The following is a 56,548-nucleotide window of genomic DNA, read 5'->3' as shown; positions in this document are numbered from 1 at the left end:
CCAAGGCTCCCGACGGTGGAGACTGGGACTCCGCCGGGACGGGGGAAGCCGTGGCCCGCGCCTGGAGGTGCGGGCCACGGCTTTTGCGCGTCCGGGGCGCTCCGCCCGTCAATTAGACTGGGAGGCGGGGCCAGCAGACCGCAGCCGCCCACGTGCAGCCAAGCAGCCCAGAGGTGATCATCGAGTGCCCAGCAGTATGACGCGACGCACGGCCATTAAGGCCGGTGCCGTTCTCCTGGGCTTGACGCTCACCTCCTGCACCGGTGAAGCCGCCCCGCCGCCGTCCTCCTCGGCCGCCACCCCCACGCCGTCGGTGAGCAACCCCACCGCGACGTTCAAGTTCGGCACTGCCTCACAGCCCCTGGGCCTTGACCCCGCCCTTGCCAACGACGTCGAATCCCAACGCGTCACCCGGCAGGTCCTTGAAGGGCTCGTGGGCGTCAACCAGACCACGGGCGAGCCGACGCCGCTGCTCGCAACCGAATGGACGGCATCCGCGGACGGCCGCTCCTATACGTTCAAGCTCCGCCCCGGCGTACAGTTCCATGACGGCTCGCTGTTCAACGCCGAAGCGGTCTGCACCAACTTCGAGCGCTGGTTCAAGTTCCCCGAAGCACTCCGGAGGCAGGCAGCGGGCAGCACCTTCAAGGGCGTCTTCAAGGAACATTCGGATCAAGCAAGCCTGTCCGTCTTTAAGGCGTGCAAGGCGCTGTCACCGCTGGTGGTCAGGATCGACCTCACGGAGCGGTTCACCGGTTTCCTCCAGGCGTTGACGCTGCCCGCCTTCGCCATCTCCTCCCCCAGGGCCCTCGCCTCGGGACGGGCCGACGTCCTCAGCCAGAAGCGCGGCAGCCAGGCGGTATCGGCCTACGCCACCCATCCGGTGGGCACGGGACCATACCGTTTCTCCGCCTGGGGCAGCACGAGTGTCACGCTGGTGAGCAACAAGCATTATTGGGGTGACCGCGGGCAGATCGCCACCATTCATTTCATCACCTACGACCATCCGCAGACGCGGCTCCAGGCACTGCTTGACGGCAAGATCGACGGCTACGATGCCGTGACGGTTGGAAACTTCGACCAGCTCGTCAAGCGCGGAAAGCAAATCATCCAGCGTGACCCCTTCTCGGTGATGTACCTCGGCATGAACCAGGAAGTGGCCGTGCTGCAGGATCTCAAAGTCCGGCAAGCCATTGAACTGGCAATCGACAAGGACACCCTCATCCGGCGGTTCTTCATCGACAACACGGCGCAGGCTTCCCAGTTCGTCCCGCCGAAGCTCAGCGGCTTCAACAACAACGCGCCGGCCCTCGGCCATGACCCGGCCAAGGCCAAAGAGCTGCTGGCCGAGGCAGGTTATAAGGGCCAGCCGCTCAAGTTCTATTACCCCATGAACGTCACCCGGCCCTACCTCCCCACTCCGGAGAAGATCTATGCCGAAATCAGCCGGCAGCTCACGGAAGTGGGCCTCAACATCCGGCCGGTTCCCGTTGATTGGACTGACGGATACCTTCAGAAGGTCCAGTCCCCGGGAGACCACGCCCTCCACCTGCTCGGCTGGAACGGCTCCTACTCCGATGCGGACAACTTCCTGGGCCCGCTGTTCGGCGAGAAGAACGGCGAGTTCGGGTACCAGGACCCGCAGGTCTTCTCCAAGATCAACCGCGCCCGCGGCCTGCCTGACGGCAAGGAGCGGACGGAGCAGTACCAGACGATCAACGCCCAGATCGCCGAGACCGTGCCTGCAGTCCCGATCGCGTTCCCCATTTCGGCGCTGGCCCTCTCCGACCGCGTCATCAGCTACCCCGCGTCGCCGGTATTAAATGAAGTTTTCACCAAGGTCCAACTGAGGCCTTGACGGACGGGGCCAATTTCAGTTAGTGGGCGGTGCGGGATATTCTGTGACAGCCAGAGCCGCTGCTATCGGAGACTGATTGTGACCTTCATTTCCAAGACCCAACATGCCGACGTCGTCCTGATTGGCGGCGGCATCATGAGCGCCACGCTGGGTGCCTTCATCAAGCAGCTAGAACCCAACTGGACCATTTCCCTGTTCGAGCGCCTCGACGAAGCCGGCCTCGAAAGCTCGGGACCCTGGAACAACGCCGGCACCGGACACGCCGCCCTGTGTGAGCTTAATTACTCGCCCGCAGCCAAAGACGGCTCGGTCGACCCCTCCAAGGCGCTGCACATCAACGAGCAGTTCCAGCTGTCCCGCCAGTTCTGGTCCCACCTTGTGACGAACTCGCTGATCGGATCCCCCAAGGGGTTCATCAACACGGTCCCGCACATGAGCTTCGTGATCGGCGAGGACAACTCCAGCTTCCTCAAGGCGCGCTACGACGCGCTCAAGCAGCACCCGCTGTTCCGCAGCATGGAGTACTCCGAGGACTTCGCCCAGATCGGCAAATGGGCTCCGCTCATCGTCGAGGGCAGGGATCCCCAGCAGCGCATTGCGGCGACGCGCGCCGCGGAGGGCACCGACGTCGACTTCGGTGCGCTGACCCGGGAGCTGACCACCTACCTGGGCAACAACGGCGTTGAGATCAATTACGGCCACGATGTCTCCGACATCAAAAAAGCGGCCGACGGCGGCTGGGACCTTTCGCTCAAGCACCCCGCGTCCGGGGAGCGCGGCAACATCCACGCCAAGTTCGTGTTTGTCGGGGCGGGCGGCGGGGCGCTCCACCTGCTGCAGGCCTCCGGCATCCCGGAAAGCAAGGGCTACGGCGGGTTCCCCGTGTCCGGCCAGTTCTTCCGCTGCACTGACGAGTCCCTCGCCTCCCAGCACAACGCGAAGGTGTACGGCCAGGCATCCGTCGGAGCCCCTCCCATGTCCGTTCCGCACCTGGACACCCGCTACGTCGGCGGCAAACGCTCACTCCTGTTCGGCCCGTACGCCGGCTTCTCGACGAACTTCCTGAAGAACAGCACCTGGCTTGACCTCCCGCTGTCCATCCGCCCCGGCAACATCATCCCGATGCTCGCCGTGGCCAAGGACAACATGGACCTCACGGCCTACCTGGTGAAGGAAGTGGCCAAGCGCCATGGGGCCAAGGTTGAGGCCCTCCGCGAGTACTACCCCGAAGCCAAGGACGGCGACTGGGAACTTATCACCGCCGGCCAGCGTGTGCAGATCATCAAGAAGGATCCGAAGAAGGGCGGTGTCCTCCAGTTCGGCACCGAGGTGATTGCTGCCCGTGACGGTTCCATCGGCGCTCTGCTCGGCGCATCGCCGGGCGCCTCCACCGCCGTGCCGATCATGATTGAGCTCCTGCAGAAGTCCTTCCCCAAGAACTTCAAGGGTTGGCAGTCCAAGCTGAAGGAAATGATGCCGGGCTACGGAGTCAAGCTCAACGACAACCCGGAGCTGGCAGCGGAGCTCGAAAAGGCCACGGCCAAGGCCCTCCAGCTGGAAGCGACACCCGCAGTCAATCGCTAAGACCCTGGCCGGGTTGCGGCAGGCTCCACCACAGGCAACAGTCCGTCAACCCCTTCAGGAGACCAAGCAATGTTCCGGCTGGCCAGTCTTTCCCTCGGGAACCGCGCGCTGATTGCGCTGATCACCATTTTCGCGGCGGTGTTCGGCGTGATCACCATGTCCTCGCTGAAGCAGGAACTCATCCCGTCCATCGAGTTCCCGCGGATCACGGTGATCACGTCGATGCCCGGAGCCTCGCCGGAGGTTGTGGACAAGCAGGTCAGCCGTCCGCTCGAAACGGCGCTGAACAGCGTCGAGGGCCTGGAATCGACGTCGTCGACTTCGCGGAACGGCGTTTCGCAGATCAGCATGGTGTTTACCTACGGATCCAACCTGGACCGCGCCCGGAACCAGATCGACCGTGCCATTTCCAATGCCAAGCGCACGCTTCCAGAGGACGTCCAGCCGCAGGCCATCGCGGGCAGCCTGAGCGACTTCCCTATTGTTTTCCTGGCCGTCTCCTCCGACAAGCCCCTGAGTGAGCTGAATACCGATCTCCAGCGGCTGACCGTCCCGCGACTGCAAAAGCTCGACGGCGTCCGCGGCGCCGATGTGACCGGCGGAGCGAGCCAGCACATCCTGATCCTGCCGAGGACGGCCGGCATGGCATCCAGCGGCGCGACGGTCCAGTCGATCCGCAACGCAGTGACCAACAACGGGGACCTCGTCCCGGCCGGAACGATCGAGGACAAGGGCCAAAGCCTGTCGCTGCAGATCGGCAGCCCGGTGGACTCCGTCGCCGCCGTCAAGGCGCTGCCGCTCAGCGGCGCGAAGGACGGTGCCACGATCGGTACCGTGGCGGACGTCAGCATCAAGGACGACGTCCGGACCTCCATCACCCGGACCAACGGCAAGGAAACTCTAGCCATCTCCGTCACGAAGAAGCCCGAGGGCGACACCGTGGCGATCTCCCGCGCAGTCAAGGACGCCCTGCCCCAGCTGGAGGCCGAGCTCGGCTCGAACGCCAAGTTCACACCGGTGTTCGACCAGGCGCCGTTCATCGAGAAGTCCATCAAGGACCTCACCACGGAGGGCCTGCTGGGACTGGGCTTCGCCGTGGCAGTCATCCTTGTGTTCCTCATGTCGGTCCGGTCCACGCTCGTCACGGCCGTGTCCATCCCGCTGTCGCTCCTGATCACTTTCATCGGACTCTCCGGCACCGGCTATTCGCTGAACATCCTCACCCTCGGCGCGCTCACCATCGCCATCGGCCGGGTGGTGGATGACTCGATTGTGGTGATCGAAAACATCAAACGCCACCTCAGCTACGGCGAACCCAAGCTCACGGCCATTCTGACCTCCATCCGCGAGGTGGCGGGGGCGATCACCGCATCGACGCTCACCACGGTGGCCGTCTTCCTGCCCATCGCTTTTGTGGGTGACCTTGCCGGCGAGCTGTTCCGTCCCTTCGCGCTGACGGTCACCATTGCCCTCCTGTCCTCGCTGCTGGTTTCGCTGACGATCGTTCCGGTCCTCGCATACTGGTTCCTTAGGTCGCCGGCGGACGCTCGGACCGCCGGGGCAGCACCGCAGTCCGCCCGCGACATTGAGGCCCGGGCCCACGAGGCGGAACAGCGCAGCCTCCTGCAGCGCGGGTACCTGCCCATCCTGACCACAACGCAGAGACACCCGGTGCTGACGCTGATCGCCGCCGTCCTGGTACTGGGCGGAACCGCGGCCATGACTCCCCTGCTGGCCACGGACCTGCTGGGACGCTCCGGCGAGAACAGCATGACGGTGAAGCAGGAGCTTCCCGCCGGCACCAGCCTCCAGGACACCAGCACGGCGGCGCAGAAACTGGAGGACGTACTGCTCGGCATCGACGGCATTAAGGACGTCCAGGTGACGTCCGGCAATGCGCAGGCCGGCTTTACCGCACTGACTTCGTCGGGAGCCTCCAACTCCACGTTTACCGTCGTCACGGCAGAGAAGGCCAACCAGGCACAGCTTCAGGAGACGGTCCGCACCGAACTGGCAAAGGTCAGCGGATCCGGCAAGATCTCCGTGGGCTCCCAGCAGGGCGGCTTCGGTACGTCGTCCACCGTGGACATCACCCTTCGGGCCGCCACCTCGGCGGACCTCAAAAAAGCCAGCGACTCCTTGGTCCGGGCAATGGACGGTGTCCCCGGCAGTAACGAGGTCACCACCAACCTGGCCGCCAGCCAGCCCGTGGTCCAGGTCAAAGTGGACCGGGCCAAGGCGGTGGCTGCGGGCCTGAACGAAGAGCAGGTGGCCGGCGTCCTGGCGTCGACCATCAGCCCCGTCCCGGCGGGCACCGTGCGCATCGAAGCCGACGACTTCCCGGTCCGCATCGGCGAAGGCACACGTTTTACCAGCATCGCTGCCGTCCGTGCCATCCCGCTTCCGACCGCCCTCGGCCCCGTGCCGCTGAGCAGCATCGCCGCCGTCAACGCGGTGGACGTGCCGGTCTCCATCACCTCCAGCAACGGCCAGCGGACAGCGCAAGTCTCGGTCACGCCGTCGGGCGCTAACCTCGGTGCGGTGAGCGCCGAAGTCCAGAACCGGCTCAAGGCCGTGGACCTTCCGGCCGGCGTCACCGCCGAAATCGGCGGCGCCACCACCCAGCAGGCCGACTCCTTCCGCCAGCTCGGGCTCGCCCTGCTCGCAGCCATCGCCATTGTCTACGTGATCATGGTGGCCGCGTTCAAGTCCCTCATCCAGCCGCTGATTCTCCTCGTCTCCGTTCCCTTTGCGGCCACGGGCGCCGTTGCCCTGCTCCTCATTTCCAGGGTTCCGCTGGGGCTGCCGTCGCTGATCGGCATGCTGATGCTGGTGGGGATTGTGGTGACCAACGCGATTGTGCTGATCGACCTGATCAACCAGTACCGGAAACCACGGGCGGCCAACCCGGGCATGAACGTCGCCGATGCCATCACCCACGGTGCCCGGCAGCGTCTCCGCCCCATCCTCATGACTGCGCTGGCTACCGTGTTTGCGCTGACCCCCATGGCCCTCGGCATCACGGGCGGCGGCGGGTTCATCTCGCAGCCGCTGGCTATTGTGGTGATCGGCGGCCTGGTCTCCTCGACGGCGCTGACCCTGGTGCTGGTCCCGGTGCTGTACCGGCTGGTGGAGGGGCGCCGGGAGAAGAAGGCGCTCCTGCGCGAGCTGAAGCAGCGCCCCGGCTTCGTCGCGGCGGACGACGTCGACGCCGAGTTTGCAGACTGGACGACGGGCATGATCCCCAAGGTCAGCGGACGGCGGGCAGCACCCGGAGCCCCGGAAGAGTAAGACCGGCCCGTCCAAACCGTAACCGTGAAGCCGTCCTGAGCGATCAGGGCGGCTTCACTATTGCCCGGGACCTGCCGGGAATAACTTGCCGTGCTGAACGTTACAACAAGCGATAGATGCAAATGCATGTAAATCGGTTACAGTTGAAGTAAGCCAGGACAGTTCGGACAACGGAAGGCACATCATGCAGATCGGCGTATTCAGCGTCAGCGACATCACCCAGGACCCCACCACGGGCCGTACCCCCACCGAGAATGAGCGCATCAAGGCGTCGGTGGCGATCGCCCGGAAGGTCGAAGAAATCGGTATGGACGTCTACGCCATCGGCGAGCACCACAACCGGCCGTTTTTCTCCTCCTCACCCACCACCACGCTGGCGTACATCGCCGCGCAGACCGAGCGCATCACGCTCTCCACGGCCACGACGCTGATCACCACGAACGATCCGGTCAAGATCGCGGAGGACTTCGCGATGCTGCAGCACCTCGCCGACGGCCGCGTGGACCTGGTGCTGGGACGGGGCAACACCGCGCCCGTCTACCCCTGGTTCGGCAAGAACATCCAGGACGGCGTCGAACTCGCGATCGAGAACTACAGCCTGCTGCGCCGGCTCTGGGACGAGGACACCGTCAACTGGTCAGGCAAGTTCCGCACGCCGCTGCAGAACTTTACCTCGACGCCGCGCCCGCTCGACGGCGTAGCCCCCTTTGTGTGGCACGGCTCCATCCGCACGCCCCAGATCGCGGAGGTGGCGGCGTACTACGGCGACGGCTTCTTCGCTAACAACATCTTCTGGCCCAAGGAGCACTACCAGCAGCTGATCGGCCTGTACCGCGAACGCTACGAGCACTACGGGCACGGCAAAGCGGACCAGGCGATCGTGGGCCTCGGCGGCCAGTTCTTCATGCGGAAGAACTCGCAGGACGCCGTCAAGGAGTTCCGGCCGTACTTCGACAACGCCCCGGTCTACGGCCACGGCCCGTCCCTTGAGGACTTCACCTCGCAGACCCCGCTGACCGTGGGCAGCCCGCAGGAAGTCATCGAGAAGACCCTCACCTTCCGTGAGTTCTTCGGCGACTACCAGCGCCAGCTGTTCCTGATCGACCACGCCGGCCTCCCGCTCAAGACGGTCCTCGAGCAGCTTGACCTGTTCGGCGAAGAGGTCCTGCCCGTGCTGCGCAAGGAGTACGCCGCCCTGACGCCGGCCCATGTACCGGATCCGCCCACGCATGCCGCACGGGTCGCTGCACGGATGGCGGCCCAGGACGCGGCCTCGCACTCCGAAGCAGGCCAGGCTGCAGCTTCCTCCGCGTCCTCCGCGCTGGAGGCGTGATGCCCGCCCGGACTGCCCCGGCCGCCTCGCCGGTCAGGCTGGCTGCCGAGACCTGGGAATCCCTGTTCCGTGCCCAGGTTGCCGTGATGCGCCGGCTGCAGTCCGGGCCTGCGTTCAAGGACTTGGCAGTGAATGAATACGACGTCCTGTTCACGCTGTCGCGGTGCCCCTCCGGGTGGCTTCGCCTGAACGAGCTCAACGACAACGTGCTGCTGAGCCAGTCGAGCCTCAGCCGGCTGGTTGAGCGGCTGGAAAAGCGCGGCCTGGTGGAGCGGATGCCGGCTCCCAACGACGGCCGCGGTGTCCTGGTGAAACTCACGGACCAGGGGGCGCAGTTGCAAAAGCAGATCGGCCGCGAGCACGTCCGGGAAATCGCTGAGCTGGTCTCGCCGGCGCTGACGGCTGCGGAGCAGCGGGAACTGCTGAGGCTGACCGAGAAGCTGCGCACCTCGTTGCCGCGCTAGGGCCGCCGGCAGGTGCCAGCGGGCCGCGGGCGCTGTACTTCCCAGTGGGCCGTACAGTCCCTAACGGATGACGGCGAGCTTGTCCGGGTCGTCGACCGGCAGTTCGCCGTTCACCACAGCGGTGACCCGCATCTCCCGTAGCGCCAGGCTGCCGCCCACGGTGGAGAGGAAGGCCGTGTCTGAGGAATCTCGGCCGGCGGTGATGCGCAGCATCGCTTCCCTGGGCGCAAGGCCGGTGGGATCGATCACCTGCCAGGCGCCGTTGATGTGCGCCTCCGCCACGGCGTGGAAATCCATCGGGGAAAGACCCGGGGCGTACACCGCGGCAAGCCGCGCGGGAACATTCTTGGCGCGGAGCAGCGAGATGGCCAGATGGGCATAGTCCCTGCACACTCCGCGGCGGTTCAGGAGGGTTTCCACGGCACCGTCGGTTCCGCGGGACGAGCCGCTGACGTAGCGGAGTTCACTGAATACCCAGTTGCGCACGGCGTGGAGGAGCTCTTCTCCTTGAAGACCGCCGAACTCGGCATAGGACGTGGGGAGGAGCCGGTCCGATTCCGCGTAGCGGCTGGGGCGGACGTAGCGGATGAGCTCCATGAGGGAGGCCTCTTCCGGCTCCGCGAACCCCACGACCGTGGCCGAGTATTCCACGGTTACTTCCGTGGGATCGGCAAACTCCATGTAGTGGAACCTGCCGCCGTGGTGGTCCGACAGCTCCGTCAGGGGAACGGGCCCGTCCCCGGCTGTCACCGAAAGAGTCTCGTCGAGGGAGCTGTAGCCCGGATTCCTGGCCACGGAAATGGCCAGCGCCACTTTGGTATCGGCCACGGTCTTGAAGACCAGTCGGGCAGCCACAGTGCGTTCCATGTTTCTCCGGGGGTGTGAGGACAGCGGACGTCAGTCGCGGCTGCTAACCCGGTGGGTGTGCCGGAGGCAGCGGACTAGTTCTTGATCTCCAGAGACATTAGCATCCGCTGGACATTGGCGAATTCAGAGCCCCCGTTCACGTAGTCGGCAGCCTGGTCCAGGGTGTCGAAGGCCTTGGCCGGCGCCACCGTCTCGTCCGGTGCGAACGACTTCAGCGAGCCCACATCGCTGAAGGAGTAGTTGCCCTTGCCTTCCAGTCCGCGGACCACGTTCTGAAGCTGGCAGGTCTTGGAGTCGGCTCCGCCCACCAGGTTGGTGATCCCGTACGAGCCGAAGAACCGGTAGCCCTGAAGCACCCTGAACACCACATGCGGGGAAATTGTGCCCTCTCCCCCGCTGTGGGGCAGCTCCACCGGGACGCTGCTGACAACGACGTAGGACTTCCGGGCGGCCGGGGCGCACGTGGCCGGAGCGGCATCCGGCAGTCCGGTCCGGAGCGTGGCGAGATAGGTCCCCGCCGCGTCCTTGACCTCAACCTTCACAGCGCCGGGCAGCGTTCCCTTGTCCGCCTCCACTGACTGGGCGATCCATTCTTGGGGAAGTTCGAAGCTGATCTTCTTGGCGGGGTCGGTGAAGACCTTCCACGCCGACGCCGTCGCCCCGGGTTTCGCTGACGGGCCGCCCGAAGCGGTGGCAGAGGAAGTGGCTGTTCCCGGCGTTGCTCCGGGAGCCGCGCTGCCGCCGCCGGGCTCCACGGTCCAGACCGGTGCGCCTTTGCCGGCGGAGCTGCAACCTGCCAGCAGCGCCGCAGCAAGCACCGCGGCGGCGGCCACGCGGTTCCCGCGGGAGACTGTCATCCCTGTCATGCCTCCAGCCTAGCCGCGGCAGGGCTCCGCCCGGGGTCTTCGATCCCCGTGTTTCGCAGGCTGACCCGGGCTTTCCGGGTCCGTAAAGAGGGCTAGGCTGGGGGCATGGCGGAACAAGAGCTGGACGCGGCAGAGAAGACCCTGGCGGGCATGTCCGCCGTCGACATCGCTGACTGGCGGCTGCGCACGTTTGCCTTATACGACACTGTCCGCAGAATCGCGTCGGACAACCCTGCGGAAGCGCATGCGTACTGGCGGCAGGAGCGGGACCGGATGTTCGGCACGCACCCCGCGTCTGCCCTTACAGCGGAGGCCAAGGCGAGTTTCGGCGGCCTCAAGACAGCCGACTACGATCCCATCTACCGTTTCCACGTGCCCCTGACCAAGGAGGGCGCCGGCCGGGAAATGAACGTCGAGACCGGCACCGACGGCCTGGTCAGATTCGTCAGGCTGGGAACGTTCGACCTCCCGGAGATGGGACAGCTGGCGGTCTGGAAGCTGATTGGCTACGGCGGGGGCATATTCGTTCCCTTCCGCGATGCCACGGCAGGCCAGCCCGGCGGCAGCTACGGCGCAGGCAGGTACCTTCTGGACACGATCAAGGGCGCCTTCCACGGCGTGCGCGGTTCCGGCCCTGATGCGCCGTTCGTGCTGGACTTCAACTTCGCCTACAACCCGTCGTGCGCCTACAACGAGGCCTGGGCCTGCCCGCTCGCCGGCCCCTCGAACCGCCTGGCGGTCGACATCCCGGTGGGCGAACTGTACTAGGTTCACTACGATGGCTGGATGACTCCAGCTCCCACGCGGCGGATTGCACGCGTCCGCCCGCTCTCCCCTGCGACCGACAGCCCGGCCCACTCCGCCGGCGAGCAGTTCTTCGTTGCCAACGCTGCCGCCGACTTCGCCAGCGATGCCGGCAGGCAGTGGACGGTCGTCGATACGCCCTTCCCGGGCTCGCCCGCCAACGCGAACAGCACTCCGCGGACGGGCTGGGAGCCGGGGGCCACCGTGCCGCAGGAGGAGTTCGAGTTCCTGGCCCCCAGCGTGCCGGCCAACGTGCTGGGCATGGCCCACAACACCGGCAGGGCCGGCCGGGACCTGCCCGCCCAGGCTTTCCACAAGGCCGCCACCAGCGTCATCGGCCCCGGCGACGCGATTGAGCTGACCGCCGGCGTCGGGCTGGTGGAGCCGGAAGCGGAACTGACGGTCGTCGTCGGCCGCACGGCCAAAGGCCTGACGCTCGAAAACGCCCGGACGGCCATCCTGGGGTTCACGATCGGCAACGATGTCACTGCTCGGGACCTGCAGAAGTCTGACGACCTCTGGCTGAGCGCGAAGAGCCAGGACACCTTCACGCCGGCCGGCCCCTGGATCGTGACAGGGCTCGATGACGCGGACCTGCCCATCGGCATTGTCCACAACGGCGCGGAACTGACACCGGCAAGCACCGCGGACCTCGGCTGGAAGGTGGATGAAATTCTGGTCTACCTGAGTTCATTCATGACCCTGCATCCGGGCGACCTGGTCCTCACCGGTTTCCCGGCAGCTACCGCCCGCCTGGCGCCGGGCGACGCCGTCACGTGCAGGGTCGGCGGCATCGGCGAACTTACCAACCCGGTCAGAGCGGCGCATTCGCCCGCCTGATGTGGCAGGCTCGAGCTGATGTGGCAGGCTGGAGCGATGGAATCGTCCGCTCCGCCCGTTGCCGAGCCGCAGACGCAACCGACCCGGCAGACACAACCGACCCTGCGGACGGAATCGGCGCGGCAGTTCCCGGCCACCAGGCACTACCGCGGAATTCTGCGGTACCCCGTCATCCGCCAGCTCATCCGTTTCACGGGCGTGGGCATCGTATGCACTGCGACGTCCCTTGCCGTGTACGCGCTGCTCCGGCCGTGGATCGGTCCGCAGCCCGCCAACGCCGCCGCGCTGATCATCACGTCAGTCATGAACACGGCGCTCAACCGCAGGCTGACGTTCAAAATCACGGACCAGCGCAGGAAGGCCCACGACCACCTCAACGGCCTGGTCCTGATCGTCGTGGCCCTGGTTATCACCGGTGGCAGCCTCGGCGTTCTCCACTGGCTCCGGCCTGACGCCACGGTGGCCGATGAATTGTGGACCACCACGCTTTCCGGTTTCCTGGCCACCGCTGTCCGGTTCACCATGCTCAGGCACTGGATCTTCCGCCGCGCCCGCCACCGCTAGCCATGCACGGCGTCAGCTGTTACTTACTGGGGAACGCGGCCCAGGGTGCGGACGCTTCCGACGGCGGTCTGGACCGCGACGGCGGCAGCCTCAAGATCCGCTTGGGTCACGGAGGACGCAAAGCTGAACCGGACCGCAGTCTGGGCAACCTCGGCTTCGACGCCGAGGGCGAGCAACACGGGAGACGGTGCGTCGGATCCCGCAGCGCAGGCCGAGCCGCTGGAGCACAGCACACCCTGGCGCTCCAGCTCCAGGAGCACGGATTCGCCGCTGGTTCCCGGGAAGCAAAAGGATGCCACAGACGGCAACCTCTCCACAGGATGACCTGTCAGCACAGCGCCGGGAACACCGTCCAGCACCGCGGCGATGAACGCGTCCCGGAGCAGGGCCACCCGTTCCGCGAGCGCCCCCTGTTCGGCGTGGGCCAGGGTGAGCGCGGTGGCCAGGCCAACAGCCCCGGCCACGTTTTCCGTGCCAGATCGCCGTCCGCGTTCCTGGCCGCCCCCGTGGACCAGGGGCTCGGTCCGGGTCCGGCCCCGCACGAAAAGGACCCCGCAGCCTTTCGGTGCACCGAGTTTGTGCCCCGAAATGGTCAGGGCGTCCACGCCGAGGGTCTTCACGTCCACGGGCAGCCACCCTGCAGCCTGTACCGCGTCCGTGTGGAATGGAATCCCGCGCACCCGGGCCAACGCCGCGAGGGCGGCCACGGGCTGAACCGTGCCCACCTCGTTGTTGGCGTACATGACGCTGATAAGCGCAGTTTCGGGCCGAAGGACGGCAGCCAGCGCTTCAGGACTCACCGTTCCATAACGGTCCACGGGCACCACGTCGACGCTGAAGCCGTGGAAGCGCTCCAGGTACCGTGCGGATTCCTCAACGGCAGGATGCTCGACGGCGCTGATCACCACCCGGTTCAGGGCCGGGTCCGCGGCCTGCCGGGCCAGGGCTATCCCCTTGACCGCCAGGTTGTCCGCCTCCGTGCCGCCAGAAGTGAAAGTCACTTCCCCGGGCCGGCAGCCCAGCACCGTCGCCACTGCCTTGCGGGCCTCGTCGAGGGCCCGCGCGGCGGCGTCACCCAGCGAATGGTGGCTCGACGGATTGCCGAACTCGCCGGTTAGGAAAGGCCACATGGCGTCCAGCGCTTCGCGCCGGACGGGCGTGGTGGCTGCTGCGTCGAGGAAGATCATGGCCGGATCAGCTGACTGTCAGCTCGACGTCCAGGCCGAGATCCAGCGCAGTGACGCTGTGGGTCAGGGCACCAACGGAGATGACGTCCACCCCGGCCGCCGCAATATCGGCGACGGTTCCAAGGTTGACGTTGCCGCTTGCTTCCACCACGGCGCGGCCCCCTACCTGCTGCACGCCGGCCCGCAGGTCCTCAAGGGAAAAGTTGTCCAGCATGATGGTGTCCACGCCCGCGGCCAGGACAGGTTCGATCTGTTCTGCGCTGTCCACCTCCACCTCGAAATGCGTGGTGTGGCCCAGCTGGGCTTTGGCGGCCGCCAGGAGGCTGGTGAGCTTTTCCGGATCGCCGCCGGTCATCACGGCCAGATGGTTGTCCTTGGCAAGGACGGCGTCGGAGAGGCTGTAGCGGTGGTTCGCCCCGCCGCCGCACCGCACCGCGTAACGTTCGAGGACCCGCAGGCCCGGAGTGGTCTTGCGGGTATCGGTGATCCGCGCCTTCGTGCCGTCCACCAGCCTGACGAACTCGGCCGTCCGGGTGGCGATGGCACTCATCCGCTGGGCGAGGTTCAGCCCCACTCGCTCCGCAAGCAGCACGCTGCGCGCAAGTCCGCTGACCCGCGCAAGCTGGGTCCCGGCGTCGAACGCCTGGCCGTCCGCCACCAGGAGTTCCACCTCAGTGTCGGGGTCGACGAGCAGCATCGCGTCGCGGAACACGGTTCCGCCGCTGAAGACGCCCGGAACGCGGGCATTAAGCACCGCGGTGGCGCGGGCTTCGGCCGGAATCAGCAGCTGCGAGGTGATATCGCCGTTGGGTGCGTCCTCCGAGAAGGCCCGCGCCAGGATCTCCCGGACAGGTGTTGCTGGGAGGGTCAGGCTAGTCATGGACGAGGCTCGCTTTCCGGGTCATTCCGTATCGGTTGTCAATGTCTTCCGCCGGGGCTTCTTCAGGCCTGCTGTCATCGCGGTAGTGCGCCCCCAGCGAGGTGCGCCGTTCCCGCGCGGCATGGACCAGCAACTGGGCGGCCAGCAGCAGGTTGGCGTCCTCATGCTCGCGGGGATCCTCCGCTTCGGTCACCTTTTCAGGACGCACGACGGCGCCCCACGCCGCAAGCGCGGCACCCGCCTCCCGCAGCTGCCCACCGGTGCGCAACACCCCGGCGTTCGCCGTCATCAGCCGCCGCAGGGCACCACGCGAGAAGGGCCCCGGGTCCGGCGTAGCTTCGAACTCCCACGCGTGCGACTCAGGGGAAGAGTTGGTGGGCCGGCCTGGGTCCGATTCGACGTCGCCGCCCAGGAACGCCTCGACAGCCCGCCGTCCGAAGACCAGCCCTTCGAGGAGCGAGTTGCTCGCCAGCCTGTTGGCGCCCTGGACCCCGGTGCATGCAACTTCGCCTGCCGCGTAGAGTCCCGGGACGGTGGTCCGGCCGTGCAGGTCGGTGGACACGCCGCCCATCCAGTAGTGCGCTGCGGGCGCCACGGGAACAAGTTCCGAAGTCCAGTCAATGCCCGCTTCCCGCGTGCGCTTCGAGATCGTCGGGAAGCGCTTCTCCAGGAAGCCTGCTCCCCGGGCGTCCTCGATCACGCGGGCGTCGAGGTACACGTGGCCGTTCGGGTCCCCGAGCGCTGCAAGGTGCAGGGCAACGGTGCGGGAGACGACGTCCCGGGGGGCCAGCTCTGCATCGACGTGGTACGCCGGCATGAAGCGGCTGCCGTCGGCGTCCACGAGGATGGCGCCCTCGCCCCTGACAGCCTCGGAGATCAGCAGCGGGTCCTGGATTCCTTCGGACTCCGCCGCCTGGGCGGTGCGGACCATGCAGGTGGGATGGAACTGGAAGAACTCGAGATCGGCCACGGCGGCTCCGGCGCGCCACGCCAGGGCCAGTCCGTCCGCGGTGGCAACGGAGGGGTTGGTGGTCTGGGCGAAGAGCTGTCCGGCGCCGCCGGTTGCGAGCAGCACGGCGTCGCCCCTGACGGTCTTCAGTTGCCCGTCGTGCAGGTACTCCACGCCCGTCACCCGCCGGCCGGACTGGACCAGGGCAGTGGTGCGGGCATGGCCCAGCAGGCGGATCTTTCCGGTGGCCTGGGCCGCCAGCACCGCACAGATCAGCGCGTTGGCTATCCCGGCCCCTGTGGCGTCACCGCCGGCATGCAGGATGCGCGGCGCAGAGTGGGCGGCTTCGAGGCCCAAGGCGGGATCGCCGTGGTCGTCCATGTCAAAGCGCACGCCGAAGCGTTCCAGGCCGGCGATATCCCTGCGCGCCTCGGTGCAGAGCACCCGCACAGCGTCCGGGTTGCAGTGGCCGGCGCCGGCCTTCAGCGTGTCGGCGATGTGTGCCGCCACGGTGTCCCCCGGTGACGGCTCGTCGAGGACGGCCGAAATGCCGCCCTGGGCGTAGTACGTGTTGCTGTCCGCGAGCGCGCCCTTGGTCAGCAGCACGACGTCGGCTCCCGCGTCTGCCGCAAGCAGCGAGGCGTAGAGGCCGGCGATGCCGCTGCCGACGACGATCAGCCGTTGGCGGCCCGATGCCGCTGTTGCGCTGGGCTTAGTCATGCTTGGCTCACCTCGGTGTCATTGGGGTTTGGCGGCCAGCATGCGCTCGAGGGCGATTCTGGCGTTTTGCTGCACCGCGTCATCCACCGTGATGCGGTTGACCACTCGGCCTTCGACGAGCTCCTCCAGCACCCAGGCCAGGTAGCCCGGGTGGATGCGGTACATGGTGGAGCAAGGGCAGATCACCGGGTCGAGGCAGAAGATCGTGTGCTGCGGATACTGGGCCGCCAGGCGGTTCACCATATTGATCTCGGTTCCGATGGCGAACACCGTGGGCTCCTCCGCGGCGGCGATGGCCTTCTGGATGAAGTCCGTGGAGCCGGCCGAGTCGGCGGCGTCCACCACTTCCATGGGGCATTCCGGGTGCACGATCACCTGAACGCCGGGGAAGTCAACGCGGGCCTTTTCGATCTGGGCCACGTTGAAACGCTTGTGCACCGAGCAGAACCCGTGCCAGAGGATCACACGGGAGTCCAGCAGGGCCTGTTCGTCGTTGCCGCCGAGCTCTTTGTGCGGATTCCACATGGGCATCTGTTCCACCGGCACCCCGAGGGCCTTGGCGGTATTGCGGCCCAGGTGCTGGTCCGGAAAAAACAGGACCCGCTGGCCGCGCTCGAAGGCCCATTCGAGGACCGTTTTGGCGTTGGATGAGGTGCAGACGATGCCGCCGTGCTTGCCGCAGAAGGCTTTGAGCGCGGCGGAGGAGTTCATGTAGGTGACGGGGATGACCGGAACCCGGCCCGAAGCGTCGGGCTCGGTGCCGAAGATCTCCTCCAGCTGCTCCCAGCACTCCTCCACGGAATCGGCGTCCGCCATGTCCGCCATGGAACAGCCGGCGGCGAGGTTGGGCAGGATGACCGCCTGTTCAGGCTTCGACAGCGTGTCGGCAGTCTCCGCCATAAAGTGCACACCGCAGAAAACGATGGCCTCGGCGTCGGGCCTCGTGAGAGCGGCGTTGGCCAGCTGGAAGGAGTCGCCGACGAAATCGGCGTACTGCACCACTTCGTCACGCTGGTAGAAATGCCCCAGGATCACGGCGCGGTCGCCGAGCGTGGCCTTGGCTGCGCGGATGCGGGCGTCGAGTTCGGCATCGCCCGCGAGCTTGTATTCCTCGGGGAGCTGGCCCTGCCGGGGGGTGGACGGTGGGGCTACATCGGCGCTGGAGGCTCCGGGACCGTAGGCGGGGGTTCCGGCCAGGGCTTCCGCGAGGTCGTAGTCCCAGGGGCCCTTGGCAAGTGCCGGGCTGCAGGTGCTGCCGGCGGCCGCTGCGGCGCCTTTCTCGGCCTGTTGACGCGTGATCAGCTGGACGGCTGTGTTGACGCTGCTCATGGGGTACTCCTGTTATCTGGGTCTAGGCCTGGACGGCCGGTAAATCGGTAGAGGCGTGGCGGGCGGTGTTTGCCGCCCTGGAGATATTCACCGGTTTCTTCGATCTCCGGCGTGGCTTTGATCTGGCGGCGGAAGTTGGCCGGGTCCAGCCGGGTGTCCAGGACGGCTTCGTAGACCTCCCGGACCTGGGCGAGGGTGAAGTACCCGCCAAGGAAGTGATAGGCGATCGAGCCGTACGCCAGCTTGTTCCGCAGCCGCCAGAGCGCGTAATCGACAATCGCGTTGTGGTCGAAGGCGAGGTCCCCCAGCTTGTCTGCCCGGAACCACCTGACATTTTCGGATTCGTCGGCCAGCGCGGCCTCGGTGGGCTGGACGAGGGCCCAGTAGACGATCGACACCACGCGCTGGGTCGGCGAGCGGTGGAGGCCGCCGAAAGCGTAGAGCTGCTCGAGGTAGCTGGGCGTCAGGCCGGTGGTTTCGCGGAGATTCCGTGAGGCTGCGTCCTGCAGGGAATCGGCGTGCGTGAGCGGGCCGCCGGGAAGTGCCCAGAGGCCTTTGAACGGTTCGCGGATGCGCCGCACCAGCGGGAGCCAAAGGGTGGGACGTCCGGAGGCCTCGCTGGGGCGGAGTGCGAAGATCACCGTAGAAATGGCCAGCGACGGCGGAGCGGTCTGGCGCTCGGCCACATTGGCTGCGGTAGTGTACACGGTTTTCTTCACCCGCTTCGCTGCGTTCCCGGGGGTCCTGCTGACCGTCCCGGTTAGTTATAGTCATAATGACTAAAACTGATTCTACGGCCCGCCCGACTCCAGACAAAATGTTTCGGCCGGCGCCGGTGACTGTTCGGCCGTCAGCTATTTCCGCTTCCGGAGGCGACGGCCTCCAGCAATGGAAGCGTCCTGCCCTGGAAATGCGTGTTGAGGACAATCACCGAGGAGGACCGGAGCACAGTCTTTGTGGCGATCATGGCATCGATCACGCGCTGCAGGTCCGGGTTCGAGCGCGCGGCAATGCGGGCCAACAGGTCAGAACTGCCGGAGACGGTATGGATTTCGATCAGCTCCGGGATCCCGGCGAGCGCCTCCACCACGGCATCGTGGCCCAGGTCCTGGTTGATGGTCAGCGAGCAGAAGGCAACCACGGGAAACCCGAAATGGGAAGGGTCCGGGTGCGGAACCCACGATCCGATCACACCATTTGCCGCCATCCGGTCCAGTCTCGACTGGACAGTGGCCCGGGCGATCCTGAGCATCCGCGACGCCTCCAGCACGGAAGCCCGGGGCGCATCGGTGAAGAATCGCACAATTTTGGCGTCCAGTGCATCCACGTTCGCCATGTCGTCTCCGTTCGGGGCATCCGACAGCGCAAAGCGCCGCATTTGATTCAACTCACTGCACAAACTGCACCCATGGTCTCACGCGCCAAGACTCCGAGGCCTCCCGTGAGGCGGTAAATTCAAAAGGTCCCACGAGGACCCCTTTATCCAAACGACCCCAAGAAGGTACGCAGGCATGACGATGAAGTCCACGGCAGAGCGTCCGGCAGTACACCTCGGCCACAGCATGAAACCCCGGCAGCTGACCATGATGGGCCTGGGCAGCGCCATCGGCGCCGGGCTCTTCCTTGGCTCAGGGGCCGGCATCAAGGCCGCCGGCCCGGCCGTCCTGATCTCCTATCTCGTGGCCGGCACCCTGATCATCCTGGTCATGTGGGCGCTCGGCGAAATGGCTGCTGCCAACCCGAACAGCGGGGCCTTCTCCGTCTACGCGGAGAAAGCCCTGGGCAAGACCGCCGGGGCCACGGTGGGCTGGCTCTGGTGGCTGCAGCTGGTGGTGGTCATTGCCGCGGAAGCACTCGGGGCCGCCGGGCTGCTGTTCTCCGTCTGGCCCGTCATTCCGGTCTGGGCCCTGGCGCTCGCGTTCATGGTGGCGTTTACGGCCATCAACCTGGCGGGCGTCAAGAACTTCGGCGAGTTCGAGTTCTGGTTCGCCATCCTCAAGGTCGCGGCAATTGTGCTGTTCCTGGCCATCGGGGGCGCGCTGCTCTTCGGAATCCTGCCCGATGTAGCCTCCCCCGGCCTGGCCAACATCACCTCCGACTTCGCTCCGGCCGGCCTCGGCGGCATCGCGACGGCCCTTTTCGTGGTGATTTTCGCCTTTGGCGGAACGGAAATCGTCAGCGTTGCCGCGGCCGAGACAGAGAATCCGGAGCGCAGCGTGACCACGGCCATCCGGACCGTGGTGTGGCGCATCCTCGTCTTCTACATCGGCTCCGTGTTCGTTATTGCAGCAGTACTTCCGGCCACCTCTGAAGCACTCGCATCGCCGTTTGCCGGCGTTCTGGACGCTGCCCGCATCCCCGGCGCCGGGACAGCGATAACCCTGGTGGCCGTCGTCGCCCTTCTTTCAGCACTCAACGCCAACCTGTACGGCGCATCCCGCATGGTGTACTCGCTGTCCCTGCGCGGCGAGGCACCCCGCTTCCTGTCGGGGCTTAGCGGCGCCAAGGTGCCGATGGTTGCCGTGGGCGTCTCGGTGGCGTTCGGCTTCATTGCCACCGTGCTTGAGCTGCTGTTCCCGGAACGGATCCTGCCGGCACTGTTCCAGCTGGTGGGGTCCACGTGCCTCGTCGTGTGGGGCACGGCCCTGGTGTCCCAGCTGATCCTGCGCCGGCGGGCCGACCGCGACGGCACGCCTCTGCCCCTGCGGATGAAGGGCTTTCCGGGCCTGACGATACTCGGACTCGTGCTCCTGGGCCTGATCTTCGCCGTGGGCTTCAGCGCCGAGAGCAGCCGGATCCAGCTGATCAGCACTATTCTCCTGATCGGCGCCATCGCTGCCGCCTGCCGGTTGGGAGCGCGGTTCGCTGCGAAGTCTGAAACGGAGTCGGACCCCTCCCGCGACGCGTCGACCGCCAATCTCCCCAAGTAAGCAGCAACACGGACCGTTCCGAGCGGGGCCGCGACGTGGATGCCAGGCCGGTGGATACCGGGCCTATGGATGCCGGCCTGGCTGCACAATTTGTGCAGCCAGGCCGGCATCCTGCTGTGCAGTATTGACACTCTGGTCAGCGCCTGGCGCGCCGATTGCCGGGCCAGTCCGGGGTGACTAGGGTCACAGCTATGGACACCCTGCCTCTGCTGGATGACAGCACCGCCGCTGTCCCGCCCACTCCCGACCAGCTGCGCGAGCTGTACTCGCTCATGACCGCAGTCCGCCACCTCGATATCTCGGCTGTCGCATGGCAGCGGCAGGGCATCATCCCCGGCTATGCGCCCGAACTCGGCCAGGAAGCCGCCCAGGTGGGCAGCGGGTACGCCGTGGACACCTCCCGGGACTTTGTTTTCCCCACCTACCGCGAGATGGGGGTCGCCCGCGCCATGGGCGTCAACATGGTGGAGTACATGTCCACCCACAAGGCAACTTGGCACGGCGGGCTCTACGATCCGATGAAATCCCGGCTTGCCCCCATCCAGGCCGTGGTGGCCGGCTCCGTGCTCCATGCTGTTGGCTGGGCCCACGGCCAGACACTGGACGGCAGCGACGGCGTCGCAATGACGTACTTCGGTGACGGCGCCTCGTCGCAGGGTGACGTCCATGAGGCGATGAACTTTGCGGCCGTGATGAAGGTCCCCGTGGTGTTCTTCATCCAAAACAACGGCTGGGCCATTTCCGTGCCCACTGAACGCCAGGTTGCGGGCGGCTCCGTTGCCGGCCGGGCCGCCGGTTACGGCATGCCGGCCCTTCAGGTGGACGGAAACGACGTCGTTGCCGTCCTTGACGCTACCCGGCGGGCGTTTGCACACTGCCGCGCCGGCAACGGCCCGGTGGTCATCGAGGCCATGACCTACCGCCGCGGCCCGCACTCCACGTCGGACGATCCCGGACGCTACCGCTCGCTCGACGAGGAGCGCGACGGCGCCGGCGAGGACCCGCTGCGCCGCTTCCGGGAGCGGCTGCTTTCCGAAGGCCTGGCGGACGAACCGTTCTTCGCCCACGCGCAGGCCTCCGCGGCCGCCGAAGCTGAAGACATCCGCACAGGCCTCGAAGCACTCGGCCCGCGGCCGGGCAGTGAAATGTTTGACCTGGTCTTCCAGGAAACCACCCCCGTACTGCAGTCCCAGGCCGCCAGCTGGCGCGAGGAGTCAGAACATGTCTAACTCGATTCTCGAAGGCGAAACCGCCGGATTTCGCCAGACTGAATCAGCTGCCGGCAACGTGGCAGTCGTGATGTCCATGCAGCAGGCGCTGAACCGCGCCCTCGACGAGGTCCTCGCCGAGAACCCCAAGGCGGTGATTTTCGGCGAGGACTGCGGCCGGCTGGGCGGGGTCTTCCGCATCACGGACGGGCTGCAGTCAAAGCATGGTGAAAACCGGGTCTTCGACACCCCGCTGGCCGAATCAGGCATCCTGGGCATGTCAGTGGGTCTCGCGATGGCCGGCTTCCACCCCATCCCCGAGGTCCAGTTCGACGGCTTCGCCTACCCTGCCATCAACCAGATCGTCTGCCAGATCGCGCGGATGAACTACCGCAGCCGGGGCACCCTGCCGATGCCCATCACGCTGAGGGTCCCGAGTTTCGGCGGCATTCGCGCCCCGGAACACCACGGCGAAAGCCTCGAGGCGCTCTTCGCGCACGTCCCGGGCCTCAAGGTGGTCTCGCCGTCGAACCCGCACGAGGCGAACCACCTGCTCAAGTACGCCGCCACGCGGCCGGATCCGGTGATCTTCATGGAACCCAAATCCCGCTATTGGCAGAAGGGCGACGTCGATACAGCCGACGGCGGCTCCCCCGAAGGTGCCAAGGTTCAGCGGGAAGGCCGTCACCTGACTCTCGTGGCCTGGGGTGCCATGGTGGCCCGCTGCCTGCAGGTCGCCGAGCTCGCTGCCGAGGACGGGATCGACGTTGAGGTCCTGGACCTGCGCTGGCTCAAACCGATCGACGCCGACGCCCTGGTGGCATCCGTGCGGAAGACGCGGCGCGCCGTCGTCGTCCATGAAGCGCCGCTGACCTCCGGCCTGGGGGCCGAAGTGGCCCAACTGATCACCCAGGGTTGCTTCGACACCCTCAAGGCCCCCGTGGAGCGGGTCACCGGCTTCGACGTTCCGTACCCATCCGGGGACCTCGAAGACGAATACATTCCCAACATTGACCGGATTCTTTTCGGCATCCAGCGAGTATTGGAGTACCGACGTGGCTGAAATTTCCTTCCCGCTGCCGGATCTGGGCGAAGGCCTGATCGAAGCAACCGTCCTGGAATGGCTCGTCTCCCCTGGCGACCAGGTGGAGCGCAACCAGCCGCTCGTCGAGGTGGAAACCACCAAATCAGCAGTTGAATTGCCCAGTCCGCAGGCAGGTAAAGTGGTGCGTATCCACGGCGGGCCCGGCGACAGGATCAATGTCGGCGAGCCCCTGATTGTGTTTGAGGTGCCGGACAACACCGCCGGCATCGTGGGCACGGTCCCGAAGGAAGAGGCACCGAAGCGCCGGGTCCGCCTGAGCGCCGTACTTGATGAGGACTGACATGATGAGCGGCAGACACACCGGCGAACAGCACTCCCACACCGTGGAGGGCACCGATCCCCAGTTGTATGTCGCTGTGCATGAGCCCAAGACCGACGCCGGCCTCCGCCCCATCCTGCTGATCCACGGCTTCTCGTCCTCCAGCAAGCTGAACTGGGAGGACAGCGGCTGGCTCGCCGCCCTCCTGAACGCCGGCCGGCGTGTCATCACGGTGGACCTGCCCGGTCACGGCCGCAGCGGCGCCCCGGAGGACATGGACTCCTACTCGCCGAGCCGGATCCGCGCGGATCTCCTGCAGATTGCGTTCGACGCCGGTGTTCGGCCTGTGCAGGCAGGCGACCCTGCCAGCGGCCTCGACCTGATCGGCTACTCGCTCGGTTCCCGGCTCGCCTGGGAATTCGGCGCCACGCAGCCGGAGATCGTGCACCGGCTGGTCCTTGGCGGACCGAATATGGCTGACCCGCTGGCGGAATTCGACCTCGTTGCAGCCCAGCATTACCTGGCGGACGGTACACCCATCGCCGACGGGTCCACGGCCGGGCTCCTCAAAATGGCCCAGGCACTGCCGAGCAACAACATCTTCGCGCTGCTGTCTTTGGTGGAGGCCATCAAGGGTGAACCCTATGACCCCGCTGAGGCCGTGCCGCACATGCCCATGCTGCTGGTGGCCGGCGAAAATGACGACCGCGCCGCTTCCATGCCGCAGCTTGCGGAACTGGCCGCCAAAGTGGGTTCCATGGCCGAGCAGCTCGTGCTGCCGGGCCGGAACCATACCAATGCTGTGACCAGCAGAGTCTTCAAACAGGCAGCCATCGGATTCCTCGGCAGCTAGCTGTGCCGGCTGGCTGTCCCGGAAAGGACGGCCGGCGGGCGGCAGCTTTATGTCTCCTAACCTCCCCTCTTTTTGACCTCCTTGGGCCGTCAACCGGGCGGTAGGCTGGAATCGAGGGCGGAGACACCGTAAGAGGAATCCATGGGCATGGTTTTTGAAGACCGGGAGGAAGCTGGCGAGCGGCTGGCCGCCGCACTCCCGCAGTTCCGCGGGCAACCGGACACCGTGCTGCTCGGGCTCGCGCGCGGCGGCATTCCCGTGGCCGCCGCAGCAGCCAAAGTCCTCCGCCTTCCGTACGGCGCTGTCCTGGTCCGCAAGCTCGGCATCCCCGGCCACGATGAGACTGCCTTCGGCGCCCTGGCGTTCACGGCCGCCGTCGCGGCGGGCGGCGGTGCCGATTCCGGGCCGTCGGAACTCGGGGCTGGAGCGGCCGGCGGCGGTGCTGACGCCGGATCGGCCGAAGCTGCCAGGATTGTCCGGCTTCTCAACAGGCCCCTCGTGGAGCGTGTCCTGGAGAACGGCGTCCGGCAGGAATGGCTGGACAGGGTTGAGAGCCGTGAACGCGATGAGTTGCTCCGCCGCGTCGACGCCTACCCCGGTGCCAGGCTGGAACTCAGCGGCAAGACGGTCCTGCTGGTCGATGACGGCCTCGCCACCGGAGCCACCATGCGGGCGGCGGTCGAGGCAGTCCGCGCGGCCGGCGCCTCTCGTGTGGTCGCGGCCGCGCCGGTGGGTTCAATCGAGGCCGAAAAGTCCCTGTCGCGGGTCTGCGACGTCCTGTGCCTCCACCTGCCGGGAAAGTTCCGGGCAGTGGGAAGTTTCTACCGGCATTTTGAACAGTTGACCGACGACGACGCCATTAGCCTGCTGCAGGGCGCGAACGCCTGAGCGCACAACCGAAACAAGTGCGGGCCCGGACCGCCGGCCCGGGCCCGCATATGCGAACTGACTGTTTACGAAAGACCCGTCAGTGCCGGCTGACGCCCAGCGGACGGCCCTTGGTTTCCTTGGCCAGCAGCACACCCGCTGCGGAGATCACGCAGAGGACCATGATGTAGATGCCGATGGACCCGGTCCATTTGGTGCTCTGAAGCAGCGACTCTGCAATCGTCGCGGCGAACGCGCCGCCGAGGATGGCTCCAAACGCGTAGCCGATGGAGATCCCAGAGTAGCGGACATTGGCCGGGAACATCTCCGCGTACATGGCGGACATGGGACCGTAGGACAGGCCGAGCCCGACCGTCAGGACGAAGAGGGCCACACCATAGAGCAGGATGTCCTTGGTATCGATAAGCGCAAACATCGGGATCATCCAGGCGAAGACAATGCCGTAGCCGATGAGGAAGGTCTTCACTCGGCCGATCCTGTCGGAGAGCCAGCCGCCAACGAGCGTAAAGATCAGCCAGCCAAAGGAAGCCAGCGTGGTGGCCAGCAGGATCTGCGGAACCGGCATCTTCAGCGACTTGGTGGCGTAGGAGATAAAGAAAGCGATCAGCAGGTAGCCGGCCGCGTTGTTGCCGATGAAGATCATGGTGGAGTAGAGCACCGACTTCTTGTGGTGCCGGATAAGCTGCCCCAGCGGCGCCTTGCTTTCCGCCTTGCGGGCTGCCATTTCCTTGAAGACCGGGCTCTCCCCGACGGCTCGCCGGATCAGGTAACCCACAACAATCAGCACGATGGACAACAGGAAGGGCACTCGCCAGCCCCACGAGCCGAAGTCTTCCTTGGACATGCCGGTGTTGAGGAAGTACAGCAGGCCGGTAGCGAGGATCATGCCGACCGGGACGCCGATCTGCGGGTAGGCGCCGAAGAGCCCGCGCTTGCTCATCGGCGCGTGCTCCACGGCCATCAGGGCAGCGCCGCCCCATTCACCGCCGGCCGAGAAGCCCTGGATGACGCGGAGGGTGATCAGCAGGATGGGGGCCCAGACGCCGATGTCGTTGTAGGTGGGCAGCATGCCGATGAGGGCCGTAGCGGCACCCATCATCACCAGGGTGAACACAAGCATGGCTTTGCGGCCCAGCCTGTCGCCGAGGTGGCCTGCGACGACCGCGCCCAGCGGCCGGAACAGGAAGCTGATGCCGATCAGGGCGAAGGAGAGAATCTGTGCGAGGCCCGGATTGGAGGCCTGGAGCGGGGTGAGGAACAGCGGGGACAGCAACGTCGCTGTCAGCTGCGCGAAGATGAAGAAGTCGTACCACTCGATGGTGGTTCCGACCAGCGTCCCGGCGAGGACTTTGCGTTCCTCGCGTTTGCTGCTGGGACCCGCCTCTGAATCGACGGTGGAAGCTGCAGTCATTGAAACTCCGTGGCTGGGGGCAGGGATACTGCCGGGGATGGATGCAAGGCGATTTACCGATCGAACGGTCAGTTAGTAGGAAGAATACTATGGATGTGTGGCAAAACACACCTAAAACTCCTGATTGCACTTTCGCCGCCCGGTGGAACGGCGAAAGCGGGGCTGCCGTTCAACCGGCGGATCAGTCGGTGCGGTTCAGGAATTCGCGGAGCCTGGCCCTGACAGGCTCGCGGTCGTAGGTGTTGACGAGGGCGCCGGCCATCCGGACCGGATCCCCGAAGAAGAAGTACTCGTAGAGGGACTGGCGCCCCGAGAAACCGGAGATCGAGGCGTCAAAGGCCAGCTTGAACAGGCGGACGCGCTCGGGGCCGGTGAGTGTCTTCCCCTGCAGGTACAGGTCGATGTCTGCCCTCGCCTCGCTGTTCACGTCCGCTTCCCCGGGCAGCGCCATGAGCCCGGAGGCCGAGAACTTCCGGATGATCTGCGGGAAGCGCTGGGCGATCTTCGGGTACCAGTTCCGGGCGGCGTTGAGCGTACTCCACTTCGGCAGCATGACGCCGGCGCCGTTAAGCTCCGCGTCCGCTTCGGAGGCGCGCACCAGGGCCTTGCCTATTTCGACATCGATGATCAGTTCGGCGATGTCCTCCTGGATGTGCTGGAAGCCGTCGATGCCGATGGAATCGGCCAGCTCGGACGCGAGGCCAAGGAAGAACTCGCTCTTGGCGACGGTTCGCGTCACGACCTGGTGGGTCATGAGGGCGCCTGCACCGGTCTCGGTGTAGAACGCGTTGCAGAGCTGGGGGTTTCCGAGCATGAAGATGCGTTCGCTCGGGACGAAGACGTCGTCGAAAATGGCCACGGCATCCATCTCCTCGTAGCGGGACGCGAGCGGCTCGTCGTGCGTGCTGCCGCCGTTGTACAGGGAGGTGCGGCACAGGTACCGCAGCCCGGGGGCGTCGTTGGGAATGGCGAAGGCATAGGAGTAGGGCGCGTCCTCCGGGGTGCCGCGCAGCACCGTGGAGGGAAAGACGAGCAGCTCGTCGGCGATGGGCGCGATGGTGGCCAGCATGCGGGCACCCCTGATGACGATGCCGTCCTCGCGCTCCTCCACAATGTGCGCGGAAAGCTGGCCGCCGAGCTGTTCGGAGCCGGACACGGAACGGTTGACCTGCGGCGGGATCAGCGTATGGGTCGCGAGGACGTCATTCTCGCGCGCCCACTCGTAGTAGTTGAGGATATTCTCGGCAAATCTGGGGTCAGCCTGGGAGAACCATTTCCCGGCCGTGGCCAATGCCGTGAGGGCGGAGTTCATGTAGTCCCCGGTCCGCCCCAGGAAACCGTTCGACGCTTCCGCCCAGGTGGAAATCGCCCGCCGCCGGCGCCTCAGGTCCTCGACGGTTCTCGGAACCAGGAAGGACGCGTTCACGAGGTCGCTCGTGGTGGGCGACGTGTAGGTGAGCGCTTCCTGGTACTGCTGGCCGTGCTGCATGTCGAACAGCTTCGCGTAGGACCTCGCCACGTTGCGGAAGGCAGGATGCTCCGAAACCTTTTCGCTGACCACTTCGCCGTCAATGACGATGTGCGGTGTCATCGCGTTGAGTCTGTCCAGGTACTGCTGGCCGGTTCGGATTCCCATTGTTCTGTCTCCAGTCGTCGTCGAACTGCAGGTGGTCGGGTGGATGATGCGCGTTAGAGAAGGTCTTCCATGCCCAGTTGGCGCTGTTCCGCGCCCAGGATGTTGACGGTGAACGGCCGGCCGGCGAGCTCGTCGTGCGCCTTGGTGGTGCGGGCAATGCTGACCAGCACCAGCGGCGGCTCCATGGACACCGAGGTGAAGGAGTTCACGGTTCTGCCGTGGCGCTTGGTCGCGCCGTCGAACGTGACGATGGCAACGCCGGTGGCAAACCTTCCGAGACTGCCGCGAAAATGATGGGCCCGCGGAACGGACGTCCGGCCGGGGACTTCCGGCGCCGCTTCCGGCTTGGCAATCATCGTCGATTCCTTAGGTCACGGAGACTTGTGTGTTCGAGCACCGGCGCTACTGGTACACCAGCGCAGCGTATTCTATAGTTGAACTCGTAATTCCTATATGGAACGCTAGCCGAACGTGACGTGCAGCACAAGGCTGCGGAACAAACCGCACCGGTCTCCCGCCTAGGATGGACAGCATGAATCCAATCGCCAGTGCCGGCGCACAGGCTGCGCCTGCCCAGGTTTCCCCGTCGCAGACGCTCTCACGGGGCATCAGGGCCCTGGAAATCCTGGCCGAAGCCGAGAACCCTCTCACGATCGCCGAGCTTGCGGACGCTATGGGCGTCCACCGTTCGGTAGCGTACCGGATCCTCCGGACGCTCGAGGACCACTCGCTGCTGGTGCGCGACGACGCCGGCCGGGTGCAGCCGGGGCCCGGCCTGGCCGTGCTGGCAAGGGGCGTTTCCCGCAACCTCCAGACGGCCGCCCTCCCCGAGCTGACCCACCTTGCCAATGCCCTGAACATGACGGCGTTCATTGCCGTCTGGGACCATCAGGAGTGCGTCACCCTGGTCACGGTGGAGCCCCGGCATTCGGCCGCCACGGTGGTCCAGCACCCGGGATCCCGCCACCCCATCAGCAGCGGCGCCCCCGGTATCGCCATCCAGTCGGCGCTGACGGAGCATGACTGGGTTCAGCTGGCGCCAACCGTTCCGTACCGCGCCGAGGCCGCCGAGGCGCGGAAACGGGGCTACGCCGCAAGCCATGACGAGGTCATTGCGGGGGTTTCCTCGCTGGCCGCCCCCATCCGGGTGCCGGGCGGACGGCCGGCAGCGGTCGCCGTCGTCTATATCCGCTCGTCGCAGGACCCGTCCGACGTCGCCGCGGCGCTGACCGCCGGTGCCGCACGGATTGAAGCGCAGCTCGCCTGACACGCCCGCCGCTGGCGGACACAGTGGTGGGGTCAGCGCACAGGCGTCGCGGCAGCCTTGCGCTGGTTCCGCTGGTTTTGGCGGACGACGACGGCGGCAGCCGCGCCGAGCACGAACAGCGCCGCTGCGGCGGCAATCGGAACGAGGAAAGCCGCAGCGTAACCCGGGCCCTGCGCCAGCTGACCTGCAATCGTTGATCCCACGGCCGTGCCGGCCACGATGCCGCTGGCCAGCGCCGTCATCACCGTTCCGAGCCGTCCGGCGGGCGCAGCGATCCCGCCGATTGCAAAAACGGTCACCATGACGGGCCCCACCGGAAGGCCGAGGGCCAGCAGGACGAGGACCATGGCCCAGCCGCTATCCGGGAGGAGCAGCAGCGTCGACAGTCCGGCCATGAGGGCGGCGGAGGCCAGCCAGCGGGCCGTGACCGTGAACCGGACCGGCCAGTAGGCCACGGAAATTGCGGCCGCGGCCGAGCTCAGTCCCATCACCGAGTACAACAACCCGGCAACCTCGGATGTTGCGAATGACGCCGAGAAGGAAGTGAGGGCGGTCTGCGTGGAGCCAAAAAAGGTGCCCATGCAGACCATCGCCAGCACAGGGACCGCGACGGCGGCCACGCGGGCCAACCGTCCGCGGCGCGGGGTGCCTGCCACGTTGGGCGCGGGTTGAACGGCCTTGCCGGGGCGGCCGTTGCGGGGAACGGACAAGTGCGTCCGGTGCACGGCGAATGCCGGCACGAGCGTGATGGTGAGGACCGCTGCAAGAGCCAGCGGCAGCCAGGGCGCCACCAGGCTCGCCAGCACGCCCACGAGTGCAGGGCCAAGGACGAACGTGAGTTCATCGGCTGTGCTTTCGTAGGACAGTGCCGTGTCCAGATCCGTGCCGCTGTCCTTCCGGCTTCCGCCGGACGTCAGGGCCATCCACCTCACGCGGGCGAGCGGGCCTACCTGGGGACAGCTGACGCCAGCGATGAAGGCCGCTGCGAAGACCGGCCAGGCTGAGCCGAAAGAGTCGGCACTGACTCTGTCTGCACCGGGCAGGGCATAAGCCAGTGCAACCAGAGTGAGCACGGCGACGGCGTTCAGAATGGCAGACACCAGCAGCACCGGACGTTGTCCACGGCGGTCCGCGAGGGCGCCCAGGACAGGGGCGCCGAGGGCAGACCCGATGCCGACAGCCCCGGCCGAGGTTCCGCCGATTGCGTAGGATCCGCTGACGGAGGTGACCAGCGTCAGTGTTCCGACAGTCAGCATGGCGAGCGGGAGCCGCGCAAACAGCCCGAGGGGAATAAAGCCCTTGCCGGCCAGTTGTGGGAGCCGGACGAACCGGCCGCCGGAGCGGGGAGGCCGCGAATCGGCAGGCGTGGCCGCAGCGGCAGATGGGAGTTCAGTGGCCGGACGCCGAGGCGCCGTGGAAGTTGTCATGTATCCGGGCTCGTTCAGTACTGCGCATCGTCCCTCCTCCCGATGCGCGCAACCCGGTAACTATCCGATTGTACTGGACACTGGGGTCCGGCACACTCAGGCCCAGCTCACTCAGGCCCGGCGTTGCGGGGCGGCACTGAATGCCGTCCGGTGGATCAGCCTGCCAGCGCGGCCTCAGAGATGTGCAGGGTGGAGCCGTTGCGCCCCTTCACCACCTGGAGTTGAGTGCCTATCCGCTGCTTCATCTCCGCCACGTGGCTGACAAGCCCTACTACGCGGCCGCCGTCGCGCAGGCCTTCGAGGGCGTCCATCACCTGCTCCAGGGCCTGCTCATCGAGGCTTCCGAAGCCCTCGTCCACGAACAATGTCTCTATGTCCACGCCTCCGGCCTCCTGCTGTACAACATCCGCCAGGCCCAGGGCGAGCGACAGCGAAGCCATGAAGGACTCGCCGCCTGAGAGGGTGGACGTGTCGCGTCGCAGTCCGGTCCACTCGTCCACGACTTCGAGGCCCAGCCCCGACTTCGCGCCCCTCGCGGCTTTGGCATCCGTGTGCTGCAGCGTGTACCGGCCATCGCTCATGGCGACGAGCCTCTCCGAGGCGGCGATGGCCACCTGTTCAAGCCGTGCCGCCAGGACATAGCTGTTGAGGCTCATGCGGTAGCTGTTGTCTCCGGCGCCCCTGGCCGCGTCAGACAGGGCCGACAGCATTTCCGCCCGTTCCCGCGGTTTCCGGCCAGACTCCGCCACCTCCGTGTATTCGAGGCGGAGGCGTCCCAGGGCGGTGGACTTCTGCGATGCCAGGCCGGCAGCGAGCGCCACGTCCCGCGACTTCTGCGCGGCCCTTTCGGCTTCGGCCCTCAGACGGTCCACTTCTCCCGCATCCGCAGTGACGCCGGCGGATTGCTCCTTTTCCGCCAGGACGAGCTCCTCACCGGCGAACAGCTCTTCCAGCCGGGCTTGTTCGTCCTGCCCCGCCCGCACCGCCGACTCCAGGCGTGCGGCATCTCCCGCGGCAAGCAATGCGGTGTGCGCTTCGGCGGCGGAGTCGAAGCCTGCGTCCGGCAGTGCGAGGTCCAGCTGGCTCCGCGCCTCGTCCAGACGGGCCGATGCCAGGTCGAGGGCTGTGCGGGCGGAGGCCGCCCCCTCCAGCACCTCAATGGTTTTCCTGACGCCGCTGCAACGCTGGCCGAGGCTGGGGTAACCCGCCCGCAACGCGGCAAGCGCAGATTCCAGGGCAGTTGTCTGTTGTTCCAGTTCGGTCAGCGTGGATTCGGTCTGGGCGATGCGCGACAGACATTCGGTCCGCCCCTGCTCAGTGGCAGCGATGCGGTCTTCCAATTGCTCCTGCCGTGCCCGGCTTTCGGCCAGCTGCACTTCGGCGGCCTCGGCCTCGTCGGCTGCTTCGCTGGCAACCCTCGCCGCTTCCTGGGCCTCGGCCGGATCAGTGTCTCCGCCCTGGCCTGCCAGCACAGCGAGCTGTTGCCGGGCAGCAGACAGCTCCGCGTCCAGCGCTGCGAGAGCCTCCTCTGCGGCATCGCAGATGTCCCTGGCCTGTTCTTCTTCCTCGGCAAGGCCAAGTGCCGACCCGGCGGTGGGCACGGGCGCCGGATGCTCCGTACCGCCACAGACCGGGCAAGGTTCTCCGGCTTCCAGCCGCGCCGCCAGTTCCGCCGCCGCGTTGGCCAGGCGCTGTTCCCGGAGGTCAAGCCACCGTTGCCGAGACTCCTGGTAGGCGTCCCTGCCCTTGAGGTACCGTTCAGTTGCCCCTGCACATTGCAAGGCAGCTGTCCCATAGCGCCGGACGACGTCAACAAGCTCTTGGGCCGCCACGGCTTCCTTGGTGCGGAGCACGGACTCGGCCGCCAACTGTTCCAACGGCTGAAGTCCCGCGCGGAGCCGGGTCATTTCCGAGCGGAGTGAAAGCAGGGCCTCAGAGTGGTCCTTGCTGGTGTCCAGCAGTTTCTGACGCCCGACGACCAGGCCCGCGCTTCTTGCCGCAAGCCCGGAAAGCTTGTCCTCGTCGGCGAGCCGTTCGTTCACCACGGCCAGCAGTGCCCGCAGCCGGTCCAGCTCGGCGGTCACGTCAACGGAGGCCGAGCCGGTGTGCGCCAGCTCGGGATCCGTCAGAACCGCGGCCCGAAGGTTTGCTGCGGCACGTGCCATTGAATCGGCTGCCCGGGCCAGTGCGGGCTCCGCAGCGGTCACCGCCTGAAGCTGTCCGCCAAGGTTCTCGGCTTTGCGGTGCAGTGCCAGCCGGGCAGCATCACGTTCGAGCACGGGGACCGCCGCATTGGCTTCTGTTCTCCGGCGCACCGCGGCGGCGAGCTTCAGCTGGCGGCGTTCGCGGGCTATTTCCGCGTCCAGCCGTACAGCATGCTCGCTGCAGACAGCCTCGCAGGACTTGGCTTCCGCGCCCAGCTCCGAGGCCTTGAGCGAAGCGGCGTCTTCGAGCCAGCCGAGGAGTTCACGGTGACCACCGGGCTCGGGTGCCCCGGTCAGGTCCAGCCCCATCGCCTGGGCCTCGGCCTGGGCCCTCGTCACCAACAGGGCCAGTTTGCTGTTGTGTCCGGCGACCTCTGTGGCGGCTTCGCCTGCCTTGCCGGCCAGTTCGCGCTCGACGGCTTCGAACCGTTCGGTTCCGAAGAGTTTCTGGAGAAGGTCCAGCCGGTCTGAGGCTTTGGAACGCAGGAAGGCCGCGAAGTCGCCCTGCGGGAGCATGACTACCCGGGTGAACTGCTCCCGGTCCATTCCCAGAATGGCGGTAATCTCGGCTCCGGCTTCGTCATTCCGGCCCGACTTCTCGATCCACTCCCCGCCGACGCGCTCCCGCAGGAGTGTCTTGGCCTGCTGTATGGTGAAGCCGTTTCGGCCCCGGGCGCTCGGCTTGTCCCAAGCCGGTGTGCGGGACACTTCAAAGCGCCTGCCGCGGGCGGTGAATTCACAACTCACCCGGGGTTCTGTCGCAGCGTCGGCGTGGTCACTGCGCAGCCTCTTGCCGTCCTGCCGTGCGCCGGGGACGGAACCGTACAGGGCGTAGCAGATGGCGTCCAGCACGCTCGTCTTGCCGGCGCCCGTGGCCCCGTTGAGGAGAAAAAGCCCATGCGCGCTGAGCCGGTCAAAGTCGATTTCTTCCGTGCCGGCGAAGGGTCCGAAGGCGCAGATTTCCAGGCGGTGGATCCTCACAGCGACACTCCTTGCAGGCGCACGGTCTCCAAAGCGTCGGCCAGGACACTCCGCTCGGTTTCGTCAGGCTCACGGCCGCGGACGTGCTCCAGAAATCCGCAACAAATCGAAAGGTCATCCTCAGCCTCGGCAAGCCTGCTGCTGTAGCTGATCTTGGCGGACGCCGGTGCCCCTTCCGGATCAAAGCCCAGCACGAGGGTGTCCGGGTACCTCGCCCGCAGCCGCTCCATAGCCTGGGCCGGACGCTGGGCATCCGTGAGGGTCACCTGGCAGTAGGCGTCCTCCGCCCAGGCATGGTGGGCGGACTCGAGGAGCTCGGTGATGGTTCCCCGGAGGACGGCGAGTTTCCTCGGCGCGTCCCAGTTGATCTCCTCGACCGCCGTGACGCCGGACTCATCGATGTCGATGAGCCAGCCGCCCTTTTGATGTGTTGCCTCTGAAAAGGAATAAGCCAGCGGTGAACCCGAGTAGCGCACTTCCGGCGACAGCTTCTGCCGGCCATGGAGATGGCCCAGGGCCGTGAAACTGAAACCGTCGAAAAGGTCCAGCGGTACAGCGCCGACTCCCCCGATGCTGAGGTCACGCTCACTGTCCGAGCTGAGCCCGCCGCTCGCAAACGTGTGGGCCAGCACCACCGAGTGGACGGTCCGCGACTGGCTGCGCCGAGCCAGGTCCGCCCGGACTCGCTCCGTGGCGGCACGCGTGACATCGAAGTGGCTGGCCGTTTCCACGCCGAGCTGGTCGGCCACGAGGCGCGGCTCCAGCCACGGGATGCCATAAATTGCCAGCGCCGGGCTGACCTCGTCCCCCGAACCGTCCCCGGGAGGCCCATCCCCCAGCGGCACCATCAGCGGCGTGTCGAGGTCCGCGAGCCGGGTGCGCAGATGCACCCCGCCGCGCTCCAGCAGCCGGGAGGCAAACCCCAGCCGGATGGCGGAGTCATGGTTGCCGCTGGTCAGCACCACCCGGGAACCGGCCGCGGTGAGCCGCACCAGGGCGTCGTCAAGCAGCCCGACGACATCCACTCCCGGAAGTGCGCGGTCGTAGACGTCGCCGGCGATGAGGACAACGTCGACGGACAATTCCTCGACCCTGGCGACCAGCTGGTCGATGAAGTCGCGCTGGGCACCCAGCATGCCAACGCCGTGGAAAGACCGGCCCAAATGCCAGTCGGAAGTGTGCAATAACCGCATGTTCATAAGCTATCCGTAGGCACTGACAGTATTGCTGACCGTCCGCTTGGGCGCGTCCGGAGACGTACCAATCCGGAGACGTACCAAGAGGACGGTTATTTGTCGCGAGTGCCGTCGAAGAAGTCGCGCGCCTCGCCGTCGGCCGGGGTTCCGGGCAGGTCATCGCTGTCCAGGTCCTCGTCGTCGACGTCGTCGTCAGCGGTTCCTGCCGCGGCAACGAGGCTGCCGGTACCGTTGCCGGCCGAACGCCTGCTGGCAGCGTTGTCCGAGAAGCCGCGGAATACCAGGCCTGCGATTGCCGCGCCCACCAGCGGTGCCACCCAGAACAGCCACAGCTGCCCCAACGACCAGCTGTTGGCGAACAGGGCAGACGCGGTGGCACGGGCGGGGTTGAATGGTGCGTTGCCCACAGCCTGGCCGAGCTGCAGCAGCACGGCCAGGGACAGGCCGACGGCGAACGGTGCAGCCGCCGCGTGGATGTTGCGGCGGGCGGTGGTGCCGAGGAAGACTGCGACCAGGAGGGCTGCGCCCACTACTTCGGCCAGCAGGACTCCCGCCATGGGTGTCTGGATGACGGAGTGCTCGCCGAATCCGGCGGTGACGGTATCGAACGCGGCCCTGGTGTCCTGGATGGTGGGGACAGTCCGCAGGATGCCGAAGAGGGTGAGCGCACCGAGGGCTGCCCCCACCAGCTGTGCGCCGATATAGGCGGCTGCGTGGACCATCCGGATTCTGCCGGCCACCAGGTTGCCCAGGGTGATGGCAGGGTTGAAGTGTCCCCCCGAAATGTAAGCGAATGCCAGCATCGCCGCCGTCACGGCCAGGCCGGCTGCGAGCGCGGCCGGCAACGGGCTGGACTGCGGGATGGTGAAAAGCGGCACGCCCAGGCCGGCGACGACGAGGAACAGGGTTCCGAACGCTTCGGCAGCAAGCCGGGAAACCAGTCCGGGCCGGTAGCCGGCGTCACCGGCGGGGTGCAACTCGGCGTCGGTGGTGGATACGGACACAGGGGTGGTCATGTTCGGAGAATCCTTTGTTTCGGTGAGCCGGAGACACCGGCATCAGCCGGGTCAGCCTCTGCAGTCTGCCAACAGAGTCTGGACGGTTGCTGAATTCGAGCTTAGCGCCCATTAGACGGGCATACTTCCTCCACAGGCACCTTGTGACGGGGCCGACATTGCGAGAGGCTGCGACGCAGCGCACGGGGAAAAAGACAGGTTCAGGCAGGTAAATTTACCTGCATGAGCAATAATCCCGGCACCGCGGCCCTGCCGTCCCCGAAATCCCGTATCCACGGCTGCCTTTTGGGCGGCGCACTCGGAGATTCCCTCGGCTACGCAATTGAATTTGATTCGATCACAGCCATCCGCAGCCGTTTTGGCGCGGACGGCCTGCGGGACTTCGCAGCGCTCGACGGCGGGAGTCACTTTTCGGACGACACGCAGATGACGCTTTATACAGTGGACGGGCTCGTCGAGGCACTGGAATGGGCGAATTCGGGTGTCGGCGCCGATGCCAACGCCTGCGTGTGGCTCGCCTACCTGCGCTGGCTCAACACGCAGGGCGTTTCCGCCCCGGAAGCGGCTCCGCGCCCGCAGCCGCGCTGGATTGACGGGCAGCCGGTGCTCCAGCACCGCAGGGCTCCCGGCAATGCTTGCCTGAGTGGTCTTGCTACAGGCGAGATGGGGACGGTGTACCGTCCGGTCAACCCGGACTCGAAGGGCTGCGGCACCGTGATGCGGTCAGCCCCGTTCGGACTGATCCCGCACATCCCGGCCGACTCGGTCTACAAACTGAGCGCGAACGCCGCTTCCCTCACGCACGGGCATCCCTCAGCACGCCAGAGCGCCGGGGTTTTCAGCCTCCTGATCCACTCGCTGCTCCAGGGCCAGGATCTGCTGGAAGCCGCCCAGGCGGCCGCCGATCATGTCCGCTCTGATGCGGAAGCTGCGCCGGAGCTCCTTGAGCGCATCAGCACCGCACTTCGCTTAGCCAGCGGGGCAGCGGCCTCGGGTACGGGCCCCGGTGAGCCAGCGGGACCTGCCTCGGGACCTGCTTCGGGACCCGCTTCGGGACCCGGTACGGAAACGGGCGCATTGCTGGGCCCCGAGGACCTGGTCCGTGAACTGGGTGAGGGCTGGGTGGCGGAGGAGGCGCTCGCCGTCGGGCTTTACGCGGTGCTCGCCACGGCGCCGGTACACCGGGACCGGCCCGCGGAGCACTTCAAGGCGGCCATCGCACTTGCCATCAATCACAGCGGGGACAGCGATTCCACGGGCTCTATCGCCGGCAATATCCTGGGCGCGTACTACGGCGAGCAGTGCCTGCCGGAAGACTGGCTGGCAGCGCTGGAAGGGCCAGAGGTGATCCGCGGCATGGCCGAGCAGCTGGTGGCAGTTACAACTGCCTGAGGGAGATGTTGTTGCAGGCCTCGCAGACGTCATCAGGGATCATGCCGCGACGCTGCAGGAAGCCGAAAATCGTGCAGCCAAGGCAATATCCGGCGAAGGCCTCCAAAGACGCAGCGACGATCAGCACGGCAAGCAGAACCCAGGCCGCCGGCGCCACGTCAGCGAGGAACAGTACAGCCGCAGCAGTGGATACGGCCGCGCCGATCCCCTGCGCGAAGCGCTTGGGAGGTCCCGGGACCAGCTTGGCCCGTCCTAAACGCGGCGCGAGCACCTTGACCGAGAGCAGGGCCAGCGGCGAGATCCTGGGGCCGAACAGCACCCGGAGCCAGAACCCCGCAGCGATGAAGGCGAGGCCCCACCCCATGCCGGTGAGGAGCGTGGCCGCGGACAGCAGCACCACGAGGCCGGCCGTGATGCGGGCAGCGTATTCGTTCACCGGGTTGGGGAAAGCAAACACCGCGCGCCAGTCCACGCCGGCGGGTGCGGTAGCTGCGGACGAAGATGTGTCGCCTTGTCTGCTCATGCAGCAAGGCTAGGAGGACAGGGTCGCTGCGGGGAAGCTTTGTTGCGCCAGATGAATATGTGCGCCGGGAGCCCCGCCGACCATCTGCAGGAACTCGCCCTCCGAGAGGACCTCGATCGGCTGCCCGCGGTCGTGCAGCTCAAGCACCCGCTTGGCCTTTCCGGTCAGCCGGCCGGACCGAAGGTCGCGGGCATCGAAGCCGTCTCCGACCACCAGGACGCTGGTCCTGGCGGTGACCCTGCTTTCCGGTCGCGCGCCCATCTCGGCGGAGCGGGTCTTGGCCTCCGGCCGCGGAATGCCCAGCTGGCCGGTGAACACCACCGTCTGGGCGTAGAGCGGGTTTCCGGGCTCTGCGTCCGGATTCGGCGCCGGGTTCTCTCCTTCGTCCGGCCAGCCGCTCCGGAAGGGTCGGGCCTGAGCGGTTCCGTCGAGGGCAGCAAGCGCCGTGAGGGTTGCCTTGGAGAGGGCGTCCCGGGCCGGATCAAAGGCCTGCTGCTGGGGTATCGACAGGCCGAGTGACAGATAAAGCTCTGCAACGCTGTTCGCGCGGTTGCGCGCAGCGATATCGATGAGGATTCCGGCGCAGGCCCTGGCATCCTCGGCCGCGTCGTGGTGGTTGACCAGGGGCACGCCTGCCTCTTCGGCAGCGAACGGCAGGGAATTGGAAACGAGCGAATAGCAGCGCCGGGACAGCATGACGGTGCAGACATAGTCGTACGCGGGACCGGGAAGGCCCGAGACCTCCAGACCTGAGCGGATCACCCCCAGATCGAACGCGGCATTGTGAGCGGCCAGGACGTCGTCACCGATGAAGGCGCCGATCTCCGGGAAGAGCTCCCCAAAGCGGGGCTGGTGTGCCACCTGCTCGGGCCTGATGCCGTGGATCCGCACGTTGTGGTAATCGAACGCGTCATGGTTTTCCGGCGGCCGCATGAGCCACGAGGCCTCCTCAACTATGACACCGCCCCGGACCTTGCTGAGGCCAACGGCGCACGGCGAACCGCGGAAGCCGTTGGCAGTCTCGAAGTCGATCGCCGTAAAGTCCAAACCCACGGGGACCACTTTAGCGCCGCCGGACCCACGGGGCTGTCAAGTACCCTTGGAAGGTGAACTTTAATGCGATCAGCAACTTTGCCGTATCCACATTGGGAGGTGCCGGTCCGGTCCAGCCGCACCTCTCCTCGCTCCTGCCCGACTGGCTCAATCCCCAGGTATTCCTCGCCGACCCGGCCCTTGCGCCATGGGTGGTGCTCCTGGTTTGCGGCATCATCTTCGCCGAAACCGGCCTGCTGATCGGATTCTTCCTGCCGGGTGATTCCATGCTGTTCACGGCCGGTTTGCTCGTGGCCACGGACACCATCAAGTTCAACATCTGGCTCTTCGCCGCGCTGATCATCGTGTCCGCCATCGTGGGCAACCAGGCTGGCTACCTCATCGGCTCAAAGGCGGGCCCGGCCCTCTTCAACCGGCCTGATTCACGGCTCTTCAAGCGGGAAAACGTTGAAAGCGCCCACAATTTCTTCGAAAAGCACGGCGGCAAGGCACTGATCCTCGCCCGCTTCGTTCCGATCATCCGGACGTTTGTTCCCGTGATTGTCGGCGTGGCACAGATGGATAAGCGCAAGTTCTTCCTCTATAACGTCATCGGCGCGGCCCTCTGGGGCGGCGGCGTGACGCTCCTCGGCTACCTTCTCGGCGACAAAGTGCCGTGGGTGCGCGACAACCTGGACATCATTTTTGTTGTGATTGTCCTGGTCTCGGTGGTTCCGATCGGCATCGAGGTGCTCCGCGGAATTGTGGCCAAGCGACAGGCCGCCAAGTACGGCACGGACCCGGTCGAGGAGTTCATCGAGGAGCACGAGCCCGAAGAGGAACGCAAGACGCCGTAGCTCGCCGTTCCCTCAACGGACAACACACACAACAGAAGGCGCCCCACCATGTGGGGCGCCTTCTGTAATTGAACAACCTGCCAGCCCGGCAGGTTACCCGCCGGCCAGGGCCTTGACGATCGCCGGCAGCAGGGCACGGAATGCCTGCCCCCGGTGGCTGATGGCGTTCTTTTCGTCCGGGCTCAGCTCGGCGCAGCTTCGGTCGAAGCCCAGGGGCTGGAGCACGGGGTCGTAACCAAAGCCGCCTTCACCGCGCGGCTCCCGCAGCAGGGTCCCCGCCAACTGGCCGTATTCCACCACCTCGCGCCCTCCGTCAGCGGATGCCGACGCCGGCACGGCGAGGGCCGCCGCGCACACGAAGGCAGCACCACGGTGGGCGTCCGGGACGTCCGCGAGCTGCGCCAGCAGCAGCCGAAGGTTGGCGGTATCGTCCCCGTGCCGGCCGGCCCAGCGGGCGGAGAATATTCCGGGGGCGCCGCCCAGCACATCGACAGCGAGTCCGGAGTCGTCGGCGATCGCAATGAGTCCGGTCGCCTCGGCCACCGCGCGCGCCTTGAGCAGCGAGTTTTCCGTAAAGGTCACCCCGGTCTCCGCGACGTCGGGACCTCCGACGGCGGACGCGTCCACCACCTGCGTGTCGACGTCGAGTCCGGGAACCTGCCCACGCAGCAGCTCACGCAGTTCCCGCAGCTTTCCCTTGTTGTGGGTGGCCAGCACGAGCCGGGGCGTCACCGGTCCGGGGGCTCCCCCGTTCCCCGGGCTGCTTTCCTCAACGGAGCCGGGTTCACTCACGGAGCTTCAGCCAGGGTCTCGCGCTGGATGGCGGCGAGCTGCTCCGTCCCCAGGAGCGCCAGGTCCAGCAGCTTGTTAAGTTCATCACGGTCGAACGGGGCGCCCTCGGCCGTACCCTGAACCTCAACGAACTTGCCGGATCCGGTCACCACGACGTTCATGTCGGTCTCGGCCCGGACATCCTCGATGTAGGGAAGGTCCAGCATGGGGACGCCGTCAATGATGCCCACTGACACGGCGGCGATGGTGTCGATCAGCGGCTGGGCATTTCGTGCGATCATTTTGTTTTCGCGGGCAAAGCGGATCGCTTCGGCCAGTGCCACGTAGGCGCCGGTGATAGCGGCAGTCCGCGTCCCGCCGTCGGCCTGCAGGACATCGCAGTCCAGCACGATCGTGTTTTCACCGAGGGCCTTGGTATCGATGATCGAGCGCAGGGACCGGCCGATGAGGCGTGAGATTTCGTGGGTCCGGCCGCCGATCTTGCCCTTGACCGACTCACGGTCGGAACGGGTGTTCGTGGCGCGGGGAAGCATGGCGTACTCGGCCGTCACCCAGCCACGGCCTTCGCCCTTGAGCCAGCGCGGCACGCCCTCGGTCAGGGAGGCTGTGCAGAGTACCCGGGTGTTGCCAAACTCGATCAGGGCGGATCCCTCTGCCTGCTTGGACCAGCCGCGGGTGATGCTGATGGGCCGGAGCTGGTCCGGGGTGCGGCCGTCGGCACGGATGACGGGGATGGTGGTTGCTTCGGAAGTCATGCCAATAGCTTATCGATTTATCCACCGCCGGCTGGCGCGCCCGGACAGCCTCCACCGCGATGCCCGGCCGAGGTGGCCGCCGCGTCAGACGGTGTAGTGCACGCCGGCCACCGCGACGGCGACGTCTCCGGCAAAGACCGGACGTGCCTCAGCCATGACCTTCGTCTGCGACGTCCACACCGGAATGTGGGTCAGCAGGAGGCGGCGGGCGCCCGCCACCGTGGCAGCCTCGCCTGCGCGTTTTCCGGTGAGGTGGACGTCCTTGATGCCGTCGTCGCGGCCTTCCTCGAAGGCGGCCTCGCACAGGAACAGGTCAGCGTCCTTGGCCGCTTCTTCCAGCCCGCGGCATGAATCCGTATCGCCGGAGTAGGTCAGCACCCGCGTCACGGCCGCCCCGCTCTTGTCCGTCTCTGCCACCTCCACACGCAGCGCGTAGGCTTCCTCAACCGGGTGGTTCACCGCGAACGGCGTCACCGTGAAAGGCCCCACGGTGACCGACTGGCGCTCGATCCAGTTGGTGAAGTCGAATTCCTCGTGCATGCCCGGATCCAGTTCCAGGCCGTAGGCCGTGGCCATCCTGTCGGCCGTCGCGGCAGGGCCCCACACCGGGATCCTTCCGCGGTCCCAGCCGCCGGGCTTCCAGCGCACGGCCACGTGGAGGCCGCACAAGTCCATGCAATGGTCCGGATGCAGGTGCGTCAGGAAGATGGCGTCGATGTCCTCGAGATCCGTATAGCGTTGGATGGCACCCAGCGCCCCGCTGCCAAGGTCCATGACGACCTTCCACGTGCTTTCGCCGTCATTCGCGGTCAAAAGGTAGCAGGACGCGGGCGAACCGGGGCCCGGAAAAGATCCGGTGCAGCCGACGATGGTGAGCTTCACAGGGCGGGACCTCCGGCGGGGGCGCTGCCGCCGGCACCCTGCCCGACGAAATTGGAGATGCGCGGACGCGACGCGGCGCTCTGGGCCGCCGCGATCATTTCCGGCGTGATCCGGGCGAGGCTTCCGGTCGGGTACTGCGCCGCGACGTGGTCGACGTGGCGGACGCTGAGCACCTCGGGCCCGAGGAACCTGCGGGCGAGGGCCTCGAACTGGCGGGCGTCGCCTGTGGCGATGAAGTTGTGCTCCGGCGGGGCAGCGGCGGTGCGCTCCAGTCCACGGCTCGCGAGCGCACGGTAGACATCCTTGGCTGTTTCCTCGGCACTTGAAACGAGGGTGACATCCTCGCCCATGACGTAGGAGATGACTCCGGTCAGCAGCGGATAGTGCGTGCAGCCCAGCACCACCGTGTCCACTCCCGCAGCTTTCAGCGGCGCAAGGTACTCCCCCGCCACGGCCAGCAGGTCAGGGCCGGTGGTGATGCCCGCCTCCACGTAGCTGACGAAGGCGGGGCAGGCCACCGAGGTGATCACGAGGTCCGGCGCGGCGGCGAACGTGTCCTCATAGGCCCGCGAGCCTACCGTGGCGGAGGTGCCGATCACCCCGACGCGGCCGGTGCGGGTGGCCGCCACCGCGCGTCGGACGGCGGGCTGGATCACTTCAATCACCGGGATCCCGTAGCGGGCGGTATAGCGTTCGCGGGCGTCCCGCAGGACGGCGGCCGACGCCGAGTTGCAGGCGATGGTCAGCAGCTTGACCCCGGAATCCACCAGCTCGTCCATGACGCCCAGGGCGTTGGCGCGCACCTCGGCAATGGGAAGCGGACCGTACGGACCGTGGGCGGTGTCCCCAACGTAAAGGATCGATTCGTTGGGCAGCTGGTCGATGATGGACCGTGCCACCGTCAGTCCCCCGACGCCGGAATCAAAGACTCCGATCGGCAGCGATCCGAGGTTGGCGCCGATGGTCGTTGCGGAGTCCGCCGCAGCTCCTGCTGCCGGATCCGTGCTCGATGCTGAAGTCATGATTATTCGAGGATAGGTCTTCCCGGTGGGTGCGGCCATCACTTGTGGTGTCCGCCTCATGTCAAATTTGTCACATCCGCGCAGCGCAGGCGCACCCCTGCCCGCGTGGCCGGCGGACGGGACGGGCAGGCTAGGGCCGGGGCTCCATGGACTGCAGCATGGCCTGGACCAGGGACTCCTGCAGCCACGTGGTGAAGTTGTAGACGAGGGCAAGGTAGCTTTCCACGTCCTCCGCCTGGGACCAGTCCTGCATCTGGTGGACGTGGTCGGCGTCGGCCTCGTCCTGAATGTCCAGGCGTTCGGCGAGCACCAGCCGGATGTCGTTCAGTGCCATGGACCAGTGCCTCGCGTCGGTGTCGGTCAGCAGCAGTTCGTCCTTGTCCAGGTCCAGCGCGGCGGCGCGCAGCGCGCCGATCTTGCTTTCGCGCAGGGAGCGTTCGGTGAGCTGGCGGAACTCCAGGGACGCGGCGCCGTCGTTCTTCATCACGTTTGGCAGGAGCCGCCGGAGTGCGCGGTCAGACGGTTCGCGGGCGTCCATGTCGAGCCCGATCATGGCGGTAAGCGGGTCCTGCTTGCCGCGGTCTTCGGGCTGGAGCATCGAGATGACGTCCTCGAAAAGGCTGCGCAGCAGTTCCCGCTCGGCCGGCTCCAGGAATCCGGTGATGCCCTTAAGTCCGTATTTGAAAGCCTTAGCCACGTTTTCCCTTGCCCTTGCCCGGGCCGCTGTTCTTGCCGCCCCCGCTGTTTCCGCCGGTGGCCTTCTCAACCGTTGCCCACAGGCCGTAGCCGTGCATGGCGACTGCGTGCTGTTCCACCTGTTCCTTGCTGCCGTGGGCAACAATGGACCGGCCCTTCTTGTGAACCTCCATCATGAGCTTGTTGGCTTTGGTCTCCGAATAGCCGAAATAGCTCTGGAAAACATAGCTGACGTAGCTCATGAGATTGACGGGATCGTTCCAGATCACGAGGTTCCAGGGGATGTCCGGGGCGGTCAGCGCGTCGGTGGACACCGCTGTTCCGGTCTGGGTGCTCTCCTGGGTGTCAGGGCCGAGCGCAACGCTTAGGGTCATCTGTCCATTCTATGGGGATGCGCACTAGAGTGATTTTGTGAGTACCTACGCCGGCTGGAACCAGCCACGCACGTCCCTGTTCACTGATCACTACGAGCTGACCATGCTGCAGGCGGCGCTCCATTCCGGCGCCGCACACCGCAAATCAGTCTTCGAAGCCTTCGCGCGCAGGCTCCCGGACGGCCGGCGGTACGGGATCGTGGGCGGCACGGGCCGGTTGCTGGAGGGCATCGCGGCCTTCCGCTTCGGCGAATCCGAACTGGACTTCCTGGGCCGCACCGGCGTGGTCAACAAGGAGACCCTGGACTACCTCGCCGATTTCCGGTTCACCGGGGACATCTGGGGCTACGCGGAAGGCGAGGCGTACTTCCCGAACTCCCCCATCCTGATCGTCGAATCGACGTTCGCGGAAGCCTGCATCCTGGAGACCTACATCCTGTCCGTGCTGAACCACGACAGCGCCATCGCCTCCGCGGCATCCAGGATGATCACCGCTGCCGGGAACCGGCCCTGCATCGAAATGGGCTCCCGGCGGACCCAGGAGGAATCAGCCTCTGCCGCCGCCCGCGCCGCTGTCATCGCCGGGTTCGACAGCACCTCCAACCTTGAAGCGGGTTTGCGCTACGGCATCAAGACCGTGGGGACCGCCGCGCATTCGTTCACCCTCCTTCACGACACCGAACGCGAGGCGTTTGAGGCGCAGGTGGCCTCGCTGGGCGCCGGCACCTCGCTGCTCGTGGACACATACGACGTCGAAACGGCCGTCCGTACGGCGGTGGACATCGCCGGGGACAAGTTGGGCGCCGTCAGGCTGGACTCGGGCGACCTGGTGGAGCAGGCGCAGTGGGTCCGCCTCTTGCTGGATGAACTGGGCAACGAGAACACCCGCATCATGGTCACGTCCGACCTTGACGAGTTCGCCATTGCCGCGCTCCAGTCCGCGCCGGTGGACGCGTACGGCGTGGGCACGTCCCTGGTCACCGGTTCCGGGGCGCCCACCGCCAGCATGGTCTACAAGCTCGTCAGCCGCACGGACAGCACGGGTGAGTTCATTCCCGTGGCCAAGGCGGCCAAGAACAAAACGAGCAAGGGCGGGCGCAAATACGCCCTCCGCAAGCTCAACGATCACGGTACCGCCACCCAGGAAATCGTCGGAGTGGGCCACCGCCCGGTTGACGACGGCAACGACCGCCCCCTCCTGCAGCAGTTCATCAAGAACGGGGAACTGCTGCCGGGCTGGACCGGCCACGAAGGCGTCCTTCGCGCCCGTCAGCGCCACGCCGATTCAATGGCCGAACTGCCGGCGGTCGTCCACCGCCTGCAGCGCGGTGAACCGGCCATCCCCACCATCTACGAGGAGAACTGATGTCACGTGCACTGATCATTGTCGACGTCCAGAACGACTTCTGCGAGGGCGGCGCGCTGCCGGTCCAGGGCGGTGCCGCGGTGGCGGGGGCGATCAGCGAGTACGTCGAAACGCATCACGGGCAGTTCGACCACGTCGTAGCGACGCAGGACTGGCACATCGATCCGGGCGCCCACTTCTCGGACGCTCCGGATTTCAAGGACAGCTGGCCACCCCACTGTGTCGCTGGATCCCAGGGCGCCGAACTGCATCCCGATCTCGACACCGAACACATTCAGGCCTACTTCCACAAAGGCCTGCACACGGCCGCCTACTCCGGATTTGAAGGCCTGCTCGCCCCCGAGGACGCCGTGCCCACCGGGGACAGGAAGCCCGGTGCCATGCCGTCGCCCGGAGATTCCGACTACGCCGCCGAGGAAGACTCGATCGGCCTGGACGACTGGCTCCAGAGCCACGACGTGGAGGACGTCGTGGTGGTGGGGCTCGCCACCGACCACTGCGTCATGGCGACATCCCTGGACGCGGTGCAGGCCGGCTATTCAGTTACCGTGATCAAGCGGCTCACGGCGGGCATTGCCGGGGACCTGGACGACACCTACGCCGAGATGGAACTGGGAGGCGTGGACCTCGAATAGCAGAAAGGCGGCGCCCGCTGGTGCGGACCCCGCCTTCTTGGCTCTTTGCGCTTCCGCCTACTTACGGCCGACGAACCAGTCCTGAAGCTTCTTGAGCCTGGACTGGAGCTGTTCTTCATTCGCCTGCGCCACAGGCGGGCCGCCGCAGACTGTCCTCAGCTTCGTGTGGACCACACCATGGGGCGTTCCCGTCCGCGCGGACCACGCCGCCACGTTCTTGGCGAGCTCGTTCCGGAGATCCATCAGCATCCGGTGGTCCGGCACCAGCGGCGCCGCCGGAGCAGCGGAGGGGGCCTGCCGTTTCTTCCTGCTCTGCTGCTCGTGCTGACGCTGGCGCAGCAGCGTGCCCACCTGTTCAGCATCCAGCAGGCCCGGGATACCGAGGAAGTCCAGCTCGTCTTCGGAGCCGATGTCACCGCCGGTACCGAACTCGCCACCGTCGAACAGCACACGGTCGAAGGATGCTTGGGAATCCAGGGCCTCGAATTTACCCTTGGTCAGGCTGTCCGAGGCTTTGTCCTCGCGGTTGGCCTCGTCCATCAGGGAATCTTCCGGATTGAACAGGCCGTCGCCGTCCTCTTTCTCCGGCCGGTCCAGCGCGTGGTCCCGTTCGGCCTCCATGCTGTTGGCCAGCGCCATCAGCTGCGGCACGGATGGCAGGAAGACGGAGGCAGTCTCGCCCCTCTTCCGGGCACGCACAAAACGGCCCACGGCCTGGGCGAAGAACAGCGGCGTGGAAGTCGACGTGGCATACACACCCACGGAAAGGCGCGGAACGTCCACGCCTTCGGACACCATGCGGACGGCAACCATCCAGCGTTTGTCGCTCTCCGTGAATTCTTCGATCTTGCTGGACGCCTTGGCATCATCCGAAAGGATCACCGTGGGCGATTCGCCGGTGATCCTCTTGAGCTGGCCCGCGTACGCCCTGGCATCCTCGTGGTCCGTTGCGATCACCAGGCCGCCCGCATCCGGGACGGACCGGCGGACCTCGCTGAGGCGTTTGTCGGCGCCGGCCAGCACTGCCGGAATCCACTCCCCTGCCGGGTTTAGGGCAGTCCGCCAGGCCTGCGACGTGATGTCCTTGGTGACAGCCGACTCGCCGAGGGAGGCGGCCATCTCCTCGCCTCCACTGGTGCGCCACCGCATCTGACCCGAATAAGCCATGAACATCACGGGCCGCACCACGTGGTCACGCAGCGCATTGCCGTAGCCGTAGGTGTAGTCCGCCTTGGAACGCCGGATGCCGTCCCGGTCCTCCGCGTACTCCACGAACGGGATGGGCGACGTGTCGGAGCGGAACGGCGTACCTGTCAGGGACAGGCGCCGGACGGCGGGGTCGAATGCCTCGCGGAGGCCGTCACCCCAGGACAGGGCCTCCCCGCCGTGGTGGATCTCGTCCAGGATCACCAGCGTGCGGGCGGCCTCGGTCTTGGCACGGTGCAGCAAGGGCTTGCTGGCAACCTGCGCGTAGGTGACAGCGACCCCGACGAAGCCGCGGCCGTGCTGGCCGTCGGAATTCTTGAAGTTCGGATCGATGGCGATGCCCACCCGTGCCGCGGCGTCAGCCCACTGCCTCTTGAGGTGGTCAGTCGGGGCAACGATGGTCACCCGGTTGACGGCACCGGATTCGATGAGCATGGACGCCACACGGAGCGCAAAAGTGGTCTTGCCTGCGCCGGGCGTCGCGACGGCCAGGAAGTCCCGCGGACCCGCGCTGAAATAGCGGTCCAGGGCTTCCTGCTGCCAAGCACGGAGCTTCTGGGCGGTTCCCCAGGCTGCACGTTCCGGATAAGCCGGAGGCAGCGTGGGGCCGCCGAAGAGTGTCTCCGTCACTACTTGTTGTTGCCTGAGTCCCCGCCGGACCCCTTGCCGCCGTCATTTTCAGGCCGCAGGCCGTCGTAGACCTCTTTGCACATCGGGCACACAGGGAACTTCTGGGGATCGCGGCCCGGGGTCCAGACCTTGCCGCACAGGGCGATGACAGGCTCGCCGGTCAGCGCGGATTCCATGATCTTTTCCTTGCGCACGTAGTGCGAAAAGCGCTCACGGTCGCCGGGCTCCACTTCCTGGCGCAGTTCCTCGCGCTCGATGGTGGCCGTGGACGATCCGGCTCCGGAAAGCTCACGCATGGGGTCGTTTTCGAAAGGATCCGTCATGCTAGTCATGGCATCCATCTTAGCCGCTCCCGGCGGCCGGCGAAGGACGGCGCGGCGGCCTGCCGGGGCCCGCCAGGGGCCGGCGGCAACCCGCGCTACAGGCCCTGCCAGGCCGGTTTGTGGTCGTAGGAGTGGCGGTAATAGTCGGCGAGTTTCAGTGACGACGCCGCGGCCTCGTCCACGAGAATGGAAGCGTGGGGGTGCAGCTGAAGCGCAGAAGCAGGACAGATGGCGGCCAGCGGCCCTTCCACGAGGTCATGGACCGCCTGCGCTTTTTGCGCGCCTGTGGCCACCAGCACCGCGTGACGAGAGTCCAGGATGGTCCCCAGCCCCTGGGTCACCACGTGATGGGGAACCTCGGCGAGGCTGGGGAAGAAGCGGGCGTTGTCGCGGCGTGTCTGCTCGATGAGCGTCTTGATGCGCGTCCGGGAAGCGAGCGATGAGCCTGGCTCGTTGAAGCCGATATGCCCGTCGGTCCCGATGCCCAGCAGCTGCAGGTCCACCCCGCCGCGGTCCCGGATGGCGGCTTCGTAGGCCTGGCAGGCCGCGGGGAGGTCCTTCGCGCTGCCGTCCGGGCCGTGGACGTTTTCGGGGGCGAAGTTGACGCGTCCGGTGAAGTCCCGGCGGATGACCTCACGGTAGGACTCCGGATGGCCGGAATCCAGCCCAACGTACTCGTCCAGCAGAAAACCGTGCGCCCTGCTGAAATCCAGCACGCCCCGCTCGTGGCGCAACGCCAACTCGTCATACACCGGAAGGGGTGACGATCCCGTGGCCAAGCCCAGCACTGCATCGGGCTTCCGATGCAGGAGGGCCTGAATGGCATCCGACACAAGGGAGGCGATTTGCCTGCTCCCCGGAAGGATCACGACCTCCATGCTGCTCCGCCGCCTTTCGCTGTGGTAACCGCCCCGTGCTGTCCTGCGTGGCCGACTATCTGCAAGCCATCTTTCTGCCTAGTCAACCACGGCCGGCGCCGCCCCGGCAGGGCCATTCACCGGTTGACCGTCAGCTGAGCCAGCAGCTCCGGGCCGCGGGCATCGAACCAGCGGCCGCCGATGCGCACCCCCGCCACAAACAGCGCAATCCCGAGCAGCGGCCCGAGGGCTAAGTTGGCCCAGCCAAAGGCCGGATCACCGGTCACCATTTGGGCGATGACCAGGGCCGCTTCGGGCAGGGTCAGCACCAGCAGGACGCCCATGCCGCCGAATTGGACGGCCAGGGTCTGGGCGACATTACCGGGCGGTTTCTTGAACGGGCTGTCGCCGGGTAGCGGGACGGCGACCGTATAGCGCGCGGAAACCACGGAGGCGAGGCCAAGCCCGGTGAACAGGACGCCGAGCGACAGCCCCAGGATGGCCGGCAGCCATTCCCAGTCCCCGGTGAGGAAGAACGGCACAGTCGCGAGGACCAGCACGGCGGGCAAGGCAAAGGCCAGGCAGGCCAATGCACGCCCGAGACGGTCCTGCACGCCGCGCACTCCGGCTGCGAGATGCAGCGCGAATGCCGTGTTGTCGTAGGACACGTCGGAGGAGATGGACCACGCCAGGAGGAAAGCGGTGAGCGGGCCCGCGATCGTGATGACGCCAAAGTTGCCCGTCTGGCTCCCCTGGAACGCCAGAACCACGGGCAGGAGCGGAACGACCACCAGGGAACCGGAGTACCGCGGATCCCGGAACCAGTAAGTCAGCGAGCGGGCAGCGATGGCGCCCGTGGGCGTGGCGGGAAACAGCCCGAACAGTCCCAGCCGGCCACCCGTCCTGCGGGTGCTTCCGGCGTAGGGCGGGGTCACGAGGGCACGCTCGAGCAGGAACTTCCAGCACCAGGCAAGGCCGGCGAGCGTGGCCGCGGCGATCAGGAGCTTCAGCGCGGCCGCTCCGGGGTGTCCCGCCTCCAGCTCGCCGCCCAACGACCAGGCCGCGCCCAGCGGCGTCCAGGACAGGGTCCGCGCAAGGTCGGTCAGGAACGCGCCGGAACCTGCCGCTCCCTGCGCTATGCCCGCCATGATGGGACCCATCAGAACGAGCGGAACCATGAACGCCAATCCGCTGACATCCTTGAACCGCCGCGTGGCCGCCAGACTGGCTGTGGCCGTAGTGACCACCTTGGACAGCACAACGCAGGTCAGCACGCCGAGGACTGCACCAATAAGCGCTCCTGCGGCCGGCAGGATGCCCCGCGACCAGGTGCCCACCGTGGCCAGTGCCGCCAGCGCTGTGGCGAGTCCGGGAATGCCAATCAGGCCGCCCAAGGCAAGCCCTGCCAGCAGCTGGGGCATCGGGATGGCGGAAGTTGTAAAACGGGCCGGATCGAGCGTCATGTCGGCCGCAGATGCAATCAACGGAATGATCGCCCAGCCGAGCAGGGCCGCCGCGCCGCCCAGCACCACGACGGTCTGTGCAAGGAGGGGATCTTCCTGGCGCAGGAAGAGCAGCGCTGCAACACACGTGCCCACGATTCCCAGGGCGTACAGTCCGCCGATTGCGAGGCCAACGAGCTGCCAGGGGCTCCGCCGCAGTCCGTTCCGCAGGAGCGCCAGCTTGAGCCTCAGAAGGTGCGCAACCACTCGAGCCCCTCTGTCTGCACTCTTCCGCCCACCAGCTGGACGAAGCGCTCTTCAAGGCTCACTCCGCCGCGGACTTCCGCTACCGTCCCTGCGGCCAGTAGCCGGCCGCCGGCGACGACGGCAACGTGGTCGCACATCCGCTGGACGAGGTCCATGACATGGCTGGACACGATCACGGTGCCGCCGGTGGCAACATATCGGTCCAGGATGTCGCGGATGTTTGCGGCGGACACAGGGTCCACTGATTCGAACGGCTCATCCAGGACCAGCACTTTCGGTGCATGGATCAGGGCGGAAGCCAGGGCTATCTTCTTGGTCATGCCGGCTGAATAGTCCACCACCAGCGTTCCGGCGTCCCCGCTCAGGTCCAGCGCGGCCAGCAACTCCCCCACCCGGGCAGCAACAACATCCTTGTCCATGCCGCGGAGCAGTCCGGCGTAGGTGACGAGCTGTTCGCCGCTGAGCCTGTCGAAGAGCCGGACGCCGTCAGGCAGGACGCCCATCAGCCTCTTGGCCTCCAGCGGCCGCGCCCACACGTCGACGCCGTGGACCACAGCCGTGCCGAAATCGGGCCGGAGCAGGCCAGTGGCCATGGACAGCGTGGTGGTCTTGCCTGCACCGTTGGGGCCGACGATTCCGAAGAAGGAACCGGCGGGAACGTCCAGGCTGATGCCGTCCACGGCGATCTTGCTGCCGAAGCGCTTGGCCAGTCCCCTGATCGACAGGGCTGTAGGGGGAACACTCATGAATTCACCCTATCGGGGCGCGGTCCGCAGCGGGATCCCCCTCAGGTAGTAAGGCCATGCCCCGGCGGATCCTCCGCAAGGAGGAGGGCTGCCCGCCCATGACGTTCACCGGCCGATGAGGTTCACCGGCTGATGAGGTTCACCGGCTGATGAGGGTTCACCGTCGCCCAGCTTGCACTCAGAACGTGCGCCGCGGCACTGCGCGCTCGTACTGCGGCGCCCACCGCAGGTCATGGCCCAGTTCGAAGGCGGCGCGGAGCCACCAGTGCGGGTCCCGAAGCGCCGCCCTTGCAATGAACACACCGTCGGCCTGGCCGGTGGCAACTACGTGCTCAGCCTGCCCGGGTGAAGTCAACAGCCCCACCGTGCCCGTGGCGATGCCCGTTTCGCGGCGGATGCGCGCGGCGAAGCCGGTCTGGTACCCGGGTCCCGGCTGGATCTCCTGGTGCGCCACCGCGCCGCCGCTCGAGACGTCGATCAGGTCAACACCATGTTCGGCGGCCTGCGCTGCGAGCAGCACCGAGTCCTCAATGCCGATCCCGCCTTCGGCCCAGTCCGTGGCTGAGATCCTCAGCATCAGCGGCATGGACTCGGGGATCACCGCTCGCACAGCGTCGACGACGTCCAGCGTCAGCCTGTTCCTGCCGGCGGCATCCCCGCCCCAGGCGTCGGCGCGGTCGTTCACCAGCGGGCTCTGAAACTGGTGCAGCAGGTAGCCGTGGGCGCCATGGAGCTCGATGGTGTCGAAGCCTGCTTCGACGGCCCGGGTGGCGGCAGCCGCAAAGTCGGCGATGACGCCGCGGATGTCATCCTCCGTCATGTCCGCCGGCGCTGCGTAGCCGTCAAACGCGGCGGTGCCCGGCCCAACGGTGTCCCAGCCGCCGTCGGACGCCGGAACGGAACCCTTCTCCCCTGAAAACGGCCAGTAGGTGGAGGCCTTCCTGCCAGCGTGGGCGAGCTGGGCGCCGATCTTGGTGTCAGCCACGCCGTGGCGGTGCACGAAGCTGACGATCCGCTCCCAGCCGGCCGCCTGGTCTTCGTTGTAGAGTCCGGCGTCGCGCGGGCTGATCCGCCCGGCAGCGTTGACGGCTGCTGCTTCGGTGAGGATCAGGGCCGCCCCTCCGGCCGCAAACGAACCAAGATGCATGAGGTGCCAGTCATTGGGCACACCCGGGGCGGCCTCGGGGTCGCAGCTGTACTGGCACATGGGCGAGACCCAGCCGCGGTGCTGCAGCTCGAGGGAGCGCAAGGACAGCGGCCTGAACAGCGCCGGAACCGCCACTAGAACAGCACCCGGGCCAGTGCCTGGCGCGCCTTCGCCACGCGGCCGTCTGTTGTTCCGACGACGTCGAACAGCTCCAGCAGGCGCACGCGGGCGGTCTCGCGCTCGGGACCGAAATTCCTGCCGATGAAGCCCACGACACGGTTCAGGGCGTCCTCCACATGTCCGCCGGCAATGTCAAGGTCGGCAACCCCGAGCTGGGCCGCGAGGTTGTCAGGCTCGTCCGCCGCGACCTGCCGTAGGGCTTCGCCGTCCGGGCCGGAGAGCTGCTGCAGCCGGTCCATGAGCTCAACCTGCGCCAGACCGGCTTTGGCTTCTGCGTCGGCAGGCATCGCCGCGAGGGCCTGCCGGTAGGCGGTGGCGGCAGCGGCGTAGTCCCCTGCCTCGATGGCGTCGAAGGCTGCCTGGTGCAAAGGGGGCAGGGGGGCGGGTTCCTGCTCCCCGGGGGCCGCTCCGCCCACGTTGCCCGAAACGCCGTTGGCGGCGGCAACCTTAAGCAGTTCGTCCAGTACCGCGCGGATCTGCTGCTCGTCGGCCCCGCCCTGGAAAAGCGGTACAGGCTGTCCCTTGAGCACAGCCACCGCCGTGGGCACGGCCTGGACCTGGAAGGCCTGGGCCAGCTGGGGAAAGGCATCGATGTCTGCAGCACCGAGCACGAGCCGGCCTGCGTAGCTCTCAACGATCCGTTCCAGATCCTCAAGCACCCCGGCTGATTCCGGCGAATACGCTGCCCAGAGGGCGAACACTACGGGCACCTGGGCTGACAGCTCAACGAGGTCCTGGAAGTTGCCTTCCGTGACGGTGACCCGGAGCGCGGGCGCCTCGGGGCCGGCGTCGGGACCTGCAGCGACTCCGGCCGGTGGGGCGTCTGCCGGGCCGTTCCCGGCGGCAGGGCCTCCCGCCGGCGGGGCTGGCGGCACCTGGCGCTGCTTGAGGGCGGAAAGATCGACGGCGCCGCGGAGGTTGAGCTGGCTGGCGGCGGCTGGAGGGACAGGGCGGGATGCTGGCGAACTCATAGCTCCCACTCTAGCCACTCCGCCGCCGCGGGAGGCAACGTTGCCGCGGCCTGCGGCCAACGCGCCTACTTGAAGCTGGCTCCCACGAGCCCGCGCGTGGCGGCCACAAGCTTCATCGGGTCCTTCGAGCCTGTCGGCGGCACATAGACAGCCATGGATTCCGCAAAGTTCAGGACCATGCCGGTGGTGGTCTCTTTGCCGCCGGCGAGGACTGCCGCGTCATTGCCGATGGACAGCTTGTCGCCTTCGGCCTTGGGCGTGCCGTCGAAGTTGAACGTGAGGCGGCCGAGAACGAGTGCACCGCCGTCCGAGGTGCGGAACACCACGGTGCTGCCGGGAACGACCTTGTGGGTGAAGGCGAATTTGCCGTTCACGCCCGACTTCACGACATCCGCCTGATAGGACAGCGTGTCCCCGATGTACGGCGAAGACTCCCCTTCAACGAGCTTGTCCTTGAAGGTGGAATTCGACTTGGACAGGCGGTCAGCAAGGCCGGCCAGGGCCTCTTGGCCGCTGTAGAGCAGCCCCGACTTATCGCCCGGCGCCAGCGTCTCGGTGCCGTTGCGGGCAATCGAAGGGAAGGTCGTGCCGGGCTGGAGCGGGCTGGTGCCCACGAGTTTGTAGTTCTCGCGCGGGGACTTCTGCACCAGGGTCAGCAGCTGCGGCACCACATTGCCCTCGCCCTGGGTGACGGCGAGAACCGAACGAGGCCAGGCGCGCTTGCTCGTGACAACGGTGGTCAGGAGTTTCGTGGCGCGGACGGGCATGCGCGCATCGTAGGACGCCACTCGGGAACGGATTTTGTAGTTCTTTGTCCGCACCTCGAGCTCGGTGCCGGACACCCGGGTGGCGAGTTTCTTGGCGTCCTTGGCGGCATCGCCGGCATCCGTGGCACTGGCCACCTGCTCCAGGATGCGGCGGAACTGGGCGTCGAGGAGCACCGGGGCGTCGCCGGCGGCGGTGTTCGCGGAGGCCGAAGCCGTGGAGGATGCCTCCGGGGTGGCGGCAGGCTCAGGCGTCTTGCTGGCCTGTGCGGCCGCGCCGGTACCGGCAATGAGTGCCGCGGTCGACGCTGCGACGACAATGCTGAGCCGCGCCGAGGAACCGGTTCCGGTCTTTGTCCCTGCCTTGGCCTTGGTGCGCCTGGGGAAGAGACTGCCCACGCCGGCGGCGGAACCGCCCTGCCCCGGAGCCGTGCCCTTGGGCTTGAGCACCAGCAGCGCAACGCCGCCGAGCATGAGGAGTACCCCGATCACCATGAGCGGAACTGCCCACGGAGTGGAGGTGTCATTGGGAAAGGTCATCGAAATCGACGACGGCGCGGGCTTCGTGCCGTCGCTGGCCAGCAGAAGGGACCAGTCGCCGTCGGCCGGTGCCGACCAGGTGTAGTCCAGCTCGCCGCTCGCGTTTTCGGTCGAAACCCACAGATCCGATCCGGCAGGCGACGGCGCGGTGGCCTCACCGTCAGTGCGTTCCACCTGGAGCGACTTCTTGTCGTCGGACAGCCCGGTGACCGTGTTGTGTGCCGTCTTGCCTACCCAGGCATCCACGTCATCGGGCCGGCCCGCGGCCAGGAGGAAATTGCCCTCGCCCTTGACCTTGATGGTCACCGTTCCCCCTTCGAGGGTTCGGAGCTTCTGGTCTATAACGGTCAGCGGCGCGGCTTTCGCATCCGAGGGAACGGTGGCCGTCACGGTCTCGGCGGGGGCCCACACCGTCTTCTGCCCGATTCCGGCCAGCAGTGTCAGGAGGCCGAGCAGCACGAGTGCGACTGCAGTCTTGAAACGCAAAGGAATACCTATCATCAGCGGGGGTTTACTTTCAATAGTAACCGTTTTGTTACCAATCAGTCAGTTCAGGCCTCCGAAGACGCCTCCTGCAATCCCATGCAACAGTGCCCATCCGGGTATTCGCAAGGCTGCTGATAGTGTTTGCGATGATCATCACACCCGGCCCGCAGCCGCGGCGCCACAGACGGAAAAGGCATTAAAAGCAGTGACTGAACACACGGATCCGTCCATGCGCGGCCCGGAAGACCTGCCCAACGCCGACTCCCCCCAGGGCGCTCCCGGCGCGCCGGCCGAGCCCCAGAAGGCACGCCGGACAAGGGCCCGCCCGGCCGCTCTTGGAGCGGTGCTGAAACGGCTGCGCCAGCCCATTCCGGGCGCGCAGCCACGACTCCGGTTCGAAATGCCTCCGGAGCACCTGGACAGCATCGAGGCTGAGACGCCCGGCGCCGGGGACACCGCCCGATTCGGCGCTCCCGGTCCCCGGATCTCGGCACAGCACCCCCTGTACATGGGGTTCATGGGCACCGTGGGCGTCGGGCTTGCCCTCCTGGTGTACTGGATCGGTTCGAACACCACCCAGCTCCTGCTCTGGATCGTGGCAGCACTCTTTATAGCATTAGGACTTGATCCGGTGGTGCGCTGGCTGGAGACGCACAAAATCCCCCGGCCCGCAGGCATCGTGCTGGCAGTCTCTGTCCTGGTTCTGGCGGTCGTAGGGTTCTTTGCCACCCTCATCCCCACCATCG

51 protein-coding genes (1 of these 51 only partly in view) are annotated in these 56,548 nt (G+C 66.6%); 20 read left to right on the top strand and 31 right to left on the bottom strand.

All coding sequences use genetic code 11. The features are described 5' to 3' along the window. Positions 1-196 precede the first annotated feature (196 nt). From AC1DDG_RS01790 to AC1DDG_RS01770, 5 genes are all read left to right on the top strand, one after another. Positions 197-1,858, top strand: coding sequence for an ABC transporter substrate-binding protein (locus AC1DDG_RS01790; RefSeq protein ID WP_476874740.1), 1,662 nt, complete (start codon positions 197-199; stop codon positions 1,856-1,858). Positions 1,859-1,936: 78 nt separating this feature from the next. Then, entirely contained in the window at positions 1,937-3,442 is a 1,506-nt protein-coding gene (locus tag AC1DDG_RS01785) for a malate:quinone oxidoreductase (protein WP_476874739.1), read from the top strand. 69 nt (positions 3,443-3,511) lie between these two features. Further along, positions 3,512-6,733 (top strand): efflux RND transporter permease subunit, encoded by a 3,222-nt coding sequence (locus AC1DDG_RS01780; RefSeq protein WP_476874738.1) that lies wholly within the window; start codon positions 3,512-3,514, stop codon positions 6,731-6,733. 184 nt (positions 6,734-6,917) lie between these two features. Further along, entirely contained in the window at positions 6,918-8,066 is a 1,149-nt protein-coding gene (locus AC1DDG_RS01775) for an LLM class flavin-dependent oxidoreductase (protein ID WP_476874737.1), read from the top strand. Continuing rightward, on the top strand, positions 8,066-8,530 hold the full coding sequence (locus AC1DDG_RS01770) for a MarR family winged helix-turn-helix transcriptional regulator (RefSeq protein ID WP_476874736.1): 465 nt from the start codon (positions 8,066-8,068) through the stop codon (positions 8,528-8,530). The genes AC1DDG_RS01775 and AC1DDG_RS01770 overlap by 1 nt, the downstream gene beginning before the upstream one ends. Positions 8,531-8,590: 60 nt before the next feature. Here the strand turns inward: AC1DDG_RS01770 and AC1DDG_RS01765 are convergent, their stop codons facing one another. Both AC1DDG_RS01765 and AC1DDG_RS01760 read right to left on the bottom strand, forming a co-directional pair. Continuing rightward, entirely contained in the window at positions 8,591-9,397 is an 807-nt protein-coding gene (locus tag AC1DDG_RS01765; protein WP_230116863.1) for a transglutaminase-like domain-containing protein, read from the bottom strand. 74 nt (positions 9,398-9,471) lie between these two features. Continuing rightward, positions 9,472-10,263 carry a hypothetical protein gene (locus AC1DDG_RS01760; RefSeq protein WP_476874735.1) on the bottom strand — a complete coding sequence of 264 codons (792 nt, stop codon included), beginning with the start codon at positions 10,261-10,263 and terminating at the stop codon, positions 9,472-9,474. 105 nt (positions 10,264-10,368) lie between these two features. Between AC1DDG_RS01760 and AC1DDG_RS01755 the strand changes: the two genes are divergently transcribed. Genes AC1DDG_RS01755 through AC1DDG_RS01745 form a run of 3 tightly spaced genes read left to right on the top strand, consistent with a single transcriptional unit; the run spans position 10,369 to position 12,471 of the window. After that, the gene (locus AC1DDG_RS01755) at positions 10,369-11,031 is read left to right on the top strand and encodes a DUF1684 domain-containing protein (protein ID WP_476874734.1); all 663 of its coding nucleotides are present in this window, start codon (positions 10,369-10,371) and stop codon (positions 11,029-11,031) included. Positions 11,032-11,049: 18 nt separating this feature from the next. Continuing rightward, positions 11,050-11,907, top strand: a complete 858-nt coding sequence (locus AC1DDG_RS01750; RefSeq protein WP_476874733.1) for a fumarylacetoacetate hydrolase family protein — start codon at positions 11,050-11,052, stop codon at positions 11,905-11,907. Positions 11,908-11,943: 36 nt separating this feature from the next. After that, complete coding sequence (locus tag AC1DDG_RS01745) at positions 11,944-12,471, top strand: GtrA family protein (RefSeq protein ID WP_476874732.1); 528 nt, start codon at positions 11,944-11,946, stop codon at positions 12,469-12,471. Positions 12,472-12,494: 23 nt separating this feature from the next. Here AC1DDG_RS01745 and AC1DDG_RS01740 read toward each other — a convergent pair whose 3' ends face one another. The 6 genes from AC1DDG_RS01740 to AC1DDG_RS01715 form a co-directional block, all read right to left on the bottom strand. Continuing rightward, positions 12,495-13,658: a cysteine desulfurase family protein gene (locus tag AC1DDG_RS01740; RefSeq protein ID WP_476874731.1), complete on the bottom strand. Its 1,164-nt coding sequence runs from the start codon at positions 13,656-13,658 to the stop codon at positions 12,495-12,497. Positions 13,659-13,665: 7 nt separating this feature from the next. Then, complete coding sequence (gene nadC / locus AC1DDG_RS01735) at positions 13,666-14,538, bottom strand: carboxylating nicotinate-nucleotide diphosphorylase (protein ID WP_476874730.1); 873 nt, start codon at positions 14,536-14,538, stop codon at positions 13,666-13,668. Beyond that, positions 14,531-16,207, bottom strand: a complete 1,677-nt coding sequence (gene nadB / locus AC1DDG_RS01730) for an L-aspartate oxidase (protein WP_476874729.1) — start codon at positions 16,205-16,207, stop codon at positions 14,531-14,533. The genes nadC and nadB overlap by 8 nt, the downstream gene beginning before the upstream one ends. An 18-nt stretch (positions 16,208-16,225) precedes the next feature. Further along, a complete protein-coding gene (nadA, locus tag AC1DDG_RS01725) occupies positions 16,226-17,536 on the bottom strand; it encodes a quinolinate synthase NadA (protein WP_476874728.1) in 1,311 nt (436 codons plus the stop codon). Then, a complete protein-coding gene (locus tag AC1DDG_RS01720; protein WP_476874727.1) occupies positions 17,533-18,243 on the bottom strand; it encodes an NUDIX hydrolase in 711 nt (236 codons plus the stop codon). The genes nadA and AC1DDG_RS01720 overlap by 4 nt, the downstream gene beginning before the upstream one ends. 143 nt (positions 18,244-18,386) lie before the next feature. Then, the gene (locus AC1DDG_RS01715) at positions 18,387-18,872 is read right to left on the bottom strand and encodes an Lrp/AsnC family transcriptional regulator (protein ID WP_476874726.1); all 486 of its coding nucleotides are present in this window, start codon (positions 18,870-18,872) and stop codon (positions 18,387-18,389) included. 175 nt (positions 18,873-19,047) lie between these two features. Here AC1DDG_RS01715 and AC1DDG_RS01710 point away from each other — a divergent pair, with 175 nt between their 5' ends. From AC1DDG_RS01710 to AC1DDG_RS01685, 6 genes are all read left to right on the top strand, one after another. Continuing rightward, on the top strand, positions 19,048-20,466 hold the full coding sequence (locus AC1DDG_RS01710) for an amino acid permease (protein WP_476874725.1): 1,419 nt from the start codon (positions 19,048-19,050) through the stop codon (positions 20,464-20,466). Between the two features lie 191 nt (positions 20,467-20,657). Next, positions 20,658-21,695, top strand: coding sequence for a thiamine pyrophosphate-dependent enzyme (locus tag AC1DDG_RS01705; protein ID WP_476874724.1), 1,038 nt, complete (start codon positions 20,658-20,660; stop codon positions 21,693-21,695). Beyond that, positions 21,688-22,737, top strand: coding sequence for an alpha-ketoacid dehydrogenase subunit beta (locus tag AC1DDG_RS01700; RefSeq protein WP_476874723.1), 1,050 nt, complete (start codon positions 21,688-21,690; stop codon positions 22,735-22,737). Before AC1DDG_RS01705 ends, AC1DDG_RS01700 begins: the two co-directional genes overlap by 8 nt. Next, positions 22,730-23,059 carry a biotin/lipoyl-containing protein gene (locus tag AC1DDG_RS01695; RefSeq protein ID WP_011692407.1) on the top strand — a complete coding sequence of 110 codons (330 nt, stop codon included), beginning with the start codon at positions 22,730-22,732 and terminating at the stop codon, positions 23,057-23,059. The genes AC1DDG_RS01700 and AC1DDG_RS01695 overlap by 8 nt, the downstream gene beginning before the upstream one ends. 4 nt (positions 23,060-23,063) lie before the next feature. Continuing rightward, positions 23,064-23,891, top strand: coding sequence for an alpha/beta fold hydrolase (locus AC1DDG_RS01690; protein ID WP_476874722.1), 828 nt, complete (start codon positions 23,064-23,066; stop codon positions 23,889-23,891). A 141-nt stretch (positions 23,892-24,032) separates the two neighbouring features. After that, positions 24,033-24,779, top strand: coding sequence for a phosphoribosyltransferase (locus tag AC1DDG_RS01685; protein ID WP_476874721.1), 747 nt, complete (start codon positions 24,033-24,035; stop codon positions 24,777-24,779). 79 nt (positions 24,780-24,858) lie between these two features. Here AC1DDG_RS01685 and AC1DDG_RS01680 read toward each other — a convergent pair whose 3' ends face one another. The 3 genes from AC1DDG_RS01680 to AC1DDG_RS01670 all read right to left on the bottom strand — a co-directional run bounded on the left by AC1DDG_RS01680 (position 24,859) and on the right by AC1DDG_RS01670 (position 28,182). Then, on the bottom strand, positions 24,859-26,190 hold the full coding sequence (locus AC1DDG_RS01680) for an MFS transporter (protein ID WP_230116876.1): 1,332 nt from the start codon (positions 26,188-26,190) through the stop codon (positions 24,859-24,861). A gap of 181 nt (positions 26,191-26,371) precedes the next feature. After that, positions 26,372-27,826, bottom strand: a complete 1,455-nt coding sequence (hpaB, locus tag AC1DDG_RS01675) for a 4-hydroxyphenylacetate 3-monooxygenase, oxygenase component (RefSeq protein ID WP_476874720.1) — start codon at positions 27,824-27,826, stop codon at positions 26,372-26,374. Positions 27,827-27,879: 53 nt separating this feature from the next. Continuing rightward, a complete protein-coding gene (locus AC1DDG_RS01670; RefSeq protein ID WP_476874719.1) occupies positions 27,880-28,182 on the bottom strand; it encodes a flavin reductase family protein in 303 nt (100 codons plus the stop codon). A gap of 176 nt (positions 28,183-28,358) precedes the next feature. On the opposite strand from AC1DDG_RS01670, the gene AC1DDG_RS01665 reads away from it, so the two are divergent. Then, complete coding sequence (locus AC1DDG_RS01665) at positions 28,359-29,093, top strand: IclR family transcriptional regulator (RefSeq protein WP_476874718.1); 735 nt, start codon at positions 28,359-28,361, stop codon at positions 29,091-29,093. Positions 29,094-29,125: 32 nt separating this feature from the next. Here AC1DDG_RS01665 and AC1DDG_RS01660 read toward each other — a convergent pair whose 3' ends face one another. The 4 genes from AC1DDG_RS01660 to AC1DDG_RS01645 form a co-directional block, all read right to left on the bottom strand. Beyond that, a complete protein-coding gene (locus AC1DDG_RS01660; protein WP_476874717.1) occupies positions 29,126-30,520 on the bottom strand; it encodes an MFS transporter in 1,395 nt (464 codons plus the stop codon). Between the two features lie 155 nt (positions 30,521-30,675). Then, positions 30,676-33,705, bottom strand: coding sequence for an AAA family ATPase (locus tag AC1DDG_RS01655; RefSeq protein ID WP_476874716.1), 3,030 nt, complete (start codon positions 33,703-33,705; stop codon positions 30,676-30,678). Further along, a complete protein-coding gene (locus tag AC1DDG_RS01650; RefSeq protein ID WP_476874715.1) occupies positions 33,702-34,898 on the bottom strand; it encodes an exonuclease SbcCD subunit D in 1,197 nt (398 codons plus the stop codon). The genes AC1DDG_RS01655 and AC1DDG_RS01650 overlap by 4 nt, the downstream gene beginning before the upstream one ends. 95 nt (positions 34,899-34,993) lie before the next feature. Then, entirely contained in the window at positions 34,994-35,917 is a 924-nt protein-coding gene (locus AC1DDG_RS01645; protein ID WP_476874714.1) for an aquaporin, read from the bottom strand. 222 nt (positions 35,918-36,139) lie between these two features. On the opposite strand from AC1DDG_RS01645, the gene AC1DDG_RS01640 reads away from it, so the two are divergent. Continuing rightward, the gene (locus AC1DDG_RS01640) at positions 36,140-37,309 is read left to right on the top strand and encodes an ADP-ribosylglycohydrolase family protein (protein WP_476874713.1); all 1,170 of its coding nucleotides are present in this window, start codon (positions 36,140-36,142) and stop codon (positions 37,307-37,309) included. Here AC1DDG_RS01640 and AC1DDG_RS01635 read toward each other — a convergent pair. Both AC1DDG_RS01635 and AC1DDG_RS01630 read right to left on the bottom strand, forming a co-directional pair. Continuing rightward, entirely contained in the window at positions 37,296-37,832 is a 537-nt protein-coding gene (locus AC1DDG_RS01635) for a DUF4395 domain-containing protein (protein WP_476874712.1), read from the bottom strand. The two genes, AC1DDG_RS01640 and AC1DDG_RS01635, sit on opposite strands and share 14 nt — an antisense overlap. A 9-nt stretch (positions 37,833-37,841) precedes the next feature. Beyond that, positions 37,842-38,885 carry a 3'-5' exonuclease gene (locus tag AC1DDG_RS01630; protein WP_476874711.1) on the bottom strand — a complete coding sequence of 348 codons (1,044 nt, stop codon included), beginning with the start codon at positions 38,883-38,885 and terminating at the stop codon, positions 37,842-37,844. Positions 38,886-38,953: 68 nt separating this feature from the next. Here AC1DDG_RS01630 and AC1DDG_RS01625 point away from each other — a divergent pair, with 68 nt between their 5' ends. Continuing rightward, entirely contained in the window at positions 38,954-39,721 is a 768-nt protein-coding gene (locus AC1DDG_RS01625; RefSeq protein ID WP_476874783.1) for a DedA family protein, read from the top strand. A 93-nt stretch (positions 39,722-39,814) separates the two neighbouring features. On the opposite strand, the gene rdgB is transcribed toward AC1DDG_RS01625, so the two are convergent. From rdgB to clpS, 6 genes are all read right to left on the bottom strand, one after another. Further along, positions 39,815-40,453, bottom strand: a complete 639-nt coding sequence (rdgB, locus tag AC1DDG_RS01620; RefSeq protein WP_476874782.1) for an RdgB/HAM1 family non-canonical purine NTP pyrophosphatase — start codon at positions 40,451-40,453, stop codon at positions 39,815-39,817. Positions 40,454-40,509: 56 nt separating this feature from the next. After that, entirely contained in the window at positions 40,510-41,268 is a 759-nt protein-coding gene (rph, locus tag AC1DDG_RS01615) for a ribonuclease PH (protein ID WP_476874710.1), read from the bottom strand. Between the two features lie 84 nt (positions 41,269-41,352). Continuing rightward, the gene (locus AC1DDG_RS01610) at positions 41,353-42,150 is read right to left on the bottom strand and encodes an MBL fold metallo-hydrolase (protein ID WP_476874709.1); all 798 of its coding nucleotides are present in this window, start codon (positions 42,148-42,150) and stop codon (positions 41,353-41,355) included. Then, the gene (gene murI / locus AC1DDG_RS01605) at positions 42,147-43,172 is read right to left on the bottom strand and encodes a glutamate racemase (RefSeq protein WP_476874708.1); all 1,026 of its coding nucleotides are present in this window, start codon (positions 43,170-43,172) and stop codon (positions 42,147-42,149) included. Before murI ends, AC1DDG_RS01610 begins: the two co-directional genes overlap by 4 nt. Before the next feature lie 130 nt (positions 43,173-43,302). Further along, entirely contained in the window at positions 43,303-43,869 is a 567-nt protein-coding gene (locus AC1DDG_RS01600) for a DUF2017 domain-containing protein (protein WP_230116888.1), read from the bottom strand. Beyond that, positions 43,862-44,242, bottom strand: coding sequence for an ATP-dependent Clp protease adapter ClpS (clpS, locus tag AC1DDG_RS01595; RefSeq protein ID WP_476874707.1), 381 nt, complete (start codon positions 44,240-44,242; stop codon positions 43,862-43,864). Before clpS ends, AC1DDG_RS01600 begins: the two co-directional genes overlap by 8 nt. A 37-nt stretch (positions 44,243-44,279) precedes the next feature. Between clpS and AC1DDG_RS01590 the strand changes: the two genes are divergently transcribed. Next, a complete protein-coding gene (locus tag AC1DDG_RS01590) occupies positions 44,280-45,608 on the top strand; it encodes a nicotinate phosphoribosyltransferase (protein ID WP_230116890.1) in 1,329 nt (442 codons plus the stop codon). Beyond that, positions 45,608-46,243 (top strand): isochorismatase family protein, encoded by a 636-nt coding sequence (locus AC1DDG_RS01585; RefSeq protein ID WP_230116891.1) that lies wholly within the window; start codon positions 45,608-45,610, stop codon positions 46,241-46,243. The genes AC1DDG_RS01590 and AC1DDG_RS01585 overlap by 1 nt, the downstream gene beginning before the upstream one ends. A gap of 57 nt (positions 46,244-46,300) precedes the next feature. Here the strand turns inward: AC1DDG_RS01585 and AC1DDG_RS01580 are convergent, their stop codons facing one another. The 8 genes from AC1DDG_RS01580 to AC1DDG_RS01545 form a co-directional block, all read right to left on the bottom strand. After that, complete coding sequence (locus AC1DDG_RS01580; protein ID WP_476874706.1) at positions 46,301-48,079, bottom strand: DEAD/DEAH box helicase; 1,779 nt, start codon at positions 48,077-48,079, stop codon at positions 46,301-46,303. Further along, the gene (locus AC1DDG_RS01575; protein ID WP_476874705.1) at positions 48,079-48,411 is read right to left on the bottom strand and encodes a DUF3039 domain-containing protein; all 333 of its coding nucleotides are present in this window, start codon (positions 48,409-48,411) and stop codon (positions 48,079-48,081) included. Before AC1DDG_RS01575 ends, AC1DDG_RS01580 begins: the two co-directional genes overlap by 1 nt. 86 nt (positions 48,412-48,497) lie before the next feature. Beyond that, positions 48,498-49,280, bottom strand: coding sequence for a glucosamine-6-phosphate deaminase (nagB, locus tag AC1DDG_RS01570; RefSeq protein ID WP_476874704.1), 783 nt, complete (start codon positions 49,278-49,280; stop codon positions 48,498-48,500). 116 nt (positions 49,281-49,396) lie between these two features. Further along, the gene (locus AC1DDG_RS01565; RefSeq protein ID WP_476874703.1) at positions 49,397-50,968 is read right to left on the bottom strand and encodes a transporter; all 1,572 of its coding nucleotides are present in this window, start codon (positions 50,966-50,968) and stop codon (positions 49,397-49,399) included. Beyond that, positions 50,950-51,714 carry an ABC transporter ATP-binding protein gene (locus tag AC1DDG_RS01560; protein ID WP_476874702.1) on the bottom strand — a complete coding sequence of 255 codons (765 nt, stop codon included), beginning with the start codon at positions 51,712-51,714 and terminating at the stop codon, positions 50,950-50,952. Before AC1DDG_RS01560 ends, AC1DDG_RS01565 begins: the two co-directional genes overlap by 19 nt. 178 nt (positions 51,715-51,892) lie before the next feature. Continuing rightward, the gene (locus AC1DDG_RS01555) at positions 51,893-52,996 is read right to left on the bottom strand and encodes an NADH:flavin oxidoreductase/NADH oxidase (RefSeq protein WP_476874701.1); all 1,104 of its coding nucleotides are present in this window, start codon (positions 52,994-52,996) and stop codon (positions 51,893-51,895) included. After that, positions 52,996-54,012 (bottom strand): co-chaperone YbbN, encoded by a 1,017-nt coding sequence (locus AC1DDG_RS01550; RefSeq protein WP_476874700.1) that lies wholly within the window; start codon positions 54,010-54,012, stop codon positions 52,996-52,998. Before AC1DDG_RS01550 ends, AC1DDG_RS01555 begins: the two co-directional genes overlap by 1 nt. Before the next feature lie 65 nt (positions 54,013-54,077). After that, a complete protein-coding gene (locus tag AC1DDG_RS01545; RefSeq protein WP_476874699.1) occupies positions 54,078-55,817 on the bottom strand; it encodes a hypothetical protein in 1,740 nt (579 codons plus the stop codon). A gap of 190 nt (positions 55,818-56,007) precedes the next feature. Here AC1DDG_RS01545 and AC1DDG_RS01540 point away from each other — a divergent pair, with 190 nt between their 5' ends. Continuing rightward, positions 56,008-56,548, top strand: partial view of an AI-2E family transporter gene (locus AC1DDG_RS01540; RefSeq protein ID WP_476874698.1) — the 5' end (the start) only. 776 nt of this gene lie beyond the right edge of the window; 541 of the gene's 1,317 nt are visible here — the first part of the coding sequence; it begins with the start codon at positions 56,008-56,010; its stop codon lies beyond the right edge, outside the window.

Source organism: Arthrobacter sp. 10L430, assembly GCF_056395245.1.
Note: the sequence above shows the minus strand (reverse complement) of the source record. Positions and strands in the feature narration are given on the sequence as shown.

Coding starts and splice junctions, on each gene's coding strand:
- AC1DDG_RS01790 (WP_476874740.1), top strand. CDS start 197: ATGACGCGACGCACGGCCATTAAGGCCGGTGCCGTTCTCCTGGGCTTG.
- AC1DDG_RS01780 (WP_476874738.1), top strand. CDS start 3,512: ATGTTCCGGCTGGCCAGTCTTTCCCTCGGGAACCGCGCGCTGATTGCG.
- AC1DDG_RS01775 (WP_476874737.1), top strand. CDS start 6,918: ATGCAGATCGGCGTATTCAGCGTCAGCGACATCACCCAGGACCCCACC.
- AC1DDG_RS01770 (WP_476874736.1), top strand. CDS start 8,066: ATGCCCGCCCGGACTGCCCCGGCCGCCTCGCCGGTCAGGCTGGCTGCC.
- AC1DDG_RS01765 (WP_230116863.1), bottom strand. CDS start 9,397: ATGGAACGCACTGTGGCTGCCCGACTGGTCTTCAAGACCGTGGCCGAT.
- AC1DDG_RS01760 (WP_476874735.1), bottom strand. CDS start 10,263: ATGACAGGGATGACAGTCTCCCGCGGGAACCGCGTGGCCGCCGCCGCG.
- AC1DDG_RS01755 (WP_476874734.1), top strand. CDS start 10,369: ATGGCGGAACAAGAGCTGGACGCGGCAGAGAAGACCCTGGCGGGCATG.
- AC1DDG_RS01750 (WP_476874733.1), top strand. CDS start 11,050: ATGACTCCAGCTCCCACGCGGCGGATTGCACGCGTCCGCCCGCTCTCC.
- AC1DDG_RS01745 (WP_476874732.1), top strand. CDS start 11,944: ATGGAATCGTCCGCTCCGCCCGTTGCCGAGCCGCAGACGCAACCGACC.
- AC1DDG_RS01740 (WP_476874731.1), bottom strand. CDS start 13,658: ATGATCTTCCTCGACGCAGCAGCCACCACGCCCGTCCGGCGCGAAGCG.
- nadC (WP_476874730.1), bottom strand. CDS start 14,538: ATGACTAGCCTGACCCTCCCAGCAACACCTGTCCGGGAGATCCTGGCG.
- nadB (WP_476874729.1), bottom strand. CDS start 16,207: ATGACTAAGCCCAGCGCAACAGCGGCATCGGGCCGCCAACGGCTGATC.
- nadA (WP_476874728.1), bottom strand. CDS start 17,536: ATGAGCAGCGTCAACACAGCCGTCCAGCTGATCACGCGTCAACAGGCC.
- AC1DDG_RS01715 (WP_476874726.1), bottom strand. CDS start 18,872: ATGGCGAACGTGGATGCACTGGACGCCAAAATTGTGCGATTCTTCACC.
- AC1DDG_RS01710 (WP_476874725.1), top strand. CDS start 19,048: ATGACGATGAAGTCCACGGCAGAGCGTCCGGCAGTACACCTCGGCCAC.
- AC1DDG_RS01705 (WP_476874724.1), top strand. CDS start 20,658: ATGGACACCCTGCCTCTGCTGGATGACAGCACCGCCGCTGTCCCGCCC.
- AC1DDG_RS01700 (WP_476874723.1), top strand. CDS start 21,688: ATGTCTAACTCGATTCTCGAAGGCGAAACCGCCGGATTTCGCCAGACT.
- AC1DDG_RS01690 (WP_476874722.1), top strand. CDS start 23,064: ATGAGCGGCAGACACACCGGCGAACAGCACTCCCACACCGTGGAGGGC.
- AC1DDG_RS01685 (WP_476874721.1), top strand. CDS start 24,033: ATGGGCATGGTTTTTGAAGACCGGGAGGAAGCTGGCGAGCGGCTGGCC.
- AC1DDG_RS01680 (WP_230116876.1), bottom strand. CDS start 26,190: ATGACTGCAGCTTCCACCGTCGATTCAGAGGCGGGTCCCAGCAGCAAA.
- hpaB (WP_476874720.1), bottom strand. CDS start 27,826: ATGGGAATCCGAACCGGCCAGCAGTACCTGGACAGACTCAACGCGATG.
- AC1DDG_RS01670 (WP_476874719.1), bottom strand. CDS start 28,182: ATGATTGCCAAGCCGGAAGCGGCGCCGGAAGTCCCCGGCCGGACGTCC.
- AC1DDG_RS01665 (WP_476874718.1), top strand. CDS start 28,359: ATGAATCCAATCGCCAGTGCCGGCGCACAGGCTGCGCCTGCCCAGGTT.
- AC1DDG_RS01660 (WP_476874717.1), bottom strand. CDS start 30,520: ATGACAACTTCCACGGCGCCTCGGCGTCCGGCCACTGAACTCCCATCT.
- AC1DDG_RS01650 (WP_476874715.1), bottom strand. CDS start 34,898: ATGCGGTTATTGCACACTTCCGACTGGCATTTGGGCCGGTCTTTCCAC.
- AC1DDG_RS01645 (WP_476874714.1), bottom strand. CDS start 35,917: ATGACCACCCCTGTGTCCGTATCCACCACCGACGCCGAGTTGCACCCC.
- AC1DDG_RS01640 (WP_476874713.1), top strand. CDS start 36,140: ATGAGCAATAATCCCGGCACCGCGGCCCTGCCGTCCCCGAAATCCCGT.
- AC1DDG_RS01635 (WP_476874712.1), bottom strand. CDS start 37,832: ATGAGCAGACAAGGCGACACATCTTCGTCCGCAGCTACCGCACCCGCC.
- rph (WP_476874710.1), bottom strand. CDS start 41,268: ATGACTTCCGAAGCAACCACCATCCCCGTCATCCGTGCCGACGGCCGC.
- murI (WP_476874708.1), bottom strand. CDS start 43,172: ATGACTTCAGCATCGAGCACGGATCCGGCAGCAGGAGCTGCGGCGGAC.
- clpS (WP_476874707.1), bottom strand. CDS start 44,242: ATGACCCTAAGCGTTGCGCTCGGCCCTGACACCCAGGAGAGCACCCAG.
- AC1DDG_RS01585 (WP_230116891.1), top strand. CDS start 45,608: ATGTCACGTGCACTGATCATTGTCGACGTCCAGAACGACTTCTGCGAG.
- AC1DDG_RS01575 (WP_476874705.1), bottom strand. CDS start 48,411: ATGACTAGCATGACGGATCCTTTCGAAAACGACCCCATGCGTGAGCTT.
- nagB (WP_476874704.1), bottom strand. CDS start 49,280: ATGGAGGTCGTGATCCTTCCGGGGAGCAGGCAAATCGCCTCCCTTGTG.
- AC1DDG_RS01560 (WP_476874702.1), bottom strand. CDS start 51,714: ATGAGTGTTCCCCCTACAGCCCTGTCGATCAGGGGACTGGCCAAGCGC.
- AC1DDG_RS01550 (WP_476874700.1), bottom strand. CDS start 54,012: ATGAGTTCGCCAGCATCCCGCCCTGTCCCTCCAGCCGCCGCCAGCCAG.
- AC1DDG_RS01545 (WP_476874699.1), bottom strand. CDS start 55,817: ATGATAGGTATTCCTTTGCGTTTCAAGACTGCAGTCGCACTCGTGCTG.